This window comes from Streptosporangium sp. G11, assembly GCF_051192615.1.
GTDB lineage: Bacteria > Actinomycetota > Actinomycetes > Streptosporangiales > Streptosporangiaceae > Streptosporangium.
In genome coordinates this window covers 1-50,812 of sequence record NZ_JBPJUQ010000065.1, presented here as the reverse complement: position 1 = coordinate 50,812, position 50,812 = coordinate 1, and the positions used below count along the sequence as shown (strand labels likewise).

The following is a 50,812-nucleotide window of genomic DNA, read 5'->3' as shown; positions in this document are numbered from 1 at the left end:
ATCGGGAGCCTCGTCTCATCCGCCACCGCTTTGCGCGTACCCATCGTGACCAGCGTCGTCACGATGGAAAGGGCTCAGAGTTCGAGGTCCAATCGGTTTCATGTCGTCGGGACCGTCGGTATGACATACGTCCTGCTCCACCTCAACTGCATCAAGGGCTGACCTAGTGCAGCGGTGAGTGGATGCCAGCGGTGACGGCCTGGCCTTGCGGCGGAGGAGTCGGACTGCTGGGCTTGTCTGAGTCGTATGTATCGCACCCGTAGTCGTCTTTCGGCGTTTTACGGAACATTGACGGTGCAAGCTTGCTATGCGCCCCTGTCATATTTTGCCGTCTCCTCCACAAGTTGGTGCTGATACAGGCAGACTGGTGCCGTGGGAAACTTCTGGTCAGGTTTGATCGCTGGACTCCTCGGTGCAGTCGTGGGCGGGTTCTTCACCGCTTGGGGCGCTCTGATGCAGACGCGAGGCATGTTGAAGGCTACGCATATGGAGATCGAGGCGAGCCTTCAACGGGAATCACAGATGCGAAGGGATGATTACAGGGATCGCGCCATTTCGGAAACGCTTTATGCTGTCACCCTATGCGATACGCTAATTAACGAAATCATCGAGAATCATCGTCACCCCGACTCGGAATCATCGGGATGTTCATCTGAAGCCATCGCCGAATTGCTATTAGAGCCAGCAAGAAAAGTAAAACATTTGTACTGGATGCATGAGTCAATAATCAATCCAAGCCAATTTCGTACACCATTAGACGATCTCAATTCGGTGCTTGATGCGGTTTGCTTTGACCGCAGTGCAAAGGATTTAAATAAGTACCTACAAAAGATTTCTCCCGAGTTTAGGGTAAGGCAATGCGCATATGGGGCCGTTCTCGACTGGTTCGGCACGCGCTACTCGTCGGAAGCCAGTGAATTCTTGGAGAAGCAACTCCATAAGAGGCCGGAGCCCCCTTCCTGATCTTCCCGTCTGCCGTTGACCCACCCCGGAGGGGCAGCGGGCCGACGACGGAGGGGCAAGCCCGGTTTCGCGTATACCTGCTCCCGGTGACCTTCCTCGCGAGCTGGTTGTCCTACGGTCACAGCTGGGCTTGACCTGGAGGAGTCGGGCTGCTGGGCCCCTGTCCCGATTTGCCTCACCTGGGACGCTCCGTCTGTCACAGGAAGCGTGGCGCGGAGGGGCTTGGTGCGAGAAACTGGTCTACATGGCTCAGCTAGCAATGACATCAGCACGATGGAATGAAATCACTGCGCTGCTGAACGATGAGCGGCGGCTTCAGGTCGAGTATCCCAAGGTGGCCGAGTACCTAGATATAGCAACAGGGCTGTCAGGGACCGGTGACGCTGAAGTGGACGGAGCGTTCGACTTGCGGTTCGTGCACTACATGACCGGCGGAAGCGCCGTGAGTCCGAACCCCTATTGGGACATCGTTGAGCCACTCGTGTTCGAGCACGAGGGCCGCCGTCTAGTGAACGGTGGTCGAGCGGAAGGAAGCGCGCGACTAGCCTTTGCACAGATGATCCTGCAGGCGACCTACGCCTACGCAGTGCCATCCCCGCAAACCATCGAATGGATTTCCAGTTTCTGCGCTGGCCTCCCAATCGTGGAGCTGGGGGCAGGCCGGGGATATTGGGCAGCGCAGCTAGCTCGCTCAGGGCTGACCGTTGAGGCGTACGACTTGGAGCCACCCAACAGCACAGAGAACGCCTCATTCCTTGGAGTTGCCGGCCAGGCGGACGTGTGGCACCCCGTCGGCAATCTGGACGAGTTCGCGGCACGTACCCGAACAGCAGACCATGTGCTGTTCCTTTGCTGGCCGCCCGGGTGGGGGAACACGATGTCGTCTGAGGCGCTGACCTCGTTCGAGAAAGCAGGGGGCGAACGACTCATCTACATCGGAGAACCGAGGGGCGGCAAGACCGGTAACGATGCCTTCTTTGATGCCCTCTCAGCCCGCTGGAGGCTGGACTCTGTAGATCCACACTTCGTTTCGTGGTGGACGGAGACGGACGCTGCACAGGGCTGGGTTCGAAGCTAAGAGTGCAGCAAAAAGGGGGCCGAGCTGCTCGGCCCCCTTTTTGCTGCGCTCTTGCTACTTGAGAGCCATACGGAATACGAACGCGTCGTAGCGGTCCCGTGGGTACGAAACATCGGAAATCATGATGACCCGGCCATCGGCAGACTGGAATTTCTGGTGGACGGTCTTGACGAGATCGCCGGGGGTTGTGCGCAGCCACTCGGCGTGAGGCGCTGTCGGTAGCTGGTCAGAGATGGTCTCTTCCAGGAAGGCCGCCCCTGACACATCGGCAACATCCACCGGGTGGTAGGTGTCCGAGATTGAGATCGGTCGTCCATCTTCGGTGGCCCGGGTGATGACGTGGATGATCAGTTCGTCCACGGAGAGACCAAGAGCCTCCGCGAGTTCGTTGGTGGCGGGGATTTGCTCAGCCTCCCGTTCTACCTGAATGTCTCGATCGGATTCGTTTTGGAACGTGCGCTCAGCACTTTCCAACTGGCGCTCGGGAGAAACGCGAACGAGGTTGAGGCGATCGGCGACGAAGATGCCTCGCCGTTGTACGGACCGAACGAGCCCCTGGCTCAGGAGCAGTTCGAGGGCCTTCCGAACCACGATGTTCGACACGCCGTTCTGCTGGGCGATCTCGGGATGGCTTGGTAGTTGCACGCCGGGAGGAAGCTCCCCTGCGCGAATACGTCGGGCGTACTCGCCTGCGATGCGGACGTAGGCCGGTTCTGGCACTTGATGATCATCCCTTCGACTGCTCTCCAGTGACGCTTCCAGCGTATACGCATCATCGTATACCCAAGGGTTGTGCGTATACGCAGTTGCGTATACGCTCCTGCTTGTGACTCCTCCGCAAGGACGAGTCACCGGAAGCACTCGGAAGGCGATCCGACGGGATCGCGCGCCACTGACGGAACCGCTCTGGCCGACGGGCCAGACGCGCTCGATGCTGCTCGTTCAACTCAACAGCGACGACGAAGGGCCACCGCCTCCCGCGAAAAGGCGGCCTGTACAGGGCGTTCGGCCTTGTACACCAATCCCTTACCTTGTTTCGCCCCGATGGTCGCAGGCAGGGTTCGACTCCCTGCCGGGGCGCTCCGACCGCACCCGGCGACCCCATCCACCAGTTCAGAGAGGTAATTCCATGACGCCCCGCCCCCCCGCCTCCTCCTGCGCATCGCTCGCGAAAACCGAGGCGGCATCCTCCCCGGACATCGACGTCCGGCCCCTGGCCTACGTGTTGACGCACATGCACCCCGACCTCAACAAATCGATCCTGCCCGGCGAAAGCTGGGACGACATGATGGCCCGCCGCGCCGCCGCTGCCGACATCCTTGACGACCTGCTCACCGAAGCCGCTGACGAGCTGGCCGACGCCGAGGCGGTGATCTGATGATGAGCACCGCGACCTACCTCACCGTCGTGGCCGACCTCGCCGCGGCGATGCAGGTGCTGACCGCCGCTGTCGAACTGACCACCGCAGTGCGGGATTTGACCAGCACGATCCACGACCAGCAGCCCCGCCGGCGGCGGTTCTCGTCCGCTGACCCACCCGACTGCACGTTCGAGGTGGCGGGCGCCCTTCCGAAAGGAGTTCTTTGATGAGCAGAACTTCGTCCGGGCCGGAGTGGTCCGGGGACATGTTGGACCGCCCGGAGATGATGGAGGCGTTCGCTTCTCAACTGCGTCGGGCCCTGTCGGATCAGGCGGAGTTCGTGGCTAAGATCCGGCGGGATGCCGAGGCCATGTGGAAGGCCAACCCGCCCGAGGGCTACAACACCTTCGAGACGTGGTGGCGGCACCGCTGGGTGACCGGCCCGTTCGGGGAGATCCAGGAACTCCTGGAGAAGGCGGCCACGCGGACGTTTCAACTGGAGGCCCGTTATCGGCGTGGCCGCCATGAGATCCCCGCCGCCCGCCAGGCCGCCGCGCAGGCCAAGCAGGCTCCCGAACTCGCGCCTGGCACCGGCTTCGCCGCTCACGCCGATCAGGCCAGGTCTGCCAGATCCCGGCCGGTGTCGTCTGACGGCAACTTCATGGACATGGTCCGCAGGGAGCGCTCAGCATGAGCGGCACGGCGACCGGGATGCCTCCCGAGGTGACGCGGCGCTTGGAGAACCTGGCGCGGTTCTGGAACGAGCGGGTCCAGTCCGTCTCGAACGACGCCGACCTTGCCAGGGTGTGCTTCGACCGGGCAAAGGCCGCTGCCCGCCGGGCGCAGCGCACCGGCAACAACCCGCGGGCGATGCACGATCTGGCCGAGTTGCTCGCGACCTGGGCGGCGAAGCAGGAACACGCTGAAGCGATGCGTCACCGAGCGTGATGTTCATCTTCATGTTCATGCGCCGAATCCGGGCTCTCCGGGGGCCCAAGGCGCGGCGCGCGTACGCGCGACGCGCGCGAGTCTACCCGGCCGTATCGAGATTCACACCTCCAGAAAGGAGGCAAATGTGAGCGACGACGACAGCCATGACGGCGGCGCGGTCCTCCCCTTCCCCCGCGTAGTCCTGCCGGACTCCTTCGACGCCCCCGCCAGGCCCGGCCCGAGGCCCGACTTCGAGGTTGACCCTGTCGGTGAGGAGCCTTCTCCAAGCGGAGCCTTGCCCCGTCTACCAGCGGTCTCACCGATGGGACCTCCCCTGCACCTGACCGTGCCGGGTACGCCCGAGCCCGAGCCCGAAACCGGCGACGAAGAGGGGGCATTCACCCTGCCGCTGCTACAAGACCCCGATAACCCCAGCGGTCGGGATACGGTCCAGCTCGCCATGGCGCTGATGACGGCCCTGGGCGTGGCCGCCGCACAGGGTATGTGGCACCGGGCTCGACACCGTCAGACGCTCGCGGACCAGGCTCGCGCGCACGCCGACCGGGCGCAGGCCAAAGCGGCGGGCACCGGTCACCGCAGCGGCGGCCACAACGGTGGTCACGGTGGTGGCCGGGGCGGGTCGAAGGGCGGCGGGCTCTTGACGGGCTCGCGCCACGAGGGCGGCGGCTCACGCCGACGCGCCGGCGGCTCAGGGCACTCGGGTGGTGGCGACCACCGCACGAAGGACCCCAAGAGGTCAAAGGGTTCCAAGAGTCCTTACGGTGACAACGCGCACAAGCGCCGCGGCAAGGACGGTTACAAGGCCCCCAAATCAACGCGCGGCGGCCGGCGGACCCCCGACCCAGCCGGGCATGGGCCCAAACGACGCAAGCGCGGCAAGCGCACGAGCGGCGGACTCGGGGACGGGCCGTGCGTCCAGACGCGCAAACGACGTCCGAGCAGCAAAGACAGCAAGGCTCGCACGGACGACCGTAAGCGCAAGACCGGTAAGCACGGCAAGAACACGGGCGGTGCGGGCAAGCAGACCAGGCAGCCGCGCCGCACGCTGCGGTGGAAAGCCTCGCGCGCGAGCAAGCCCGGCCCCGGTGGGGACAAGGCACTCGCGCCCGGCCGCAAGCGCTGGGCCCGCACCCCGCCCGACGCAGGCAAGCCGAGCGCACGCAAGGCGGGCGCGGGTAAGCGGGGCTCCACGGGCGGGAAGGGTAAGCAGAGCGCCAAGCGCTCACGCACGTCCCGGTTCGGCACGTGGTCCTGGAGAAGCACCTCGGGGTGGGTGAAGCGCTGGCGGACCCGCCGCAAGGCGACGGCGTCCAGCTCGACCGGCTCGCCGGGTGCGGCGGACGCACGCGGTGCGCGTGGCCGGGAGTCCTGGACCCGTGCGGAGCCGCCGCCGTGGTCGCAATGGATGCGGCCACCGCCGTGGGCTGACCGGACGGTTCGGGTGACCGTCCAGCGGGTCGATGAACGGCCCTGGCCCCGCCCCGAGCCTTCGGCGATCACCGTGGGACAGGCGGCGCTGACCGCAGGCCCCGCTGTGCCGCCGGCCGCGCGTTCGGCCCCGTCATCGGCGTCAGCACCGGATCAGCAAGGAGCACCGATCGTGAGTATGCCTGTGAGGACGACCCAGTACGCGGATGCTGACCTGACCATCTACGACGTGATCGAGGCCGATGCCGATATGGCGGAGGAGATCACTGACGGGGTCGCCGAGGCCCGCGCCACGGCGGACGGCTGCGAGCGGTTGATGACCAGGTTGGAGGATCTGTATGCCGAGATCAGTGACCTGAAGGTGCCGGGTGTCCTGCTCGGCATGATGGCGCTGATCATGGACAAGACCCAGACGGTCAAGGCCCGCGCCGAGGCGATAGCCGCCAACCTGCCCGCTGCCGCTGAGGCCGTCTCCGTCGCCGGGGCCAACGCCGCCGCCCGACACAAGGGCTTGGCCGATGCCGTCCGCGACGCCGGCCACACGCGCCCCGCTGAGCGCCAGTACCACGACGAGTAGGAGGAACCCCATGCACGAGTTGAACAGCGCACCCGGCACCGGCGAGGTGGTCGCAAACAGCGGCAGCGTTATCACGCGAATCATCCGGTACGGCATTCTGCTCGTCCAGCTCACCGCGGCCGGTGTCCGGTTGCGTGGGCTGAGTGAGCAGGTCCGCGGGACGTATCGCTACATCGAGGGCTGCTCGGCCTCCGTCGATCGTCTGGCCGACCAGATGGGTCGCTTGACCGTCGATCCCGACACCGTAGGCGAGCACCACGGCGCGGCGACCATCATGCGGGCGGTCCTGGCCGACGCTGAAGCGATGGCCGAGGCCACCGAAGACCTGGCGACGTCGTTCGAGCAGACCGCCGCCGCCCACGAGGCCGACTACGGGTCGGTCGCCGCCGCCGCCAACGTGATGCCCGTCGCCATGGCTGACGCCGAGTTCTACTCCAACCGCTGACCACCTGGACCGAAGGAGGAACGATCGTGACCAGGCCCGTGATCCCGCCACCGCTGACGCCGGTGGACGTGGAGCTTCCGCAGTGGCCAGCGCTGGTCAAGGCGCGTCGCCGCCTGGCCGTCGTCCGCAGCGCGACAGGGCGCGTGGCGACCCTGGCCGGGGCCACCGCGGCGGCGGCGGGCCTGTTCACCGGCGAGCTGACCGGCGCGGCCCTGCTGGCGGACGCTGCCCTCGCCCTGGGGGGCCTGGTGACCCTGCGGTTGTGGAAGCCACAGGGTCACCAGCGGGCCACCGCGACCGCGCTCTACCTGATGCCCGGCACCAGCCTGGCCGCCCTCCTGGTCACCGAGCAGATCGTGCCGGGCATCCACTGGGGCGAGGCTCTGGCGCTGACCATCTGGACGGCGGGGACATGGGTGCTGCGCCCCGCTGGCGTCGCCCGCCGCATGGTCACCCCACCGGCCCCTGCGCCCGCGACCGACCTGGCCCCGGCGCAGGAGGCGGTCTACGACCACCCCGCCGCCCAATGGTGGGCCGAGCGCGTCGCCATCGACGGCGGCGCAGCCCCGGACACCGTGCTGGACGACGTCCAGCGAACCGGCGAGATGTCCATGCGGGCCGTGATCCGCTCCACCATTCCGGGCCACCCGGTCCCGGATGTGTCCATCCGGCAGCTGTCGGCCCTCATGGATATTCCCGAAGACGAGATCGCGATCACCTCGGTACCCGGCCGCGGCGCCGGCGTGCGACGCCTGACGATCGGCCAGCCTGACGACGACCTGGCCACCGTCTGGGCCAAGCGCATCGCCCCGGCGGCGATGTCCGGCACCGTGCTGACCGGCGTCCGGGTTGGCCGGCCGGGTGCCGACTACACGACCACCCCGACGACGACCCGCATTGAGGAGGACACGTGAGCGCGGTCATCGCCTCACCCGGCGACGTGGTCGAGCTGACCCTGGAGGTGCCGCCGGGCAAGGTGATCAGCTACGACCTGGCCGCGCTGTGCTCGGCGCTGAACATCAACGACTCGACCCGCGTGGCCGTCGAGACGGACGGCCTGCGCCGGGCGATGGTCACCATCTACCCGTCCAACCCGCTGGCGCAGGTGCGGGCCGTGACCCGCGAGGACCTGGTGATGGACCGGCACGGGCGCATCGTCACCGGCGTCTACCACAACGGGCGCCCCGCCAAAAAGCGTCTGTTCGACCCGAGCACCGGCAGCGCGCAACGCTTCCTGCTGTTTGGCACCACCGGCGCGGGCAAGTCCAAGTCCCTTCAGCTGGAGCTGATCGCCGAGAAGCTCAACGGCATCGTGAGCTGGGTCGCCGACCTGAAGTTCGGGCAGTCGGTGCCTGAGGCTGAGGGCAACGTGGACTGGTTCGTCCGCACGCCAGAGGGCGCGATTTTGATGCTGATGGCGGCGGTGGCCATCGCTCAGGAACGGATGCGCCGCTACAGCGCCGCGGGCCGGACGTCGTTCCTGCTCACCCCCGGCGGCGATCCCCTTTTCCACGTCCGCATCGAAGAGGCCAACCGCCTGCTGGAGCGCGGCGCACCCTACCGGGACCTAGCCACCTACCTGATCAGGGAGCTGGGACGTACCGGCCGCTCGGTGGGCGTGGGCATCGGCCTGTCCGCCCAAGCCTCACACCTGGAGGAGATGGGCGGCAGCGACACGCTGCGCGCGATGCTCAAAGAGGGCGAAGTGACCTTGCTCCGCTGGAGCAGCAAGATGATGCAGCAGTTGGTCGCGGACGGCCTGCTGCCTGCCGGTGAACAGCTCATGAACATCGGCAAGTCCCTCAAGCCGCGCGCTCTGCGCTCGCAGTTCGACCCCGACGACGACGATGAGGACGCGCCCGGCACCCAGGGCATGGCCTACCTGCTGTCCGGCCCGCGCCCCACTGCGCTGATGCGGCATCTGCGGGTCGGCTCCATCGCCCCGCTCCCCGGCCTGGACCCCGAAATCCTGGCCCTGTACGGGGATGACGAACCCCGCCGCCTGGAGGAGGTCTCCCACAAAGCCGCGGGCGATGCCTACGCCCTGCGTGATGACCCGGCCGCGTTCGAGAGGCTGTGTGAGGCGTTCCGCGACGAGCAAACCCAGCAGGTGCGCGTGACGGCCGGCGGCCACGCCTCAAGCCGCAGCCCGGCCGGTCCCGGCCCAGACGACGCACCCCGGCCGAAGAAGGTCCTCCTGGACGACCGCGTCCGGGCCGTCCTGGCTGACGCTGAGGTCCCGATGACCGCCGAAGACGTGTTGGCCGCCGTCAATGACGACGGTGGCAAGCCGGTCTCCCTCGGCTCAGTCCGCACCGCACTCGGCGGGCTTGTGAAGGGCGCCGCGGCTACCCGCGTGGAGCACGGCTTGTACGCCTCAGCCCGTTGAGCCTCCGGGGTTGATCCCCGCCTCACAAGGACTGAGCAACACCTTCAACGCCGACTATCACCTGCCTTGACCGCGCCAACCGGCGCGAGATGGAGCGTGCCCTGTGACCATCGCCGTTCCTGAACCCCACCCCGACGACATTGCCCGCTGTCACCTTCGACCTGGGATGGACCCTATGACCAGCACCAGCAGCCCCCTGGCGCCATGGCCCAAGGACGTCATCATCCGCTTCCTGAACCAGGGTGGCGCCACGGTGGATCTGTACCCCGTCCGCTTCACCACGAAGTGGAACTACCGCGGCGCCCCGTACGCGGCCACCCATGGCTACGAGGTCAACGGCTATAGCTGGAGCTGCCTCGGCTGCGGGGTGCACGCCCGCCAGGGCGACACCTACAACGACCCCGGCTACCGCGATCTGAGCGAGGCCCGGCAATCCGCCCAGGGGCACGCCGAGATATGCCGAGGCATCCCCCGACCGGCCGACCCGCAACCAGAGGCGGCCGGTAGCAGCCCCCGCCGCTGGTTCTCACGTAGGAAGGAGAGGTAAGTGAAGGTCGCAGCCCTGTCGCCACGACAGATCGCGGTGGCGGAGAAGACACTGAACATCGGGACCTGGGCCATCACCGCCGGCGCCGTCTTATTCTCCGTCCTGACCGTGACGCCGCTCGTGCAGCGGGTCACCCCGGATGCCTGGGATTGGACCGCGCCGATCCTGCCGGTCGTCGTTGATGCGGCGGTGGTCATCGTGATCCGCCTGGACTCCACGGTGTCGCGACTCGGCGGGCACGGCGGGCCGTGGCCGGTCGTGCTGCGCTGGCTCACGGGATTGTTCACGGTGGGGCTGAATATCGGCGACTCCGTGTATAAGAAGGATCTTGCCGGGATCGCCGTTCACGCGGTCGCCCCGCTCCTTCTGATCGTGACCGCTGAGGCCGGTCTGGCGTACCGCCGGGCCATCGCCAAAGCACTCGATCGGATCGAGCGTGAACAGGAGGCAGAGGCCGAGCGCAGGCGCGTTCACGAACGCCAGGAGCGGGCGGCCCGTGAACAGCAGCAGCGCGAGCGTGAGGAGCGTGAGCGGCAGGAGCGTGAACGCCTGCAGGACGCACAAGAGCGGCGCGAGCGTGAGGCCCGCGAGCACGCCGCCAAGCTGGAGCAGCAGCGACGCGAGCACGAGGCGCAGATGCTCCGGGAGCAGCGAGAGACCGAGCTTGCCCTGCGCCGGGAGGAGGCCGAGCGCCAGGAGCGCCAGCAGGAGCTGGAGCGGCGGGACCGCGCCGAAAGCGAGGCCCGCGCGCACCAGGAGCGCGAGCGCCAAGAGCGTGAACGGCGCGAACGCGAGGCGCACGAACGGGCCGAGCGCGAAGCCCGTGAACAGCAGGAGCACCAGGAGCGTGAACGGCTGGAGCGAGAGGCCCGTGAACGGGCGGAAGCGGCGGCTCGTGAACGCCGCGAACACCCGGCCTTGAACGCCGGTCGCGACGCCTTGGTGAACACCCGCCGGGCACCGACAGTGAAGGCGCTCGCAACTCCGCGGTTGACGGAGACCGACGCCCGCACCCTCATCGCGAACACCCCTGGCGCGAGCGTGCGTGATCTCGCTGACCGGACCGGCTGGTCGATCGGCTGGGTCTCCAAGGTCCGCAACGAACAGACCGAGAACCAGGGCCAGGAGGCCGACCAGGTTCCCGCCGCGTAACGCACGCCGGCACCACCGGGACGAACCACCGGCAACCGCTCCCGACCGCCTCGCCGCTCCGTCCGCCTCAGCGACTCAGCGGGCGCTCGGCTGTGCCGGCGAAACCGCCTCGCTGCTGCGAGATGCGCAGCAGCGAGGCAGGGCTTGAAGACACCACGGCCACGGCTCTGAGTTTTGCCTTCATGGTGGCCGGTCCGCCTTCGCATTCCGCTCTCCCGCCGCTTTCACTCCCGTGTCTGGAGATCAGCTATGTCCATTCTGACCGCGCTGGCCACCCTCGCGATCTGCTCGACCGCCGTAGTCGTGCTCGCGCTCACCGCCGTGATCGCCTACCGGCTCAACCTCAAGCGCCACCCTTTCACCGACTGCCGCCGCTGCAAGGGCACCGGCGAACGCCGTAGCTGGGTGTTCGCGCACTCCTTCGGCTACTGCCCCGACTGCCAAGGCAGCGGACACAAGATCCGCGCCGGCGCCCGCCTGCTCAACATCCGCTGAAACGAGGAAACCTGTCATGCCCCTGTGCCCCCTCGCCGGAGTAGTCCTGATCGCCATCCTGTGCGGCGGTCCGCCGCCCGCTTCCACCGCCGACCCTGCCGGGATCGTCATGGGTACCAAGCAGCCCGGCAACGTCCTGATGATCGGCATCCTCAACCGCGCCGCCGCCTACGAACGCACGGCCACCCCGGCGCAGATCCGAGCCTGCACCCGCCAGCCCTACATGCACTACCCTCGCTGCCTTCCGGCGCGGCACACCAGCTCGCCCATTGCCCCCAGGGCAGGTACGGCGACGGCGCTGGCCGGGGAGCGTGCGTCATGAGCGAATTCGCGATCGGCGATCCGGTGTATGTCATGTACGACCCGATCGCCTACGGCGTGATCGAGAAGGTCCGCGGTGACGAGTACTTCTGTCACCTGCGTGACGAGGTCGGCGACTGGTGTGACTGGTACCCGGCCTCCCAACTGAACAGACGCGCCCGGCGAGCAACGTGACCGCGGTCCAAGACGGCCTGTTCACCGAACAGGCCGTCACCCCCGCCAAGAGCGTCTCCGCCCCCTACCTGGGGGCGGACCCCGCGCGGGCATCGGATGCTTTGGTCGGTGACACCTACGGGTGGCTGGCCGCGTTCCTGCCCGCGCCGCGGGCGTTGATCTGCCCGCGCTGCGGCCGGCCGATGGCGCTGGCCGCGATCCCCCTGCTGTGGGAATGCCGCCCCTGCGACACCCCCGACACCACAGCCGCTGACAGAAGTGGGGTGCCATGACCGTCTACACCCGCACGCACGGCGGGCACACCATGACCATCCACGCACCGGCCGGTGAGAGCGACTTCGACCCGGTCGCTTTCGCAACCTTCGCCGCCTCTGACCCGGTGTTGGGACTGGACGTGGAAACCCGCGCGATCGTGCCCGGCGGACCCGGCCACTTCGGGCCCGACGCCGGGATGCGGCTGCTGCAGCTCGGCACACCGACCACCGCCTGGGTGCTCAACCCAACGATCCCCCGGCAACGGAGCGCGATCGAGCAGGTGTTGCGCGACCCGCAGCGGCGCTTCGTCACCCACACCACCTACGACGTCCTGGCGTCCTGGTCGGCCTTCGGCATCGCCCTGGGCCAGCGGGTCGCCGACACCCATCTGTTGAGCAAGCTCATCAACCCCGACGAGCGCGCCGGCCATGGCTTGAAGGAGCTGACCCGTCGCTACCTGGACGACGGCCTGATCCACGCTGAGCAGGCGCTGCATGAGCGGGCCCGGCAGTTGGCGCCGCGCGGCCACCGAGCCGGCGGCGCGGCCATGATCTGGGGCTGGAACACCATCCCCGCCACCGACGAGGCATACGTGGTCTACGCCGGGCTGGATGCCATCTACGCCCGACGGCTACTGCCGGTCCTGCTGGCCAAGTGCGGCGCCTTCTCGCATCTGGTGCGGATGGAGCACTGGCTGTCGGCCCAGTCCACCGGGATCACCATCCGCGGCCTGTTGCTGGATCGCCCCTACACCGCCGCCCTGCTGGCTGAGACCGAAGCCGAACACCGCGCCGCGGATGAGCTGATCCGGGCCCGGCTCGGGGTGCCGGGCGGCTCACCGAAGTTCGCCGCCTGGCTGGCCGAGCAGGTCACCGGCGTCGTGCTGCCCTGCACCCCGACCGGCCGGCCCCAGATCACCGCCGACACCCTCAACCAACTGGCCGGCGACGTCGAAGCCGGGCGGGCCCACCTCACACCAGGTGCGGCGGACCTGATCACCGCGCGCCGCGCGATGGCCGCCACCTCCAACACCATCGCCAACCTACGATCCTTCCTGGCCGCCGCAGACCCCGGCGGCCGGGTCCACCCCTCGATCAACACCCTGCGGGCCCGGACCGGGCGCATGTCCATCACCGCGCCCGCGCTGCAAACCCTGAAAAAGCACGACCCCAGGCTGCGGCACTGCTTCCGGGCCGATCCCGGCAACGTGCTGGTGTCGTGTGACTTCTCCCAGGTAGAGGTCAGGGTGGCGGCGGCGCTGTCGCGTGATCCGACGTTGATGCGCGTCATCGCCTCCGGAGTCGACATCCACGACGCCACCGCCGAGCTGATGTACGGGCCCGGCTACACCAAGCAACAGCGCACCGTCTCCAAACGGGCCACGTTCGGCACCATCTACGGCGGCGGCGCCCGCGCGCTGGCCGCCCAGACCGGCGTGCCGGTGGCCACCGCCCGCGGCGTCATCGACCGATGGCGCCGCGCCTACCCCCGCGTCATCAGCTTCGGCCAGGACATCGCCCAAGCACCCGTGGTGATCACCGGCTCTGGCCGGCGCATCCCCGCCGACCCCGACCGGCCGTATGCCAACAGCAACTACGCCATCCAGTCCACCTCTCGCGACCTGCTGGTAGCCGCGGTATACGAGCTGGTCACCGCCCACGGCCTGCATGACCGGCTGTGGCTGTTCGTCCACGACGAACTCATCGTGCAAGTCCCCGAACGCCACGCCGAGGCCACCCGGCAACTGCTGGCCCAGGCCATGACCACCACTTTTCGGGGTGTGCCGATCGAGGCCGACGCCGAGATCCTCGGTACCCACTGGGGTCACCTCACCAAGGAGGCATCTTCATCATGACGCCTATGCCCGCCCGCGTACTGCTCTGACCCTGGGCGACGCCAGGGCGACCGCCGCCCCCGTCATCCAGCCGTAGCCGCCTCCCAGGACAACACCGGCCCCGCCCTCAGCTCAGAGAGCAGGGCCCGCCCATATCGAAGTCAACGCACAAGAGCCTCGACGCTGACGGTGTCGAGGCTCTTGTGCATCCCCCGGCCTCTGGCCACCACCTGTGTAAGGAGTGCTTCGCCATGCCCGTCGGACAGACGACCTTGACCATCATCGGCAACCTCACCAACGACCCCGAGATCAGCCAGACGAAGGACGGGGTCGCGATGTGCCGGTTCACCATCGCCTCCAACCCCCGCTTCTATGAGCAGAGCAGCGGCACCTGGCGCGACGGCGACCCGCTGTTCCTGCGCTGCACCGCCTGGCGTCACCTGGCCGAGAACATCGAAGCGTCCCTCACCCGAGGTCAGCGCGTCATCGCCACCGGCGTGCTGCGCCAGTTCGAATGGACCGACGCCGACGGTATCCAGCGCACCGGCTACGGACTGGAGATCGACGACATCGGCCCGAGCCTGCGATGGGCGACCACCACCCCGACCCGCCGCACCAGCGCAAACCGCACCCCCGCCGCCGCGCCCTCCAACGACCCGTGGGTGCCGGCGAGAGCGACTTCCACGGTGAACGGCTCGAACGCCGCCGCGTTCTCTGACGAACCGCCGTTCTGATCATGTCGCGGGGCGACCGGTCACGCCACCGGCACGCCGGCCGCCCCGTCCATCACCTGATCGACCACGAGAGCAAAAGGACCCTCACCATGCCCGCACACACCATGTCGCGCCACCGGCCGCCGGCCCCGGCGTGGATGGCCGCCCGTGCTCGCGCGCTGACCGCCGCTACCTGGGGTATGGCGGTCTTCCCTCTCAGCCGCACCAAGCTTCCCGCCATCGCCGCTGCCCACCCCGGCGACACGGTCCGCTGCACCGGCGGCTGCGGCACCCTGGGGCACGGCGTACACGACGCCAGCACCGACCCCGCCCGCATCCGAGAGATGTTCGCCGCCGTACCGTGGGCGGCCGGCTACGGCATCGCCTGCGGCCGGGCCCCGCACCACCTGGTCGGCATCGACCTGGACCGTAAGAACGGCCTGGACGGACCCACCGCCCTCAACGCCCTTGCCGGTAAGCAGGGCCACACCGTGCCGGACACCGCGACCGTGCTCACCCCTTCCGGCGGGCTGCACCTGTGGATGACCGCTCCGCCCGGCCTGCGCATCGGCAACTCCGTCAGCAAACTCGCCCCCGGCATCGACATTCGCGACAGCGGCGGCTACCTGGTCGGCCCCGGCTCCACCACCCGCCGCGGACGCTACGTCTTCGCCCCCGGCAGCCACCCCGACCACATTGCCGCCGCCCCCGCCTGGCTGCTGACCCTGCTGACCACCCCGCACGGCCCGGCCCACACCAGCCCCGCCAACACCCATCCGGGAGGCGCGGGCCGGCTGGAAGGGATGGTGCGGGTCGTCTTGGACTGCGGCCACGACGACCTCAACAACCGCCTGTTCTGGGCTTCCTGCCGCGCCTTCGAAAGCGACCACATCGACCCTGAAACCGCCATGGCCGTGCTGCTTCAGGCCGCCATCAGCCGCGGGCACCCCGAGGTGCCCGCCCGCCGCACCATCGCTTCAGCCCATCGCACTGTGAAAGGGGTTCGACCATGAGCGACAAGGAAAAGGGCCCCTCCCAAGCCTCCCAGCTCGTCGCCCTGGCCCGCGCGGGCTACGACCTGGTCATGAGCGAGGACGGACGCCCCTATGGCGTACGCCGCCGCGGCCCCAACATCGCCTTGCCGCTCCGGGGAAAGGCCGGCTTGCGCGCTCAACTGGCCCGCCAGTTCACCGACGCAAGCGGCGGGCAGGTCCCCTCCAGTTCCGCGCTCACCGACGCCATGGCCGTGCTGGAAGGCATGGCCATGGCCACCGACCCTGTCCCGGTTCATCTTCGCGTGGCCGGGGGACCCGACCAGATCGTGCTCGACCTGGGCACCGCTGATGGCCGCTGCGTCATCGTCACCGCCGACGGCTGGAGCGTCCACAGCCGCTCCCCGGTGCTGTTTCGCCGCTCCGGGGCGATGTCCCCGATGCCCGAACCTGCACACAGTGACGGCGATGGTCTGGCCATGCTCCGCGGCCTGGTCAACATGGACGACCCCACCTTCCACCAGCTCGCCGCCTGGCTGGTCGCCGCCTGGGTGCCGCACATCCCCCACCCGGTACTGACCTTCAAAGGTGAGCAGGGCACCGGTAAGTCCAAGACGGCTCAGATGGTCATCAACCTGGTAGATCCCTCCGCCGCCACCAAGCGGTCTCAGCCGCGCGACGTCAAAACCTGGGCGACCCAGGCGTTCAACTCCTGGGCCCTGTGCCTGGACAACGTATCGACCATCGCGCCGTGGCTGTCGGACACCCTGTGCAAGGCCGTCACCGGCGACGGCATCATCGACCGCGCCCTCTACACCGACGACGACGTCGTCGTCCTGTCCTTCCGCCGCGTCCTGGCCATGACCACCATCGACGCCGGCGCCCTCGCCGGAGACCTCGCCGAGCGCATCTTCATGCTTGACCTGCAACTCATCAGCGAAGACCAGCGCCGCACCGAACAAGAACTCGACCGGCGCTTCGAGGCCGACCGGCCCGCCATCCTCGCCGCCCTACTCGACCTGCTCGCCAAAGTCCTGAACCGCTTGCCCAGCATCCACCTGGACCGGATGCCCCGCATGGCCGACTTCGCCTGCGTCCTGGCCGCCGTCGATGCCGTCCAGGGCTGGAGCACCCTGGAGACCTACATCGCCTCCGCCAACAACGTTGCCGCAGACGCCCTGGAAGGTGACCCCTTCGGTAGCGCCGTGGTGGCCTTCATCCAGCAGCACGGGCAGTGGAGCGGAACCGCGGGGCAGCTCTTGGAGCAGGTTCCGCCGCCGGACGGCTACCACCCCAAATGGCCCAAAGACGCTACCCGCGCCTCGGGGCAGCTCAAGCGCCTCGCACCCATCCTGCGGTCGGTCGGGGTCATGTTCGACGACACCGCTCGATCAGCGGATCACTACAGGCATCGGCTGATCTCCCTGAAGGCTCCTTCAGATATTGGCTGCAAAACAGCGTCCACAGCGTCCGTAGCGTCCACAACGCCGTCTGACCTGCGGAATCTTGTGGACGCTGAGGGCAACGCCAGCGTCCACACAGCGTCCACACAGCGTCCACAAGGCCGCCTTGTGGACGCTGTGGACGCTGATGTGGACACTACGGGTCCGCCAGTGTCCACAAGATCAAACGCCTCTGAGCTGCCCAAACACCCGGTTGTGGACGCTGTGGACGCTGTGGACGCTGGATTGCAGCCAATATCTGGCGACCACCTCCTGTGCCCCCACTGCGACCGCCCCATGGACCCCGCGCTCACCGCCGCCGGAGCCCTCGCCCACCCCGAATGCCATCCGAGTAAGTGATCGCGCCCGGTACCCGGAAGGACACGCGCGCCGTGACAAAAGCCGACGTCAAAACAATCACCGTTGACCAAATCTGCAAAGATCTCAAGATCGCACGCAGCACCTTCTACGACTGGCGAAGCAAAGGTCGTGCCCCTCAGTGCCTGAAGTTGCTTAACGGCAGCCTGCGTGTCCGGCGAAGCGCTTACCACAAATGGCTTTCTGCCTTGGAAGAGATTCCCACCGCCAGAGTTAATTGGGCCGAAGAAAAGCTCACCATCGACTACATCTGCGACGACCTCTGCATCAACCGCTCAACCTTCTACGACTGGCGGCAAAAGGGGCGCGCCCCCCAATGCTCCAAGCTGCCCAACAGCGATCTGCGTGTTTACCTCTCCGATTACGAACGCTGGCTGTCCCGCATGGAGGACGCATCCTGATGAAGGACATCACCTACGACGTCCGCATCCACAAGACCGAGAAACGAAGGAATGCCGAAGGCGCGGTCACCTCCTATCGAGTCCTGTGGAAGGTTGCGGGAAAGTCCTGGAAAGAGCCCTACGCCAACGCCGCACAGGCGGATGCCTTCCGGTCAGAACTGATGACCGCCGCCCGCCGCGGTGAGGCATTCAGCACGATCACAGGGCGCCCGATCTCGTGGAAACGGGAGGAGGCCATATTGAGCTGGTACAGCTTCACGCTAGCCTTCGTGGACGCGAAATGGCCGTATGCCTCGCCGAACCATCGACGCGGCATCGCCGAAGCGCTGGTTGACGCGACCGAGGTAGCACTAAGCACCGAGATCGGGGTTCCTTCTCGCGACATACGACGCGACGCGCTCCGCTGGGCCTACAGCACCCGCATTCGCGAGGGCGGAGAACCGCCGCCGGAATTGGAAAAAGTCGTTCGCTGGCTCGACGAGAACACCCTGCCCATGTCCACCTTCAGCGAGCAGGGCGCAGGAACTGCACTGGCCCGAGGAATTCTCGACAGGATCAGCAAGACACTGAGCGGCAAGCCCGCTGCCGCGAACACCGCCAACCGTAAGCGCATGACGCTCAACAGTGCGATGGAGTTCGGTCAGGAAATCGGTGTACTCACGGCCAACCCGCTTAAAGCCGTGAAATGGACCAAGCCCCGGACACTGACCACGGTAGACCCGCGCACCGTCGTCAATATCAGCCAAGCGAGGGGATTTCTCGCCGAGGTTGAAGCCAACAGCCAGCGAGGAAAACGCATGAAAGCGTTCTTCGGCTGCATGTATTACGCAGCTCTGCGTCCCGAAGAGGTAGTAGATCTGCGCCGGGAGCACCTTCACAGCCTTCCCGAAGAAGGGTGGGGGGAAATGCGGCTCACCAACGCTGAACCACGGGCCGGAAGTCGGTGGACCAACAGCGGCCGGCCGCGAGAGCGCCGCGGGCTCAAGCACCGCGCCGAAGGAGACACCCGGCGAGTGCCGATCCATCCTGAGCTAGTGGCGCTGCTTCGAGCGCACCTCAACGAGTTCGGCACCGGCCCGGACCGGCGGGTCTTTATCGGCCCACGCGGTGGATTAATGACCGATCGCGCTTACCTGAAGGTTTTCCATGAGGCGAGAGCAAAGGCGTTCACCGCCGAAGAAGCCTTGTCGCCGCTGATGGACGTCCCGTATGCGCTACGTCACGCCGCCGTGTCCACGTGGCTCAACGCCGGGGTGCCGGCACCCCAGGTCGCCGAGTGGGCGGGACACAGCGTGGACGTCCTGCTGCGGGTCTACGCCAAGTGCATCCACGGCCAGGACGGTGAGGCCATGCGCCGGATTTCGGAGGCCACCAAGGGCTGATCCCGTGGGAACGCATTGGGAACAGCCAGCCGTAGAGCGCCGTTGACAGCCGTAGACAGCCGGACATACGAGAACAGCCCCCGCACCGCGTTTTCGCTGGTGAGAGGGCTGTTTCTGCTGGTGTGGCAGGTGCAGGACTTGAACCTGCGTAGGCTGAGCCGACGGTTTTACAGACCGCTCCCTTTGACCACTCGGGCAACCTGCCATGTCCTCCGCTTGCGGCGGCGACAGGAAGAAGAATAGCGGACTTCCGGGGGTGACGTGACATCGACGGAGGGCGCCTCCCGACACCCGTCTCCATCAGGACTTTTGGTGCGTATGTCACCGCCCGCCCCGGTGTTGTGTGGGGAGGGAGTGGCGTCAGAGGTATCGCGACGTCGAGGCGGGACAGGGCTGACGGTGTGCCGGATGAGAGGGGACACAGCGAGGTGGGCAGGAACCCGGGAGGGGAATGAGACACGCTGGGGCGACACAGGACTCGCCGAGGGCGGGATGAGGACACGCTGCCACCTCGGCATCGGCGGGAGATGCTGGCTAGGCTGATCCGTTACGTACGCGTCTACCGCACCGGCTCGCGGACGCCGTCGCGGTCCGAGGTCCGCGGCACCCAGGAGCCGGGTGGCGATTAATGGTTCTAGCAGGTCAGAGGGGATCGTGTTTTGGCGGATTCATCGTTCGACATCGTTAGCAAGATCGACCACCAGGAGGCCGACAACGCGCTGAACCAGACGGTCAAGGAGGTCGGGCATCGATTCGACTTCAAGGGCACCGGCGCGACCATCGCCTGGTCGGGCGGTCAGAAGGCCGTTGAGATCAAGGCCAACAGCGAGGAGCGCGCCAACGCGGTCCTCGACGTCTTCAAGGACAAGTTGATCAAGCGAGGGCTCTCCCTCAAGATTCTGGACGCGGATGAGCCCAGGCTGTCCGGTAAGGAGTACCGGCTTCTGGTGAACCTCAAGGAGGGCATCGACCAGGAGCACGCCAAGAAGATCTCGAAGATCATTCGCGATGAGGGGCCCAAGGGCGTCAAGGCTCAGATCCAGGGCGAGGAACTGCGGGTGAGCTCGAAGAAGAGGGACGAACTGCAGGAGGTCATCGCCCTTCTCAAGGGCAAGGATCTGGAGATCGCCCTTCAGTTCTCGAACTACCGCTAGTAGAAGTGAAACCGAGGCTCTGACCTGTGGTTTCAGGACCTTACTGCTCCGGGAGGGCGCATCCAGGGCACACGGCCGGGGCAAGAGGCTCTCTTGCGCCCCGGCCGCTCACCCGTTTCAAGCAGATCACTGAAGGTGAGCGACGCGGTCTCTCTTCCCCGGCAAGGGACGCGTCCGTTCGCGGCCGTGCGCTCCGGTGAACGACCTCATCGGCGCCATGCCTCTTCCGGCCCGCCGCCGCAGAATTCGAATTGCTCCGGCGCATGGCCGGCGTGACACCGGCTGCCGTCATCCGTTCCTAGCCCAGCGCCCCGGCGCGCACCGCGCGCACGTGGGCCTCATATCGCCGGGCGCCCATCACGCGCCACAGAAACCGGGCCGGAGCGGGCATCTCGCTGAGGAACCAGGCCCGCTCGCGCGGTGTCGCGTCCTCCAGGACCATGCCGGCCAGGGTCAACTTGCCGGTGAGGGGCTTCGGGCCGTGCTTCATCGCGTGTTCCTGCGGCGCCAGCCACTCCGGCACGGTGAGGTGCTCGTGGATGAGCGGGAGCACTGCGCCCTCCTCCAGCCCGAGGTGCTCGATGAGAGCCGATCCGAGGTCGCGTAGGGCGCCGGCGAGGCGGTCGCGGGCCGTGAGGCTCGCATCCGCGGTCCAGCTCGGCAGTCCGGCCTCGACGACGCCGACGGCTCGGGCGATCGCGTCATGCTGCCGCTGCATGACTTCGATCAGGTCTTTCTCAAGCGGGACGCGTTCGATGAGGATCGGCCAGAGCAGCTCGTCCTCGGCCTCGTGGTGTTCGTGCAGCATGCCGAGCACCAGAGCGAGATGGGCGCCGAGCAGGCGCGCGCGGGCGATGTCGCCGGCGGGCACGGCGGCGATCAGCTCGGGAAGCCGCGCGAACTCGCGGCGCATCGCGCGGTGGATGACCTTCATCTGCTGGATCTCGGGCTTGTCAGCGGGAGAGTTCGGATCGATCAACACCATTTCATGTTAACAGGTGTACTTTGAATGTATAAAAATTACTATCAATGTCCTGCTGTAATAGTGATTTCATGACGAAGCGTGCGTACACCTCGACGGTCCGGGCCGTCGCGGCGCGAGAGACCCGCGCCGCGATCTTGCGAGCTGCGGAGCAGCTCTTCGCGGAGCAGGGGTACGCGCGAGCCACGGTGGCCGGGATCGCCGAACGAGCGAGCGTCGCCCTGAACACCGTGTACACGAGTGTGGGCGGCAAGGCCGCGCTGATGGAGGCATTGATCGCGGAGAGCTCCGGCGACGAGCAGATCCAGGTCACCTTGAACGCCGTACTCGGCTCGGCCGACGGCCACGACATCCTGCGCCGGACGGCCGAGGGCACGGGCGACATGACGCGGCGCCACGAGAGCGTCCTGAACCTGCTGTTCGACAATGCCGCCGCCGATCCCGCGGTGGCGGCCGTGGCCGAGCACGCCGTCCGGCGCTACCGGAGCCGGCTGGCCCGCATCGCCGAGCACCTGGTGACGCTTGGTGCCGTTCGCACCGACCAGGTCAGGACCGAGCAGATTCTCTGGTTCTACTTCGGCCGGGGCGGGTGGAGGACGGTCCGCGAGCTCGGCTGGGACTGGGCCGACGGCGCCGCCTGGCTGGCAGAGCAGGCCGCTGCCGCTCTGCTGGCCCCGGCGGCCGACAGGAGGGCGACATGACCCCCAGCGGCCGATGGGAGGGGACATGACAGAGTCTCCGGCCCGCGAGCCTCGGCACCGCTCTGAGCGACGGTACGGCGACCTGGTCGCACGGCCCGCTTCAGGCCGGCTGCCTCATCTCATACGGTCCTTCGCGCGGGTTCCGGGTTCGCCTCGGCGGTCCAGCTGGCCAGGAGCCGGAGTTTCTCCTCGGACGGTGATCCCGTGTCGGCGGTGTAGATGACGATGCTCTGTCCGTGGCTGTCCGGTAGGTGCAGCGTCTGATAGTTGAGCCGCATGTCGCCGACGGCCTCGTGGAAGAACCGTTTGACGCCGTGCTGGTGTTCGGAGAGCCGATAGTCGGCCCACATGCTCGCGAACTCCTCGGATCGGGTGCTGAGCTCACCGACGATTCTCGACAGGTCCTCGCTGTCGGTATCGGGCGCCGCGCCGGCCCGCAGGACGGCGACGACGTCGGCGGCGATCTCTGCCCAGTCGCGGTAGACGACGCGGGCGCGCGGGTTCAGGAACATCCATCGGGCGGTGTTGCGCTCCGCGATCGGCATCGCGTTGAAATCGTCCAGCAATGCCTTACCGGCGTGGTTGATGCCGAGCACCTCGAGGTGCGGGCCGTGGATGACGGCCGGCACGTCGATGGCGTGGATCATGGACAGCAGGGCGGGCCGCGCCTTGGCCACGGCAGGCCCGCGGCGAGCGGCGTGCTCGATGCCCGGGTGCAGCAGTGATCGAAGATATCTGCCCTCGACCTCGTCGAGCCGCAGCGCCCGCACGACCGCGTCGATCACCTGCTCGGAGACGTTGCCGGCGCGGCCCTGTTCGAGTTTGACGTAGTAGTCGACGCTGACCCCGGCGAGGATCGCGACCTCTTCGCGGCGCAGCCCTTTGACCCGGCGGGCCGTGGTGGGGCTGGGCAGTCCCACGCCCTCGGGGGAGAGCGCCGCGCGTCGCGAGGTGAGGAAGTCACGCAGTTCGTTACCGGTCGCCATGCGGACCAGTATGGCTGGCCAGGCCGTCGGCGGGCAGGCTCTGGGTGGTACTGCCGGAGCCAGGCGGCCCGGCCTCCGTGCGCAGGCGCCGGGAGAGGCCGGGTCGTCAGTCATTCGACCGGCATTCGACCGGCTTCGTGGCTCTGTCAGAGCCAGGACAACGGGTACCAGTCATCCTCTTCGTTTCGCCTCCCGGCGGGGCCCTAATGGGATGCGTCAGCAACGTTCGGCAAGGGAGAACATCGTGTCCGTTTGGTTTGTCACCGGGGCGTCGCGTGGGCTGGGCCTGGAGATCGTGAAGGCCGCACTGGAGCGCGGCGACTCGGTCGTGGCGACCGCGCGGGATCCTCGGATGGTCGAGAAAGCACTGCCCGGCCGTCCGGACAACCTGCTGGTGGTACCGCTGGACGTCACCGATCAGGGGCAGGCGGACGCGGCCGTCGAAGCGGCGGTGTCCCGGTTCGGTGGCATCGACATCCTGGTGAACAACGCCGGGCGCGGGCTGGTCGGCGCGGTCGAGGAGACCAGTGACGCCGAGGCGCGCGGTGTCTTCGACATCAACGTCTTCGGCCTGTTGACGGTCATCCGGGCGGTCGTGCCGGTGATGCGCGCGGCCGGTCGCGGCAGGATTCTCAACGTGAGCTCGACCGGCGGCGTGGTCGCGTGGGCCGGCTGGGGTGTCTACAGCGCGACGAAGTTCGCGGTCGAGGGCCTCACGGAGGCGCTGAGCCTGGAGCTCGCCCCGCTCGGCATCCAGGTGACCTCGGTGCAGCCCGGCCCGTTGCGCACCGATTTCCTCGGCTCGTCGTCGTTGCGGCACGTGGAGGGGGCCATCGATGACTATGCCGCCACCGGCGGGGCGTCACGCGCCTGGGCGAAAGAGAACCACGGGGTGCAGGAGGGCGACCCGGCGAAAGCCGCGGCCGCGATCCTGTCCGTTGCGGATCTCGGCGAGATGCCGGCCCGGATTCCGCTGGGCACCTCGACACTGACCGACATCCGCGCCAAGCTCACGGCCGTCGGCGCGGAGCTCGAGACCTGGCAGGAACTGACCCGCTCGACCGATCACGTCGCCGGCTGAGCCGCACGGAAGGGGCCTCCCACCAGCCCGGCGGGAGGGCCCTTATGGGGGAGCTGCCCCGGGGCGCCTCGGATGCTCAGGAACCGGAGGACAGCCGGTCCCCTGCCGCCGATTCGGTCGGTGCCGCAGGGCGTCGCGAAGGCCGGCGCGGCCGCGCGGACCCGGTTCCGGGAACAGTCGAAGGGGAAGGTGAGAGCGAGGAAAGCCGTCCGCGAGCAGGGCCGTCCTCGCGGCCGGAAGCAACTACCGGACGCGGTGCCGGCCGGAAAACGGCAAAGAACTATTGTCCTGTTCATGGGGAAAATTCACGACAAGATCGACGATCGGCTGCGTGAGTTCATCGGAGCGCAGCCGGTCTATTTCGTGGCCACGGCCCCCGAGCAGGGCGGCCACGTCAACATGTCCCCCAAGGGATACGCCGACACCTTCGCCGTTCTCGATGACACCACCGTCGCCTACCTGGACCTGGACGGCAGCGGGGTGGAGACGATCGCCCACCTCCGCCAGAACGGCCGCATCACGGTCATGTTCTGCGCCTTCTCCGGCCCTCCCAACATCCTCCGCCTGTACGGCACCGGCCGGGTCGTCGTACCGGAGAACCCCGACTTCGCGACACTGATCAAGAGTTTCGGCCCGCATCCGGGCGTGCGGTCGATCATCGTCGTCGACTGTGACCGGATCTCCGACTCCTGCGGCTTCTCGGTACCGTTCATGTCCTTCGACAAGGACCGGACGCTGCTGGACGAGTGGGCGGGACGCAAGGACGTCCAGCAGCGGCGCGACTACCGGGCGCAGAAGAACCGCGAGAGCATCGACGGCATCCCCGGCCTCTCCGCCGCGGAGACCGACCCGGTCACGCAGCACTCCTGAGACGGCCGACCACCCCCGCCGGGCCCGGTCCCCCGCGAAGGCCCGGGCCGTTCGCCCTGCTCCGGAGGGGTTTCCGCTTCCCGCCCCGGTCGGATGACACTCACGGCGACATCACCGGCCGATCTTCCCCGAGGCGTACAGTAAACCCGTACGTGACGGACGCCCCCCGTATGTCCGAAAGACTCAGGGGGGCCTCAGTGGGGTTGTTCTGCCGCTTGAGCGTTTGCGTCGGCGCGATCGCCATGGTCATGGGGGCGGGCGTCCCCGCGAAGGCCGGGGGCGCGAGACCTCCGGTCCGGTACGCGGGACTCGACGGGTGCGTCTGCGCCCCGTGGAAACTCTGGGTACGCGGCGGCAGGGTGGTCGCCCTCCCCGACGCCCGGGTGTTCTCCGTGGGCAGGCAACGAGCACCGCTGGCCCTGTCGCCGAACGGCAGGCATGTCGCGTACTTCCAGCTGAGGAGCGGGGCTCTGGTGGTGCGGGAGATGGCCACCGGCGAGGTGCGCGCGGTGCCGGGTGTGACGTGGTCGAACGCCATGCGCGCGGCACGGGTCGACCTCTCTCCCGGTGGGCGGTACGCGGTGCTGGGCATCGGCTGGGAGCACCGGATCCTGGACACGTACAGCGGGGAGAGCATCCCGGTGCCACCCGGACTGCGGCCGTGGAGTTTCAGCCCTGACGCGAAGTTCGTACTCGTGGTGGATGACACGTTCCAGGCGGGGATCTACTCGATGTCGCCCTTCGTCGAGCGGGGACGCGTCCCGGTGGGAGGCGCGCTCGGCCCGGATGGTGAGACCGTCGCCCATTTCACGGCGCGCGACGCGGGAATCCGCCTGTGGAACGTGTCCACCGGCGGCATCCCCAGGCTCGATCCCGTCGCCGTGCCCGTCGGCAGAACCCCGACCCGGATGCGCTGGAACGGCGATGGCCACCTCGATCTGCAGACGGTCACACCGCGCAGGCTCAGGAAGGGGGGAGGCGCCCGCTACACCTGGTATCGGGTCGATCAGGAGGCGGGCGGGACGGAGCGGGTGGGCGGCTTCGTCGTGCCCGGATCCGTCTACAACCCGATCGTCACCGGACTGACCCCCTGACCCGCCGATGGGGCCGGGAACGGGGTCACAAGGGCACGGGAGCGCAAGGGACGGCAGGGTCAGCGGCGGTAGCCGGCCATGCGCTCCAGGCGGGCGACACGCTCGGCGGTGGGCGGGTGGGTGGAGAACATCCGGCCGATCCCGGCCCCGCGGAAGGGATTGGCGATCATCAGGTGGGAGGCGGAGGCGATCCGGCCGTTCTCCGGGAGGGGCAGCTGACGGGCGCCCATCTCGATCTTCCTCAGCGCCGAGGCGAGGGCCAGCGGGTCACCCGTCAGCCGGGCACCGGACTCGTCCGCCTGGTATTCGCGGGAGCGGGAGATGGCCATCTGGATCATTCCGGCCGCGACCGGGCCAAGCACGATCATGAGGAGTGCACCGATGAACCCGGGGCCCTCGTCGTCGTCCCCGCCGCCGAAGAACAGGCCGACGTAGCCGAGGTAGGTGATCATGGTGGCGAGCGCGCCGGCCACCGAGGAGATCAGGATGTCGCGGTTGTAGACGTGGGAGAGCTCGTGCCCGATGACTCCGCGCAGCTCGCGCTCGTCGAGGATCTGGGTGATCCCGTAGGTCACGCAGACCGCGGCGTTGCGGGGGTTGCGCCCCGTCGCGAAGGCGTTGGGCTGCATGGTCGGCGAGACGTAGAGCCGGGGCATGGGCTGGCGGGCCTCGGTGGAGAGCTCGCGCACGATCCGGTAGAGGAGCGGCTGCTCGACCTCACCCACCGGCCGGGCGCGCATGGCGGACAACGCGATGCGGTCGGAGAAGAAGTAGGCGACGCCGCTGGTGGCCAGCGCGACCAGAACGGCGATCTGCACGCCGACGCCGCCTCCGAACCACGCCCCCACCGCGATGATCACCGCGGACAGTGCGCCGAGGAGGACCGCGGTACGCAGACCGTTGTGATGCACTACTACACCCCCCTCTCGGTTGATGCCGATTCACCTGTAACAACGTCTCCGGCCAGGTCGAACGTTCCCGGGCGGTTCAGCCCGCGGCGATGAGTGCCGCGGGGACGAGGTCGAGGACCAGCTGGGGGGCGGCCGAGAACGCGATCGCGATGATCACTGCCACCGCGACCGCCACACTCGCGGGTATCCATCCGGCACCGCGACCGCCCGTTCCCGCGCTTCCCGTCACGGCACTCCCCGTCACGGCACTCCCAGTCGCGACGCCCCCGGTCACCGGAGCCAGGGCCGGAGCCGGAGCCGGAGTGAAGATCCGGACGACCCAGGCGACGTAGTAGTAGAGGCCCATGACCGTGTTGACCGCCATCACGGCGGCCAGCCAGCCACCGCCGCCACCGAGGAGCTCCCGGAACACCACGATCTTGGCGAAGAGGCCGGCCAGCCCCGGGGGCAGGCCCGCCAGGCAGATCAGGAAGAAGGCCAGTGCCAGCCCGGCCGCCGGACTCCGGAACGCCAGGCCCCGGTAGTCGTCCAGCTCTCCCCTGCCCGACCGCCTCGACACCAGCGTGACCACGGCGAACGCCCCGAGGTTCATCGCCGCGTAGAAGACCAGGTAGGCGATCGAGGCGTTCATCGCCTCGTCGTCCCTGATGCCGAGGGGGGCGAGGATGTAGCCCGACTGGGCGACGGACGACCAGGCGAGCAGCCGCACGGCATGGCGCTGGCGCATGGCCAGGAGGTTGCCCACGGTCATGGTCAGCGCGGCGAGAATCGCGATCAGGGGGACCCAGGTGGCTCCCTGGCCCCCTAGGGCGACGACCAGGATGAGGATCAGCCCGGCGAACCCCGCCGCCTTGGAGATGACGGACAGGAGGGCCGCGATGGGGAGGGGGGCGCCCTGGTAGACGTCACCCGCCCACGCGTGGAACGGCACCGCTGCGATCTTGAAGGCGAATCCGGCGAGGACCAGGACCACGGCCACGGTGACCACGGCGGGCAGGTCATAACCGATCTGCAGCGAGGAGCTGTAGGCGCTGCCGTCGCCGACGCCTCCCTGGCCGGGCCCGAGGCCGGCGGCGGGGACGCCCTGTCGCAGGGCGTGGGCGATCCGGTCGAGATAGACGGTGCCGGTCGTCCCGTACAGCAGGGAGACCCCGAAGAGCATCACCGCCGTGGAGACCACGGAGACCAGGAAGAGCTTGACCGCCGCCTCGGAACTCCGGCCGTCGTAGCGCTTGAGCGCGGTGAGCGCGAACACCGGCAGCGAGACGAGCTCCAGCGCGACCACCAGCATGATCAGGTCACGGGAGGCGGGCAGGGCGACGGCACCCGCCAGCGTGCAGAGCAGCAGGAAGTACCACTCCCCGACGGGGATGTCCCCGGAGGAGAGTTCGGCCGCCGACAGCAGCACCACGACGATCCCGGCGGCCAGCGCTAGCCCCGCGAAGACCAGCGTGAAGTCGTCGACCACGAACGAGCACGGCGCCGTGGCGGCCGTGGGCACCGTCGGCCCGGTGACCGGAGGGACGATGGCGCCGATCGCCGCGCGGGAGGAGCCGAGCAGCCCCTCGGGCACGCAGAAGGTCCTCAGCGGGTCTCCGGCACGTACGGCCTGAGAGATCACCACCGCCAGGGCGCCGATCACCCCGGCCAGCGTGACCGCGCCGAGTGCCGTCCGGACGTACGGCCTGTGGGGCAGGAAGGCGTCCAGGAGCAGCACGAGCCCGGCGGTGAGGGCGAGGATCAGGGGCGGCGCGACCGCGTAGTAGTCGATCGACTGGATCACGGCGCGCCCACCAGGGTCCGGACCACCGGATCAGTGAGGAGGAGCAACGCCTTGGGCCAGAGCCCGAACAGCAGGATCAACGCGATCAGCGGCACCCACGCGGCCAGCTCGTAGCCCGTCACGTCGGGCATGCGCGACCTGCCCGCCCTCGCCGCTCCCGAGATCACTCGCGAAGTCGTCCCCGAAGCCACCGCCGGCGTCGTTCGCGAAGTCGTTTCCGGAGTCGTCGCCGGAAGGGAAACGTCTCCCCCGCCGACGGTCGCCGCGGAGAGGCCCTCCTTCTCGCCCGCCCCGGAGATGGGGGCACCCTCGTGGTCGCCCTCTTCCCCGGTCGGGCCCGTGGAGGGGAGACCGCCCGCGGCGGTCGCGGCGAGGACCGGGACGTGGACGGTCTCGGTGCTCCTGCCGTGGGTGACGCGGGAGAGCATGAGCAGGAAGTAGGCGGCGGTCAGCACGGTACCGAGACCTCCGAGGGCCATGAAGACCAGGTAGAGGGGGCGGGACAGGCCCGCGGCCGACTCGAAGGCACCGAGGAGGGCCAGCATCTCGCCCCAGAAGCCCGCCAGTCCCGGCAGCCCGAGTGAGGCGACGCAGGCGAAGGTGAGCAGGGAGGCGAGGTGGGGGAGGCGTGTCAGCATGCCACCGCCGAGGGCCGGCATGTCGGAGGTGCCGTAGCGCTCCTTGATCGCTCCGGCGATGAAGAACAACAGGGCGGTGATCAGGCCGTGGGCGATGTTGCCGAACAGGGCGCCGTTGACTCCGGCCGGGGAGAGCGTGGCGAAGCCCAGGAGCACGAAACCCATGTGGCCGACCGAGGAGTAGGCGATCATCCTTTTGAGATCACGCTGGGCGAGACAGGCCAGCGAGCCGTAGACGATGCCGATCACCGCGAAGGCCCCGAGCCAGGGGGCCATCACGGCGGCGCCATCGGGCAGGATCGGGATCGCGACGCGGACGAAGCCGTACGTGCCCATCTTGAGCAGCACGCCCGCCAGGAGCACCGAGCCGACGGTCGGCGCCTCGGTGTGGGCGTCGGGCAGCCAGGTGTGCAGCGGCCACATCGGGGTCTTGACCGCGAAACCGATGCCGACGGCCAGGAAGGCGAGGGTCTGCGCCGAGGGGGACATGCCGGTCCCCCGTGCCTGCGCGAGGGCGGTCATGTCCAGGGTGCCGGTCTGCGACCAGATGAGCAGCAGGCCGAGCAGCAGGACCACCGAGCCGAGCAGGGTGTAGAGGATGAACTTGATCGCCGCCGCCCGGCGGGCACGCCCGCCCCAGATGGCGATCACGAAGTACATCGGGATGAGGACGACCTCGAAGAACACGAAGAACAGCAGCAGGTCGAGCGCGAGGAACGTGCCGATCATGCCCACTTCGAGGACGAGCAGCGTGAACACCAGCGCCCGTGGCCGGTTGCCGCCGGGGCGGGGACCCAGCAACTGTCCGGGGCCGTCGGCGCGCCCCCGGCACAGGTAGACGAAGCAGAGGAAGGTCAGCAGCGTGGTCAGCACGACCAGCGGCAGCGAGATCCCGTCCACGCCGAGGTGGAACCTGAGGTCGAGGCCGGGGATCCACGCCAGGTCGGTCACGAACTGCACCCGGGCGGCGTCGCCGTAGTCGAACGCGGCGACCAGCACCACCGACAACGCGAACGTGAGCCCGGAGACGACCAGGCCGTGCATCCTGAGCAGCCGCTTCCTGGCCTCGGCGTCCGCCCCGGACGGTGCGAGCAGCGCGGCGGCTCCGGCGAGCGGCACGCCGAGGAGCGCGATCAGCACCCAGCTCATGGCGTGGCCACCTCACAGGAGTCGGGCTCGGAGTTCGGCGCCGAGCCGGCCCTTGTGCCCGGCCTCGGATCCGGGTTCGTATTCGGTGTTGGGTTCGCCCTTGTGTCCGGTGTCGGGTCCGGCCCTGTGTTCGGTCGCGGAGAGGAGGTCAACGGCGCGTCACCGCCAGACGGATGAGGAGCAGCACAACGAGGGCCACGATGCCCCAGAACAGCAGAGAGATCATCTCAAGATCACCGCCCCGGCCGCGATCATGAGGACTCCGGCCAGGAGGCCGGTGATGTAGAGCTGGGCGTTGCCGTTCTGCACCAGGCGGACCAGCCCCGCCAGGCCAAGGGTCGCCTGACCCGAGCCGCGCACGGCACCGTCCACCACTCGGTTGTCGGTACGGACGACGAGACTCGCGAGGAGCAGCACGGGCCGGACGAAAAGCCCGGTGTAGAGGGCGTCGGCGTAGAAGGCGCGCTCGCAGGGGGCTCTGAGCGGGCCGAGCAGGCGGGCCGGATCGGCCAGGGGGGCGGAGCGCCACACGGCGTAGACCGCCCCCGCGCCCAGCAGTGCCACCGCGAGGCTGAGGGCGGCGGTGCCCCAGTGGACGTCGCCGACACGGGCGAGGCCGAGGAGCAGGGCGGGAACGGCCAGGACGAGAATGGGCCAGCGCATGGTGGCCGGAGCCTCGTGAACGGCAGTGTGGACGGCGTGAGAAGCGCCGGACGCGGGCTGAGGATGGGGCAGGGGGGCACCACGCTGCCCGAAGAAGGTGCGCAGCCATGCGCGGGTGGCGTAGGCGCCGGTCACCGCGACCGTGACGAGGGCGCAGCCGTAGAGCAGGAAGGCTGCGGCGCCGGTCAGCGGCCCCGACGACAGGGAACGCTCGATGGCCACCAGCACCTCGTCCTTGCTGAAGAAGCCGCTGGCCGGGGGCAGGCCCATCAGCGCGGCGAAACCGATCGTCATCGCGGCGAAGGTGACGGGAAGCTCCTTTCTGAGGCCTCCCATCCCGCTCATCAGGTTGGAGCCGACCGCGTGGATCACCGCTCCGGCGCAGAGGAAGAGAAGCGCCTTGAAAGCGCCGTGGGTGATCAGGTGGAAGACCGCGGCGCTCCGGGACCCGGCGGCCAGGGCGCCGGCCATATAGGCGAGCTGGCTGATCGTGGAGTAGGCGAGGACGCGCTTGAGGTCGTCCTGGGCCAGGGCGGCGAGAGCCGCGCCGAGCATGCCGAGGGCTGCCAGGACCGCGAGGACGTCCAGGGTGGGGCGGGCGCCGAGGAAGGCCGGGTAGAGGCGGGCGACGACGAAGATGCCCGCGGCGACCATGGTGGCCGCGTGGATGAGGGCGCTGATCGGTGTCGGTCCGGCCATCGCGTCGGGGAGCCAGACGTGCAGCGGCACCTGGGCGCTCTTCCCCGCGACCCCGGCCAGCAGCAGCATGGTGGCGGCGATGAGGGTGCCGGACGACATCTCGGGGACCGCGGCGATGACGTCGGCGATCCTGAAGCTGTCCGCCGCCGCCCCGAGGACGAAGATGCCGAACAGGAATCCGACGTCGCCGATCCGGGTGACGAGGAACGCCTTGATCGCCGCTCGCGAGTTGGCTCTGTCTTCCCACCAGTGCCCCACCAGGAGGTAGGAGCACAGGCCCATGATCTCCCAGCCCACGTAGAGGACCATGAGGTCGGCCGCGTAGACGACCAGCAGCATGGCGCTGGTGAACAGGCTGATGAAGGAGCTGTAGGACGGGTAGCGCCGGTCGTCGCGCATGTAGCCGACGGAGTAGACCTGCACGGCCAGCGCGACCACGCCGACCAGCACGGCGATCGACGCGGCGAGGCCGTCGACCAGCAGCCCGACCGTGATCGGCACCGAGCCCGTCTCGATGACGGTGAACGTCGCGGTGACACCGTCGATCGCCCCCTGAGCCCTCAGCTCGGCCGGCGCGGACAGCTCGATTCCGCTCCCGCCGGTGGCCGCCCAGGTGGCGTAGGCCAGCCAGATCGCCAGGGCCGCGGAGATCGCGGTCGGCACCACGGCGATCCAGGCGGCCCGGCGGTTGGCGTCGGTGTCGCTGCCGGTGCCGGTGCCGGTGCCGGTGCCGGTGGTGACCTTGGAGGTGTCGTCCGTGGGGACGCCGGCCTCCGGGGGCGTCACGCCGCGGAGACCCCGGGGGAAGCGGGAACCGAGCAGCCCGGCGGCCGCCGAGAGGAAGGGCAGCAGGATCACGAGGGAGGCGATAGTGATCATGGCGCGTCACCCGGCCTGGAGTCCGCCCCGGATCCGGCCTCGGACCGGGGCCGCCGCGAACCGGTGCTGGAACCGGCGTTGATGGGGTCGGGGTCGGCGGAGTCGGGGCCGGCGGGGTCGACGTCGGCGGGGTCGACGGAGTCGGAGTCGGTGTCGGTGTCGGTGTCGGTGTCGGTGTCGGTGGGATCGGACAGGGAGCGGAGGCGGTCGAGGTCGACGGTCTGGCGGTTGCGGTAGAGCGCGAGGATGATCGCGAGACCGAGGCCGACCTCGGCGGCGGCGATCACGATGACGAACAGCGTGAGAACCTGCCCGCTGTGCAGCCTGTCGCGCAACCACACGTCGAAGGCGACCAGATTGAGGTTGACGGCGTTGAGCATGAGCTCGACGGACATCAGCACGAGGATCGTGTTGCGGCGGGCGAGCACCCCGTACACGCCGATGGAGAACAGCAGCGCCGAGACGACCGCGGGATAGACGACGTGCACGTCAGTCCCTCCCGCGGATGTCCGTGCGGGACAGGACGATGGCGCCGATCAGAGCCGCCAGCAGCAGGACGGAGAGCGCCTCGAACGGGAGCACCCAGTTACGGAAGATGCTGGAACCGAGCTCGCCGGCCGAGCCGCCGCCGGGCTCAAGCGGGACGTAGGCCATGCGGAAGCCGTCGACGACAACGGTGACCAGCACGGCCGCGGTGGCGATCGCCACGATCGCCGCGGCCGGCCGGTTCGGGCTGTCGAGGTCGGCGCTCCTGCCGATCGGGGCGCGGGTGAGCATGATGCCGAACAGGAGCAGGACCACGATCGCCCCGACGTAGATCAGCACCTGGACCCAGGCCACGAACTCGGCGGTGAGGACCAGATAGCACCCGGCCAGCGCGCCGAAGCAGACGACCAGCCAGAGGGCGGCGTGGACGAGCTGCCTGGTGGTCACGACGAGGAGCGCCGACCCGACGGCCACCGCGCCCAGCAGAAGGAAGACGATCTCCTGCCCGGTCGGCGACAGATAGGACGGCACCTCGGTCACGTCTCCTCCTCGGGCTCTCCACTCGGATCCGTGGGAGGAGTCTGCTCCGGTGCGGCCGCCGCCGGAGACGTGTCGCCCCCACCTGTGGATAACTTTTCAACGGACGACCCACCTGTGGACGGATCGTTCTTCTTCGGAAGGGCGCCCGGTGGCCGGATGGCCCGGACACTCGCGTGCCCCGCCGAGGTGCCCGGCCTGGACGGTCTCCCCGGGGACGGGCCGCGCCGCGCGGGTGGCGCCTCAGGGGCGCCGGGGGGCGGAGAAGGCGACGCGCCGGGCGCGGAGACTCCGGGACCCGGACCCGCGACAGGGCCGGACGGGAGACCCGGCCCGGAGGGGGACTCGGCTGCGGAGGGGGATTCGGCTGTGGAGGCCGGGGCGCCGGGCGAAGGAGGCGACGCGCCGGGCGCGGAGGTTCCCGGGCCGGGACCGGCGACGGGGCCCGGGGCGGGAGTGGCCTCGGAAGCGGGAGCGGGCCCGGAGGGGGCGGGGCGGGGCCGGACCGGGCGGGAGGTGGCCGCCAGCTCCTTCGGCGGATCGGCGTTGGGCTCGTGGGCCGGAGGCGGCGGAACGGTCTGCGCCCAGGCGGCCAGCTTGTCCTTCTCATGGAGAAGGTTGCGGATGTCGCCTTCGGCGTACTCGAACTCGGGGGACCAGAACAGGGCGTCGAAGGGGCAGACCTCGATGCAGATCCCGCAGTACATGCACAGGGAGAAGTCGATCGCGAAGCGGTCGAGCATGTTGCGGGCCCGGGGACGGCCGCCTTCCGGGGCGGGGAGGGTCTCCTTGTGGGAGTCGATGTAGATGCACCAGTCGGGGCACTCGCGGGCACAGAGCATGCACACCGTGCAGTTCTCCTCGACCAGCGCGATCACCCCCCTGCTCCTCGGGGGCAACTCCGGCCGGACTTCGGGGTACTGCTGAGTCACCGACCTGCTCAGCATGTGGCGAAGGGTGACGGAAAGCCCCTTCGCCAGACCCACTCCTGGTATCCGTGCCACAACTCAACATCATGGCGCACAGCGGGGCGCTCGGGAATGCGTGGGCCCCGGTGACCGTAACGGCAGGGGAATCAACCTGGGAAACAAGTTATCCACAGAAGTTATCCACAGACTGTGTGTTCGAGAACAACCCCCCAACACCGCCTCACCGCCGAAGCGACTGCGGACATCCTGAAAAAATCGTATTGTTCGCCACATGTCCCACCAGCACGGGCCGGCCTGGCAGTCGCAACCACCGGCGCGATCCAACACGGCATGGAGCGTCGTGTGGGCGCTGGTACCCCTGCTGACCTGCGGCATCGGGACACCGTTCGTCATCGGCCACGCCGCGCGCCGGCTGCGGAGCCCGTTGCTGGTCATCGCCGCCGTCTTCTACGGCCTCGGCATCGGCATCTTCATGACCGCCGCGGCCATCTACGGGAGTTCCGACAGCATCCCGGTCGTGCTGGACACCATCGGGACGATCGGCCTGTTCGGCAGCTGGATCGGCGGGCTGGGCCACGCGCTGATCCTCAGGGGATCGGTTTTCCGGCAGTGGCCGTCCCAGGAATTCCGCCCGGGGCCGCCTCCGGGGTACGGCCATGTCCAGGGCCCGCCCCAGGTGCCGTCGTACCAGACGGGTCCCACCGCGGCCTCGGTCATGTACCCGCCCGCGCAGGGACCGCAGCCGCGCCACCTGGAGCCTCCGCACCACGGCGGATACCAGCGGCCGCCACAGCCCCGCCATGACGGCCGGCCGCCGCAGTACGCGCCCGAGTACACCCAGGGTCGTTTCGCGCAGGGCCAGCCCACCCATGCCTCACACGCCCCTCACGTCCCCTACGCGCAGGGCCAGCCCACCCACGCCTCGCACGGCTCCCAGGCCCCCTACGCGCAGGGCCGGCCCGCCTACACCTCGCAGGGCCAGAACGCCCCGGCCCCACAGGGCTGGCTGGGGCCGTACCGGCTGATCGGCAGCCTGGGGAAGGGCGGCCAGGGAACGGTTCACCTCGCACTGACCCCGCAGGGGCAGAAGGTCGCGATCAAGGTGCTGCACGAGCACTTCAACGGCAACCAGGTGGTCAGGGAGCGGTTCCTGCGGGAGGTGGAGGCGACGCGCAGGGTGGCGACGTTCTCCACGGCACGGGTGCTGGACGTGAACATCAACGAGGACCAGGCGTACGTCGTCAGCGAGTACGTGGAGGGCGACTCCCTGGAGCAGCTGGTCCGCGACAAGGGCCCGCGCGACGAGGACGGCCTGACCCGGCTGGCCCTGGCCACGGCGGGCGCGCTGGCCGCGATCCACCGGGCCGGCGTGGTGCACCGCGATTTCAAACCGGCCAACGTGCTGATCGGCGCCGACGGCCCCCGCGTGATCGACTTCGGCATCGCCCGAGCTCTCGACCAGGTCACCGCGACGTCGGGCAACATCATGGGAACCCCCGCCTACATGTCGCCCGAGCAGCTCGCGGGTAAGGCGATCGGCCCGGAGACCGACGTGTTCAGCTGGGCCGCGACCATGATCTTCGCCGCCTCGGGGAAGGTGGCCTTCGGGGAGGACACCATCCCCGCGATCCTGAACCGGGTGATCAACCACCATCCGGACCTGGCGGCCCTGCCCCGGTCGCTGCGCCCGCTGGCCGCCGCCTGCCTGGACAAGCAGCCGGGCAACCGGCCCACGGCCGCCGACATCATGCTGCGGATCGTGCAGTAGGGACCCGCGATCATCGGCGCCCGTGACCGGGTCCGGGGTCCGGGGCCCGTGAGCCGGGGTCCTGGATTCGTGAGCCGGGCCCGTAAGCCGTAAGCCGGGGCCCTGGGTCCGGGATCCCGGATCCGGCTTTAGGGGACCGCGTCCTTCGCCCGTGCCGTCAGGTCCAGATACTCGTCGCGGGTCAGCGTGCGCACCGTGAGCTCCAGGTCGTTCGCGGTGGCGAAGCGCTCGACCTCCGCGGCGTCCCAGCGTCCCGGCAGGTGGAACAGCTCCCCGCCCACCAGCAGGCCGGTCACCCCGGACTCCGCCGAGTACAGCAGCAGCTCGGAGGCGTCCAGCTCGCGGGTCCTGCGCGCGGTCTCCAGCAGGAGGCGGTCGTGGACGACCACCAGGCGGCAGTGCGGCTGTCCCTCGCGCCTGAGCACGCGCCCCTGGACGGTCTGGTTGCGGGACCTGCGGCGGCCGACCCCGACCACGACGACGGCACCGGCGACCGTCAGCGCGGCCAGCACCAGGGCGGCGATCCCGAGCGGACCCATCCCCCGGGTGACGTCGGCGCGGGCCTCGGTCAGGTTGAGGAGCACGAGCGCCACGAAGACCGCCCCGTAGGCGAGCACCGCCCACATCAGCACGTACAGCAGCTGCTCGCGCCACCACACCTTCGGCGAGCTCAGGGGCGGTCTGAGGGTTCTCGCGCCGGGCATGCGCAGGCGCGGCAGGGGGGCGGGCGCCCTGCGCCAGGTCACCGCGCGCCATCTCGGCGACCTGCGGGCGAGGGCGACCCTGGCCCGCTGCGGCGTCTCGAACGCCCGGAACTCGAACTCCAGCCCGTTGTCCTCGGCGAACGCCTTCACCGCCCTCTTCGAGCGGGATCCCGGGGCCTCCAGCATCACCAGGCCGGACTCGTCGAGCACCGCCAGGCCGTATCTCGTCCTTCCCCTGCCGGGATAGCCGAAGATCAGCAAAGTGCTCGCCCGGCCCTCCCCGGCGAGCGGTAGCCGCATCGGCGGATGTTCCGGCACGTCGACGACCAGTTCATCCTTTTCCACGGCAAGCGCGAGGGTCATGCGTTCCGTCCTTGGCAGCTGGTGTCACAGAGTGTATTTACTCCCTGCCCTGCGTGGGCACTTCGAACGTCAGATCCTCCGGTACGACGGCTTGAACGACGCCGGAACGGCCGGCGGAGAAGGGACAACGGGGTCACCCCACGGCGATCCTGACGATTCCCGTCAACGCGAGCTGGACCAGTGCCAGCGGCACCAGAACGACCCAGGCGAGCCTCTGCAGCTGGTCCTCGCGGAAGCGGGGATAGCTCACCCGGAGCCAGATGATCACGAAGACCAGCAGGAAGACCTTGAGGAGCATCCACACGGGCCCCGGCAGGAAGGGGCCCTGCCAGCCGCCGAGGAACAGCACGCTGGTGAGCGCGGACACCACGATGATCCCGGCGTACTCGGCCAGCATGAACAGGGCGAACCTCATGCCGGTGTACTCGGTCATCGGGCCCATGATGATCTCGGAGTCGGCGATCGGCATGTCGAACGGGGGCCGGCGGAGTTCGGCCAGCCCGGCGACGAAGAAGACCACGCCGCCGATCGCCTGCCAGGGCAGCCACCACCACTGCCAGGCCTCCACGATGCCCGGCAGGGAGAGCGTGCCCGCCGCCATCGCGACGCTGGAGGCCGCGAGGACCAGCGGCAGCTCGTACGACATGAGCTGGGCCGCCGAGCGCATCCCGCCCAGGACGGAGTACTTGTTGCCCGAGGACCACCCGGCCATGATCGAGCCGAGCACGCCGACCCCCATCACGGCGAGGACGAAGAACAGTCCCGCGTCCAGGTCGACCCCGACCAGCCCCGGTCCGACCGGGATGACGACCATCACCAGGAGATAGGGGATCAGCGCCACGCCGGGGGCCAGGGCGAAGACCCGGCGGTCGGCGGCGGTCGGGATCACCTCCTCCTTCTGCATGAACTTGACCCCGTCGGCGATCAGCTGGGCCCAGCCGTGGAAGCCTCCGGCGTACATGGGGCCGAGGCGCGCCTGCATGTGCGCCATGACCTTGTGCTCCATCTGCCCCGCGACCAGCGGCAGCACCAGGAAGACCCCGACGATCACGACAAGTCGTACCGCGACGTCGAGCACCTCGGCGATCACGGCCACCTCCGGTCCCTCGGGAGAACTCTCCGGCCACCACCGGCATCACGAACATCTAAGGCGTCGCGGGCATCATCGGAACGAGACGGCCTTCGGGGGGTCTCAGGTGCCACGCTCGTGCCCCCAGTCGACGGGCACCCCGGGGGGAAGCGTCTTGCGGCGGCTCGGCGAGCCGTGACCGGACTCCCCGGGCTCCTTGGCCCCCGGCCAGGCTTTGGCGACCCGGGCGGCCAGCACGAAGTCCTTGCGCAGCGGGAAGCCCTCGAAGCCCTCGGGGAGCAGCAGCGGCACCAGGTTCGGGTGGCCCTCGAAGACGACGCCGAACATCTCGAAGGTCTCGCGCTCGTGCCAGTCGGCTCCGCGGAAGACGCCGACCGCGCTGGGCAGCCGGGGGTCGGCGCGCGAGACCCGGGTACGCAGCAACAGATGGGCGTGCGAGACGGGGGCGAAGAGGTGGACGACGACCGCGAACGCCTCCGGCGGCTCGTCCACCGCGGTCAGCCAGTCGAAGAACTCGTAGCCTCCGGCCCTGGCGGACTCCAGCAGGCCGATCCAGCCGTCGGGGTCCACCTCGACCGTGGTCTGGCCGAAGGACTCCGACACCCGGGCGCCCTCGCCGTACGCGAAAGCGGGCGCGGAGCCGGGCTTGGCCTCGGGTGCGGGTTCGGGCAGGTCAGGCATAGCGGTCACCCAGGTTCTCCGCGGCGATCTTCTCCTGGAGCATCATGATCCCGTGGAGCAGCGCCTCCGGCCGGGGAGGGCAGCCGGGGACGTAGACGTCGACCGGGATGATCTGGTCGACGCCCTTGGTCACGCAGTAGGAGTCCCAGTACGGGCCGCCGGAGTTGGAACAGGCGCCGAAGGAGATCACGTACTTCGGGTCGGGCATCTGCTCGTAGAGCCGCTTGACCGCGGGCGCCATCTTGTCGGTCACCGTGCCCGAGACGATCATCAGATCCGCCTGCCGGGGACCGTTGGCGAACGGGATGACTCCGAACCTGATGAAGTCGTGCCTGCTCATCGAGGTCGCGATGAACTCGATGGCGCAGCAGGCCAGGCCGAAGTTGAACACCCACAGCGAGTAACGGCGCCCCCAGTTGAGGATGAGGCGCATGGGTTTCGGGGCCAGACGCGAGACTGGCCCCACGGTGGGCATCGGGAGATCCGCCATGGCACGCATTCTCCTTCAGAGTCGGTGCTCGCGCTCGCCGGGCCTTCCAGACGCTCAGGTCCAGGTGAGCACGCGCTTGCGCCAGGCGTAAAGGATGCCGAGCGCGATGAAGCCGAGGAAGACGAACATCTCGGCCAGGGTGGTCATCCCGAAGCCGGGCGCGGCGAAGATCGTCGCCCAGGGAAACAGGAAGACCGCGTCCACCGCGAAGACCACGTACAGGTAGGTGAACACGTAGTAGCGGATCTGGGACTGCGCCCAGCCGTCGCCGACCGGGTCGACGCCGCACTCGTAGGTGAGCAGTTTCTCCGGGGTGGGGCGGTTGGGCCGGAGCCCCCGGTTGACGAGCAGTGCCCCGGCGACGATCAGCAGGCCGATCGCGAACAGCGCGAGGACCACCACATAGGAGCCGAAATATCCGCTCATGGCCTCTCCTCCTCGGGGACCCCGCACGAACTCCTCAGGACCCGCCGCACGGACGGCTCCGAGACGCCACACAAAGGCCGCGAAAACCGACCGTATGGAGACCGCGAAGACCTGCCGTACGGACGTTCCGGGCCTGCGTGCACGAACGGTCCGGGACCGGCCGTACGGGACGCTCCGCCCTACCTATAGCAGTATCCGCTCTTCCCGTCACGCAGGGGAACCACCGGGCGGGAACCAGCTAAAGCCTCCGTCCACTTCACATAAAATCGGAGCAAAAACCCCTTTAGCGCATATAGCGTTATTTCTATGCCTAAAATGCGATTCGCCGGAGGAATCGCTTGGATGGCCGCAATGCTGACCGGTTGCGGCATAGCCACCGCCTCCCCCCACGTGAAGCCCCTCGTCCCCTCGGAGCCGACACTGATCAATTACGTGGACCCCGCCATGGTCCACGGTTTGAGCACGAGAAGCCTGAACACAGGAGAGACCGCGGGCCGGCATGTGCACGCCATCTACCCCGCCGTCGCCGAGGCCCCCCTCCTCACCGAGAAGCTCCGCGAGACCGTGACCGAGAGGCTCGACCGGTTCACCCGGCACGACGTCCCCGCGGGTGCCTTCCCCAATCCCGAGTTCAACGTGGAGTGGCAGCTCGCCGCCGCGTCCCCCGAGGTCCTGGGGGTGCGGCTGCGCATCGGCCAGTCCATGGGCTCCGGCTGGAGCGAGTCCCGGACGACCGTCTGGTACGACCGGGAGCACCGGCGCGCCCTGGACTCCCCCGACCTGCTCAGGGACGGCACGGCGCTGACCACGCTGACCTGGCTCGTCAGAAGGGAACTGGCGCTGCGGGGGCCGCTGGTGAACCCCAACGCGCTCAGGCCGACCCCGGCGATGTTCGACTCCATCGGTTTCAACCCGCGCGGCGACCTCGTCGTGGAGTTCGACGACGAGCAGGTGGGCCTGGGCGTCGCCGGCCGGGTGGCGGTCGCCGTACCGTCCTCGACCGCGGCGCCGCTGCTGTCGGCGACCGGGCTGCGGGCACGGCGGGCGGCCGTGGGGACCGCGACCCTCACCTCGCAGGAGGACATGCTCGCGGCGCGCAGGGACAGGCCGGCGGCGCGCAGTTACAAAGCGGGCGGCGTGGACTGCGCGAAGGCCAAATGCGTGGCGCTGACCTACGAGGACGGGCCGGGGCCCGAGACCGGGCGGCTGCTCAACATCCTCGGCGCGTACCGGGCGAGGGCGACCTTCTTCGTCCTCGGTTCCAACGCCTCCGCGCGTCCCGAGCTGCTCAGGCGGATGCGCGACGAGGGGCACCTGGTGGCCAACCACAGCTGGTCCCACCGCGACCTCACCGTGCTCCCCCCCGCCATGCTCACCGACCAGCTCACCCGCGCGCAGTACGCGATCACCCAGGCCATCGGCCAGGTCCCCACGCTGATGCGCCCGCCGTACGGCGTGACCGACGTGCAGGTGGCCTCCATCGCGCGCCGGCTGGGCATGTCCGTGGTGCGCTGGAACGTGGACGTCGAGGACCAGCGCGACTCCAACCCCCGGACGATCGCCAGGCGGGCCATCGCCCAGGTCAAGCCCGGATCGATCGTCCTCATGCACGCCTTCCGGGGCGCCACCGTCGACGCGGCCCCCGAGATCCTGCGCGGGCTCGCCGCCAAGGGCTATACCTTTGTCACCGTCCCGGAACTTTACGGCTCGCGTCCGATGGAGCCGGGCCGGACCTACGACTCCGGAGCCGTGTCGACCGTGCTGGAAAAGCAGTCCGTGTCATAACCTGGGGCTATGGGGCCATAGCCGGAGGCGATGAGAGCGTCTTCGCGACGGGACATATAGTTGGGCATCGTGATCCCAACTGTCCTCTTCGGCCGCCTGCACGTTGACCTGTGTCGGCTCGCGGCCGGGCTGTGTCGGGCCGACCGTCTGTGATCGTGACTTCTCCGTAGGCCGTACGACGGCGCAATGCGCGACGTCCGCCCCCAGGCTTCGACTCAGATTCGACTCAGCGGCTACCAAGGATATGGGACAAAGGTCACTTTCCTACGCCGAGTGGAACGCGAGAAGACTACGCGTGACCCCGAGGATCTAGCATGGAAAAAAGAATGTGCCACGAGCAACGGCGCCCTGTCGCGTCGAGGAGGACTGAGCTGTGACCAAGCAGGTTCAGCAACTCGACCGCGTGATCATCCGATTTGCCGGAGACTCCGGCGACGGCATGCAGCTGACCGGTGACCGCTTCACCGCCGGCACCGCGGAGTTCGGCAACGACCTGTCGACGCTTCCCAACTTCCCGGCGGAGATCCGCGCGCCCGCGGGCACCCTGCCGGGTGTGTCGAGCTTCCAGCTCCACTTCGCCGACCACGACATCCTCACGCCGGGCGACGCTCCCAACGTCCTGGTCGCGATGAACCCCGCCGCGCTGAAGGCCAACCTCTCCGACCTGCCGCGCGGTGCCGACATCATCGCCAACACCGACGAGTTCACCAAGCGCAACCTGCAGAAGGTCGGATACGACGGCAACCCCCTCGAGGACGACTCGCTCGCCGAGTGGCGCATCCACCCGGTGCCGCTGACCTCGCTGACGGTCAAGGCCCTCGAAGGCTTCGCGCTGTCCAAGAAGGACGCCGAGCGCTCGAAGAACATGTTCGCCCTCGGGCTCCTGAGCTGGCTCTACCACCGGCCCACCGAGGCGACGATCCAGTTCCTCGAGACCAAGTTCGCCAAGAAGCCCGACATCGCCAAGGCCAACATCGCCGCCTTCCAGGCGGGCTGGAACTACGGCGAGACCACCGAGTCCTTCTCGGTCTCGTACGAGATCAAGCCGGCCAAGCTGGCCCCCGGCGTGTACCGCAACATCTCCGGCAACCAGGCGCTCGCCTACGGCCTGATCGCCGCCTCGGTGCAGTCGAAGCTGCCGCTGTTCCTCGGCTCCTACCCGATCACCCCGGCCAGCGACATCCTGCACGAGCTGTCCAAGCACAAGCGGTTCGGCATCCGCACCTTCCAGGCCGAGGACGAGATCGCGGGCGTCGGAGCGGCGCTCGGCGCCGCCTTCGGCGGGGCGCTGGGCGTCACGACGACCTCCGGGCCCGGCGTGGCGCTGAAGGCCGAGACCGTGGGCCTCGCGGTGACCACCGAGCTGCCGCTCATCGTGGTCGACGTGCAGCGCGCGGGTCCCAGCACCGGCATGCCCACCAAGACCGAGCAGACCGACCTGCTGATGGCCATGTTCGGCCGCAACGGCGAGTCGCCGCTGCCGATCGTGGCGCCCTCGACCCCCTCCGACTGCTTCGACGCGGCGGTGGAGGCGGTCAGGATCGCGGTGAAGTACCGCACCCCGGTCATGCTGCTCTCCGACGGCTACCTCGCCAACGGCTCCGAGCCCTGGAAGCTGCCCGACGCCGCCGACCTTCCCGACATCTCCACCGAGTTCGCCTCGGGGCCGAACGACGAGGACGGCGTCACCTTCCTGCCGTTCAAGCGCGACGCCGAGACCCTCGCCCGCCCCTGGGCCATCCCCGGCACCGCGGGCCTGGAGCACCGGATCGGCGGCATCGAGAAGGCCGAGAACACCGGCAACATCTCCTACGACCCCAACAACCACGACCGGATGGTCCGGGTCCGCCAGGCCAAGATCGACGGGATCGCGAACGACATCCCGCCGCTGACCGTGGACGACGCCGACGGCGACGCCCGCGTGCTGGTCCTCGGCTGGGGGTCCACGTACGGGCCGATCGCGGCGGCCGTGCGGCGCATCAGGAGGGCCGGGGGCAAGGTCGCCCAAGCCCACCTGCGGCACCTCAACCCGCTGCCCGCCAACACCGGCGAGGTCCTGCGCGCGTACGACAAGGTGCTCCTGCCGGAGATCAACCTTGGCCAGCTCGCGCTGCTGCTCCGCGCCCGTTTCCTCATCGACATCATCAGTTACAACCGAGTGCGCGGGCTTCCGTTCAAGGCCGAGGAACTCGCCGGCGTGATCCAGGACGTGATCGACAGTGAGTAGTGCTGAGTTGCCCGCGGTGTCCACCCCCGGAAGGGGCGGGGCCCTTTCGCTGGTCCCGAAGTCCGAGGTAAAACTCGGCATGAAGGACTTCAAGACCGACCAGGAGGTCCGCTGGTGCCCCGGGTGCGGTGACTACGCCATCCTGGCCGCGGTCCAGTCGTTCGTGCCGGAGCTCGGGCTCAAGCGCGAGAACATGGTGTTCGTCTCGGGCATCGGCTGCTCCTCCCGGTTCCCGTACTACATGGACACCTACGGGTTCCACTCGATCCACGGCCGCGCCCCGGCGATCGCGACCGGCCTGGCCGCCTCGCGTCCCGACCTGTCGGTGTGGGTGATCACCGGTGACGGCGACGCGCTGTCCATCGGCGGCAACCACCTCATCCACGCGCTGCGCCGCAACGTCAACCTGAACATCCTGCTGTTCAACAACAGGATCTACGGCCTGACCAAGGGCCAGTACTCCCCGACCTCCGAGATCGGCAAGATCACGAAGTCGACCCCGATGGGATCGCTGGACAAGCCGTTCAACCCGATCTCGCTGGCCATCGGGGCCGAGGCCTCCTTCGTGGCCAGAACCATCGACTCCGACCGCAAGCACCTCCAGTCGGTGCTGCGCGAGGCCGTCGAGCACCGGGGCACCTCCCTGGTCGAGATCTACCAGAACTGCAACATCTTCAACGACAACGCCTTCGAGCAGCTGAAGGACCCGGCGCAGCGCGACGACATCACGCTGCGCCTGGAGCACGGGCAGCCGATCGCCTCCGCGTCCAAGGCGGTGCGCAGGGCGGCCGACGGCAGCATCGAGGTCGTCCCGAGGTCGTCGGTGAGCGAGGACGAGATCCTCGTGCACGACGCCCACCGCGCCGACCCGTCGCTGGCCTTCGCGCTCTCCCGGCTGGACGAGCCCGCCTTCGAGCACGTCCCGATCGGCGTCTTCCGCAACGTCGACCGCCCCTCCTACGACGAGCTCATGGCCGAGCAGCTCCAGGAGGCCGTCGGCGACCGGGGGCCCGGCGACCTGAACGACCTGCTGCTCGGCGGAGACACCTGGCGCATCGGCTGAAGCGGCACCACACGGCACCGCACGGAAACAACGCCTGATCGCACAGAACTACACAGAACAGCGCTGAACGGCAGGGCTCGCTCCTTGGAGCGGGCCCTGTCGTTTTCCGGCCCCTTCCATTTTTCGGCGACCCCCTTTCCGGCGACAGCCGCTTTCCTCCGAATCACCTTTTCGAGGGATTATCTCCGTCGTCGCCACGGCATCCCGTGCGGCAAGGTATGAATTCCTTGGGCCGCACGGCTCCGCCCGGTCCGGGTGGCGCCGCGCGGTGCCGTTCCCGCCGGCGGGAGTTCCGGCCCTTCTGAGACAGTCCGGCCCTTCACGTGAAGGCGCCCGCGAAGCTCGCCACGTACGGGAAAGGAATGCGCCCATGCCGAGCCCGGCTCAGGAAGACCACTGGTGCACGAGGCCCGTGCTGGTGACGGGGGCCGGTGGCTTCATCGGGACCCACCTGGTGCGGCGTCTGGGCGCGCTCGGCGCGCGGGTGCACGCGGTCAGCCGCCGGTCCAGGGAGAGCTCGAACGGCGAGACGTGGCACGTCGCGGACGTCGCCGACGCGGGCGCGGTCGAGTGGCTCATCGACTCGACCCGCCCGGCCGTCGTGTTCCACCTGGCCAGCGAGGTCGCCGGGGCCAGGGATCCGCGACTCGTGCTGCCGATGCTGCACAGCAACCTCACCAGCGTGGTCAACCTGCTGACGGCGGTCGCCGCCGTCCCCGGGACCAGGGTGGTGCTGGCGGGTTCGCTGGAGGAGCTCCGGCCGGACGAGGGCGACAGGGCGCCGTCCTCGCCGTACGCGGTGTCCAAGTGGGCCGCCGACGGCTACGCGCGGATGTTCCACCACCTGTGGGACGTCCAGGTCAGCAACCTGCGGATCGGCATGGTCTACGGGCCCGGCCGCCAGGACACCCGGAAGCTGGTCCCCTACGTGGCGCTGTCGCTGCTGCGGGGGCGGACACCCGAGCTCGGCAGTGGAACGCGCCACCTCGACTGGGTGTACGTCGACGACGTGGTCGACGCCTTCCTCGCCGCGGGCGAGACCCCGGACGCGGCGGGCCGCGCCTTCGACATCGGTACGGGGACGGGCACCTCCATCCGCGACACCGCGGACCTGCTCTCCAAAATCGTCGGTGGCCGGGCCCGCCCCCGCTACGGCGTACTCGGCGACCGCCCGCTGGACAGCGCCAGGATCGCCGATCCAGCTCCCGCCGCGGAGATCCTCGGCTGGCAGCCGGCCGTGGGGCTTGAGGAGGGTCTGCGGCGTACCGTCGACTGGTTCGCCCGCGAGAACGGCTGACGGGCGGCCGGGCCGGGTCGCACCCCCGAAGACGGCCCGCACGCGCAGGTGCTCCTGACAAAACCGGGACCGTCGGCGTTGATCGCCACAACGCACTACCGCCCCGGCCGAGACCACGACTTCGGCAGGTCAAAACACAAACATTCGGCAGAAATAAAGGACCCTGTACGGCAAATCGAAAGGATCATCTTCGGCAGATATAAAGTAGCCGCTAGGATCGACGAGTGCGAAACGCCATGGACCACGTTCCCAGGCGGGCGGCTGACCTGGTCACAGAGGCCCTCGCCGACACGCGGATCGTTGTGATCAACGGGGCTCGCCAGGTGGGCAAGAGCACTCTGGCCGAGCTTGTCCTACGCCAAGGGCCGAACGGAGTGGCACGCTTCCTCGATGATCCGGTCACCCGGGCGGCCGCCATCGAGGATCCAGTCCGGTTCGTCCGCCATGACGGCTTGATGCTCATCGACGAAGTTCAGCGGGTGCCCGACCTCTGGCTGGCGATCAAGCACCTGGTTGACCGTGATCCACGCCCCGGTCGATTCCTGCTGACCGGCTCAGCACGACTGCTCTCGCTGCGCAGTTTGCCGGACGCGTTGCCAGGTCGCTCGGAGACCGTCGAACTCTGGCCGCTGTCCCAAGGCGAGATGGACGGCACTCTCGACTGTTTCGTCGACGCCGCCTTCGCCCTCGGCTCCGATGTCCGCAGCGGATCATCGACACTGCGGCGCAAGGATTATCTCGCCAGGATGGCCCGGGGAGGCTATCCGGAAGCGGTACGCCGCGAGTCTCCCCGCCGGCGGCAACGGTTCTACGAGAGTTACGTCGCGGATCTACTCAGCCGTGACGTCAAGCAGGTGGCGGACATCGAGAAGGCCGGTGACATGCGCAGACTCATCGCGCTGCTGGCCGCTCAGACAGGCGGACTGCTCAACGTGAACCGTCTCGCCTCCGAACTGAGCGTTACGGCGCCAACGGTTCGTAGCTACATCGACATCCTGGAAACCATCTATCTGGTGAGGCTGATACCGGCCTGGTCATCGAACTTGACGACTCGGGCGGTCGCGACCCCGAAAGTCGTCTTCGTCGACTCCGGCCTTGCCAACTATCTGGCCCTGGGAACCGCGATCGACGCGCCGCTTGGCGGTTTGATGGAGAACTTCGTGCTCGGTGAGCTGGCTCGTCAGCTCACCTGGTCCGATACCACCGCCCGGCTCCATCACTACCGTGACCGCGACCAGTACGAGGTAGACGGGGTACTCGAAGACAACTCCGGCCAGATCATCGGCATCGAGGTCAAGGCCGCGGAGACGGTACGGACAGATGATTTCCGCGGCCTGAGACTCATGCAACGACGGCTCGGCTCGCGGTTTCACGCAGGATTCGTCCTCTACTGCGGCACGGAGTCCCTGAGCTTCGGTGACGGCCTGGCATGTCTGCCCATCTCCGCGCTGTGGACCACGGACGCTCCTGGTACATGAGCACCAGACGACGCCGTTTCCGGGGTCCGGGTACGACGGTAGAAGCCCTCGGCCAGGTTGCCGAGGGCTTCTCTCTTTTCCAGGAGCGAGGTCAGAAGTCGAACTCGCCCTTCTTGGCACCGTCGACGAAGGCGTCCCAGACGCTCGCACTCACCACGAAGGGCGCCCGCTCGGGAGCCTCGGTGTCACGCAGACCCACCCGGCCGCCGGACAGCGGGGCGACCTCCAGGCAGTTTCCCTGATCAGACCCGCTCTTGGTGGCCTTGCGCCAGGTCGCGGTCTTCAGCTCGTCGCTCAGATCCACAGTTTCTCTGCCTTTCTGATCAACTCGATGGACGCGCGCTGGGGCTGCGCCTCCGCGCGCAGGGCGTCGTATCTGGCGTGGATGGCTTCCACATCTTCCGGACGACTCGACACACTTCCCTGAATCGCGGATTGGATATACACCATATCCGGGTTCCCCGGAAGCTGGGCGATCACGAAACCGCCGAGGATTCCGGTCGTCACTCCCAGCTCGATGGGAACGATCTGGATGCCGATTCGCGGGGACTCTATCGCCTGTACGAGACGTTCGAGTTGTCGGCGCATGACTTCCCTGCCGCCGATCGGACGGTACAGAACGCCTTCGTCAATCACCGCGCGGAACAGAGGCGGGTCTGCGCGACCGAAGATCGCCTGACGCTCCATCCGAGCAACGACGGCCTTTTCTGTCTGCTCGTCGGTTATGCCGGGCTCTCCACGGATAACCGCCCGCGCGTATTCCTCGATCTGGAGAAGGCCGGGCATGACGAGCGGCTCCCAGGTGTGCAGCGTGTGCGCCGCCGGCTCGATGTCGAGCCAGCTCCGGAACCACCGAGGGCTCGTGGCATGGGTGATGTGCGCCCAGAACTGGACGAGCTCCCCGTCCGCTCCCAGGGCGTCGTCGCAGCGTTGTGCCAGGTTGCGGCTGGGTGTGCGCTCACCCCTCTCGATGAAGCTCAGCAGACTCCTGCTGAACTGAGTTACCTCGGCCAGCTCATCTTGAGTCATTTTTGCCCTTTTTCGGTATTTACGGAGTTCCGCGCCGAAGAGAGCCAGGTTGCTCATTGTCGGGTCGAGCTCGGAGTTCGTGAACATTTCAACTCCATCCAGCGAGGAATTCCACACCGCGACACAAATGACACAGCTTTTCCACAAACTGTCGCACCGATGTGTCGCAAGTTTCGATACCCAAAGCAGCCATCCGGGGGCACTCTGTGAAGTGGTCCGGGACAGCGGAAACGCTACCGGAGCGGCCCTTTCGCGTACACGGAGAGCCATCCTCCAAGGCCATCGAAAAATACCGTTTATATCCGGACAAGAGGGTGGAAGGTGTCTGTCGATTCATTGGTGAAGGAAAGAACGGTCGCGGTTCACAGCTCTTCTGGACACATACCTGTCACCGCTGAGTAAGTCCTGCGGAGTCGCCTCCTCGTAAGGCGAACCCACACCGGTACATCGCCCCAACCCACAACTAAAGCGGGGCCTGCCACGGCACTGCACGCCACGGCAAGCCCCTCGACCGGACACAGGAGGTCCGACCTGATGCGCAACCTTAGAGGAAACCCCAGGCCGATCAGGGTGCGTTGGCACGCGAACCGGCCGCCGATGCCGCTCGGCTGCCGTTGGTGCGGTCATCCCCCGTACGCCCACGAGGCCGCCAGCCTTCCGCACCGCGCGCACCATCACTGGGAGCAGCCCACCTCCGCCCAGGTCCACGCCCGAATGGCCGTTCGCCGCCGTCTCAACCTCTCCGGCCGCCCGATCCCCGGCCCCACGGCCCCCGTCGCCTTCCCTACGCGGCCTCCGGAGGTTTTCCCAGGTCGGCACCGGCGGCCGGAGCAGGCCGTGACCACGGCCGCCGTGCCGTACCGGCGTGGACGGCCGCCGACCCCTCGTCCCCCCTCCGGCAAGCACACTCCGTACCGGCAGGGAGCGACGGCATGAACGAACGCGCGCCCCAGCCCCGGCAGGGCGACACCGGCGCGGAGCGACCACCGCGCGGGTCGGCTCCCGGCCCTGGGACCCGGCCGAACGAGCAGCCGCCGAGCGGCTCGACCAGGCCGAACACGACACACCGCCACCCCGAGGAGAGACCATGCCCGAGACCCCGGACACGCCGCAGAGGTCCGGTGAGCACCCCCTGGACGTTCCCCGCACCGTCTGCTGGGACCTGCCGCATGATCTGCCGATCGTCGGCAAGGCTCGTGCCATGGTGCGCGAGACCCTCGTCGCCTGGGCGCTGCGGCACCTCGTCGACGACGCCGTCCTGGTGGTCGGCGAGCTGCTCGCCAACGCGATCATCCACGGTGAGCCCGTGGTCAGGCTTTCCCTGTGGGCGAACACGGACGAGCTCCGGATCCAGGTCACCGACCGGGGAACCGGGCAGCCCCGCTTCCTCGTTCTCGATGCCGAGGCCGTCCACGGCCGTGGTCTGGCCATCGTGAGGGCCCTTGCCCACGACCACGGCGTCATCCCCCTTCCTGACCGCCCAGGCAAGACCGTCTGGGTCCTCTGGCGTCTTCCTTTTCAGTCTTTGATGTGGCTGCGCGCACGCCCTGCGGGCGTGAAAATCGGGGGTGGTTGCCCGCCGACGTCGAGTC

At 68.4% G+C, this 50,812-nt stretch carries 51 protein-coding genes, 1 tRNA gene and 1 pseudogene; 35 read left to right on the top strand and 18 right to left on the bottom strand.

The window, feature by feature from the left end; translation table 11 throughout:
• Window positions 1–372: 372 nt before the first annotated feature.
• Both ACSDR0_RS38900 and ACSDR0_RS38895 read left to right on the top strand, forming a co-directional pair.
• On the top strand, window positions 373–963 hold the full coding sequence (locus tag ACSDR0_RS38900) for a hypothetical protein (protein ID WP_435293959.1): 591 nt from the start codon (window positions 373–375) through the stop codon (window positions 961–963).
• Between the two features lie 244 nt (window positions 964–1,207).
• Entirely contained in the window at window positions 1,208–2,041 is an 834-nt protein-coding gene (locus tag ACSDR0_RS38895) for a hypothetical protein (RefSeq protein WP_435293958.1), read from the top strand.
• Between the two features lie 54 nt (window positions 2,042–2,095).
• Here the strand turns inward: ACSDR0_RS38895 and ACSDR0_RS38890 are convergent, their stop codons facing one another.
• Window positions 2,096–2,761: a GntR family transcriptional regulator gene (locus ACSDR0_RS38890; protein WP_435293957.1), complete on the bottom strand. Its 666-nt coding sequence runs from the start codon at window positions 2,759–2,761 to the stop codon at window positions 2,096–2,098.
• A gap of 409 nt (window positions 2,762–3,170) precedes the next feature.
• On the opposite strand from ACSDR0_RS38890, the gene ACSDR0_RS38885 reads away from it, so the two are divergent.
• The 20 genes from ACSDR0_RS38885 (at window position 3,171) to ACSDR0_RS38790 (ending at window position 19,277) form a co-directional block, all read left to right on the top strand.
• Complete coding sequence (locus ACSDR0_RS38885; protein WP_435293956.1) at window positions 3,171–3,419, top strand: hypothetical protein; 249 nt, start codon at window positions 3,171–3,173, stop codon at window positions 3,417–3,419.
• On the top strand, window positions 3,419–3,628 hold the full coding sequence (locus tag ACSDR0_RS38880) for a hypothetical protein (RefSeq protein WP_435293955.1): 210 nt from the start codon (window positions 3,419–3,421) through the stop codon (window positions 3,626–3,628). Before ACSDR0_RS38885 ends, ACSDR0_RS38880 begins: the two co-directional genes overlap by 1 nt.
• Complete coding sequence (locus tag ACSDR0_RS38875; RefSeq protein WP_435293954.1) at window positions 3,628–4,095, top strand: hypothetical protein; 468 nt, start codon at window positions 3,628–3,630, stop codon at window positions 4,093–4,095. The genes ACSDR0_RS38880 and ACSDR0_RS38875 overlap by 1 nt, the downstream gene beginning before the upstream one ends.
• Window positions 4,092–4,349 (top strand): hypothetical protein, encoded by a 258-nt coding sequence (locus ACSDR0_RS38870; RefSeq protein ID WP_435293953.1) that lies wholly within the window; start codon window positions 4,092–4,094, stop codon window positions 4,347–4,349. The genes ACSDR0_RS38875 and ACSDR0_RS38870 overlap by 4 nt, the downstream gene beginning before the upstream one ends.
• Window positions 4,350–4,476: 127 nt before the next feature.
• A complete protein-coding gene (locus tag ACSDR0_RS38865) occupies window positions 4,477–6,357 on the top strand; it encodes a hypothetical protein (protein WP_435293952.1) in 1,881 nt (626 codons plus the stop codon).
• Between the two features lie 10 nt (window positions 6,358–6,367).
• Complete coding sequence (locus ACSDR0_RS38860) at window positions 6,368–6,802, top strand: hypothetical protein (RefSeq protein ID WP_435293951.1); 435 nt, start codon at window positions 6,368–6,370, stop codon at window positions 6,800–6,802.
• A gap of 26 nt (window positions 6,803–6,828) precedes the next feature.
• On the top strand, window positions 6,829–7,716 hold the full coding sequence (locus tag ACSDR0_RS38855) for a hypothetical protein (protein WP_435293950.1): 888 nt from the start codon (window positions 6,829–6,831) through the stop codon (window positions 7,714–7,716).
• Window positions 7,713–9,191, top strand: coding sequence for a hypothetical protein (locus ACSDR0_RS38850; protein WP_435293949.1), 1,479 nt, complete (start codon window positions 7,713–7,715; stop codon window positions 9,189–9,191). The genes ACSDR0_RS38855 and ACSDR0_RS38850 overlap by 4 nt, the downstream gene beginning before the upstream one ends.
• A gap of 175 nt (window positions 9,192–9,366) precedes the next feature.
• On the top strand, window positions 9,367–9,738 hold the full coding sequence (locus tag ACSDR0_RS38845) for a hypothetical protein (protein ID WP_435293948.1): 372 nt from the start codon (window positions 9,367–9,369) through the stop codon (window positions 9,736–9,738).
• Complete coding sequence (locus ACSDR0_RS38840; RefSeq protein WP_435293947.1) at window positions 9,739–10,890, top strand: hypothetical protein; 1,152 nt, start codon at window positions 9,739–9,741, stop codon at window positions 10,888–10,890.
• 249 nt (window positions 10,891–11,139) lie between these two features.
• Complete coding sequence (locus ACSDR0_RS38835; protein WP_435293946.1) at window positions 11,140–11,385, top strand: hypothetical protein; 246 nt, start codon at window positions 11,140–11,142, stop codon at window positions 11,383–11,385.
• A gap of 16 nt (window positions 11,386–11,401) precedes the next feature.
• Window positions 11,402–11,707 carry a hypothetical protein gene (locus ACSDR0_RS38830; protein ID WP_435293945.1) on the top strand — a complete coding sequence of 102 codons (306 nt, stop codon included), beginning with the start codon at window positions 11,402–11,404 and terminating at the stop codon, window positions 11,705–11,707.
• On the top strand, window positions 11,704–11,880 hold the full coding sequence (locus ACSDR0_RS38825) for a hypothetical protein (protein ID WP_435293944.1): 177 nt from the start codon (window positions 11,704–11,706) through the stop codon (window positions 11,878–11,880). The genes ACSDR0_RS38830 and ACSDR0_RS38825 overlap by 4 nt, the downstream gene beginning before the upstream one ends.
• The gene (locus tag ACSDR0_RS38820) at window positions 11,877–12,152 is read left to right on the top strand and encodes a hypothetical protein (protein WP_435293943.1); all 276 of its coding nucleotides are present in this window, start codon (window positions 11,877–11,879) and stop codon (window positions 12,150–12,152) included. The genes ACSDR0_RS38825 and ACSDR0_RS38820 overlap by 4 nt, the downstream gene beginning before the upstream one ends.
• Window positions 12,149–13,990, top strand: coding sequence for a DNA polymerase (locus ACSDR0_RS38815; RefSeq protein WP_435293942.1), 1,842 nt, complete (start codon window positions 12,149–12,151; stop codon window positions 13,988–13,990). The genes ACSDR0_RS38820 and ACSDR0_RS38815 overlap by 4 nt, the downstream gene beginning before the upstream one ends.
• Before the next feature lie 230 nt (window positions 13,991–14,220).
• Complete coding sequence (gene ssb, locus ACSDR0_RS38810) at window positions 14,221–14,703, top strand: single-stranded DNA-binding protein (RefSeq protein WP_435293941.1); 483 nt, start codon at window positions 14,221–14,223, stop codon at window positions 14,701–14,703.
• An 89-nt stretch (window positions 14,704–14,792) separates the two neighbouring features.
• Window positions 14,793–15,695, top strand: coding sequence for a bifunctional DNA primase/polymerase (locus tag ACSDR0_RS38805; protein WP_435293940.1), 903 nt, complete (start codon window positions 14,793–14,795; stop codon window positions 15,693–15,695).
• On the top strand, window positions 15,692–17,476 hold the full coding sequence (locus tag ACSDR0_RS38800) for an ATP-binding protein (RefSeq protein WP_435293939.1): 1,785 nt from the start codon (window positions 15,692–15,694) through the stop codon (window positions 17,474–17,476). Before ACSDR0_RS38805 ends, ACSDR0_RS38800 begins: the two co-directional genes overlap by 4 nt.
• Window positions 17,477–17,508: 32 nt before the next feature.
• Window positions 17,509–17,895 (top strand): helix-turn-helix transcriptional regulator, encoded by a 387-nt coding sequence (locus ACSDR0_RS38795; RefSeq protein ID WP_435293938.1) that lies wholly within the window; start codon window positions 17,509–17,511, stop codon window positions 17,893–17,895.
• Entirely contained in the window at window positions 17,895–19,277 is a 1,383-nt protein-coding gene (locus ACSDR0_RS38790; RefSeq protein ID WP_435293937.1) for a tyrosine-type recombinase/integrase, read from the top strand. The genes ACSDR0_RS38795 and ACSDR0_RS38790 overlap by 1 nt, the downstream gene beginning before the upstream one ends.
• 123 nt (window positions 19,278–19,400) lie before the next feature.
• On the opposite strand, the gene ACSDR0_RS38785 is transcribed toward ACSDR0_RS38790, so the two are convergent.
• Window positions 19,401–19,482: transfer RNA gene (locus ACSDR0_RS38785), tRNA-Tyr, on the bottom strand.
• 454 nt (window positions 19,483–19,936) lie between these two features.
• On the opposite strand from ACSDR0_RS38785, the gene ACSDR0_RS38780 reads away from it, so the two are divergent.
• Complete coding sequence (locus ACSDR0_RS38780) at window positions 19,937–20,431, top strand: YajQ family cyclic di-GMP-binding protein (protein ID WP_435293936.1); 495 nt, start codon at window positions 19,937–19,939, stop codon at window positions 20,429–20,431.
• Between the two features lie 298 nt (window positions 20,432–20,729).
• On the opposite strand, the gene ACSDR0_RS38775 is transcribed toward ACSDR0_RS38780, so the two are convergent.
• Window positions 20,730–21,413, bottom strand: coding sequence for a hemerythrin domain-containing protein (locus ACSDR0_RS38775; protein WP_435293935.1), 684 nt, complete (start codon window positions 21,411–21,413; stop codon window positions 20,730–20,732).
• Between the two features lie 71 nt (window positions 21,414–21,484).
• On the opposite strand from ACSDR0_RS38775, the gene ACSDR0_RS38770 reads away from it, so the two are divergent.
• On the top strand, window positions 21,485–22,114 hold the full coding sequence (locus tag ACSDR0_RS38770) for a TetR/AcrR family transcriptional regulator (protein ID WP_435293934.1): 630 nt from the start codon (window positions 21,485–21,487) through the stop codon (window positions 22,112–22,114).
• A 119-nt stretch (window positions 22,115–22,233) separates the two neighbouring features.
• On the opposite strand, the gene ACSDR0_RS38765 is transcribed toward ACSDR0_RS38770, so the two are convergent.
• Window positions 22,234–23,100, bottom strand: coding sequence for a helix-turn-helix transcriptional regulator (locus ACSDR0_RS38765; protein WP_435293933.1), 867 nt, complete (start codon window positions 23,098–23,100; stop codon window positions 22,234–22,236).
• Between the two features lie 211 nt (window positions 23,101–23,311).
• Between ACSDR0_RS38765 and ACSDR0_RS38760 the strand changes: the two genes are divergently transcribed.
• The 3 genes from ACSDR0_RS38760 (at window position 23,312) to ACSDR0_RS38750 (ending at window position 26,145) form a co-directional block, all read left to right on the top strand.
• Window positions 23,312–24,181 (top strand): oxidoreductase, encoded by an 870-nt coding sequence (locus tag ACSDR0_RS38760; RefSeq protein ID WP_435293932.1) that lies wholly within the window; start codon window positions 23,312–23,314, stop codon window positions 24,179–24,181.
• Window positions 24,182–24,475: 294 nt separating this feature from the next.
• Complete coding sequence (locus ACSDR0_RS38755; RefSeq protein WP_435293931.1) at window positions 24,476–25,051, top strand: pyridoxamine 5'-phosphate oxidase family protein; 576 nt, start codon at window positions 24,476–24,478, stop codon at window positions 25,049–25,051.
• 215 nt (window positions 25,052–25,266) lie between these two features.
• Window positions 25,267–26,145, top strand: coding sequence for a hypothetical protein (locus ACSDR0_RS38750; protein ID WP_435293930.1), 879 nt, complete (start codon window positions 25,267–25,269; stop codon window positions 26,143–26,145).
• Window positions 26,146–26,204: 59 nt separating this feature from the next.
• Here ACSDR0_RS38750 and htpX read toward each other — a convergent pair whose 3' ends face one another.
• The 7 genes and pseudogenes from htpX to ACSDR0_RS38715 form a co-directional block, all read right to left on the bottom strand.
• Entirely contained in the window at window positions 26,205–27,056 is an 852-nt protein-coding gene (gene htpX / locus ACSDR0_RS38745; RefSeq protein ID WP_435293929.1) for a zinc metalloprotease HtpX, read from the bottom strand.
• A 76-nt stretch (window positions 27,057–27,132) separates the two neighbouring features.
• Window positions 27,133–28,839 (bottom strand): NADH-quinone oxidoreductase subunit N, encoded by a 1,707-nt coding sequence (locus ACSDR0_RS38740; protein ID WP_435293928.1) that lies wholly within the window; start codon window positions 28,837–28,839, stop codon window positions 27,133–27,135.
• Entirely contained in the window at window positions 28,836–30,626 is a 1,791-nt protein-coding gene (locus tag ACSDR0_RS38735; RefSeq protein WP_435293927.1) for a complex I subunit 4 family protein, read from the bottom strand. Before ACSDR0_RS38735 ends, ACSDR0_RS38740 begins: the two co-directional genes overlap by 4 nt.
• A 222-nt stretch (window positions 30,627–30,848) precedes the next feature.
• On the bottom strand, window positions 30,849–32,867 hold the full coding sequence (locus ACSDR0_RS38730; protein ID WP_435293926.1) for an NADH-quinone oxidoreductase subunit 5 family protein: 2,019 nt from the start codon (window positions 32,865–32,867) through the stop codon (window positions 30,849–30,851).
• Window positions 32,868–33,052: 185 nt separating this feature from the next.
• Window positions 33,053–33,355, bottom strand: a pseudogene (gene nuoK / locus ACSDR0_RS38725) (NADH-quinone oxidoreductase subunit NuoK); the annotation flags it as partial.
• 1 nt (window position 33,356) lies between these two features.
• The gene (locus ACSDR0_RS38720) at window positions 33,357–33,893 is read right to left on the bottom strand and encodes an NADH-quinone oxidoreductase subunit J family protein (RefSeq protein ID WP_435293925.1); all 537 of its coding nucleotides are present in this window, start codon (window positions 33,891–33,893) and stop codon (window positions 33,357–33,359) included.
• Window positions 33,890–34,837: a 4Fe-4S binding protein gene (locus ACSDR0_RS38715; protein WP_435293924.1), complete on the bottom strand. Its 948-nt coding sequence runs from the start codon at window positions 34,835–34,837 to the stop codon at window positions 33,890–33,892. The genes ACSDR0_RS38720 and ACSDR0_RS38715 overlap by 4 nt, the downstream gene beginning before the upstream one ends.
• Window positions 34,838–35,090: 253 nt before the next feature.
• Between ACSDR0_RS38715 and ACSDR0_RS38710 the strand changes: the two genes are divergently transcribed.
• The gene (locus ACSDR0_RS38710) at window positions 35,091–36,587 is read left to right on the top strand and encodes a protein kinase domain-containing protein (RefSeq protein WP_435293923.1); all 1,497 of its coding nucleotides are present in this window, start codon (window positions 35,091–35,093) and stop codon (window positions 36,585–36,587) included.
• Between the two features lie 128 nt (window positions 36,588–36,715).
• Here the strand turns inward: ACSDR0_RS38710 and ACSDR0_RS38705 are convergent, their stop codons facing one another.
• From ACSDR0_RS38705 to ACSDR0_RS38685, 5 genes are all read right to left on the bottom strand, one after another.
• Window positions 36,716–37,654 (bottom strand): hypothetical protein, encoded by a 939-nt coding sequence (locus tag ACSDR0_RS38705; protein ID WP_435293922.1) that lies wholly within the window; start codon window positions 37,652–37,654, stop codon window positions 36,716–36,718.
• A gap of 133 nt (window positions 37,655–37,787) precedes the next feature.
• Window positions 37,788–38,741: an NADH-quinone oxidoreductase subunit NuoH gene (nuoH, locus tag ACSDR0_RS38700; RefSeq protein WP_435293962.1), complete on the bottom strand. Its 954-nt coding sequence runs from the start codon at window positions 38,739–38,741 to the stop codon at window positions 37,788–37,790.
• 105 nt (window positions 38,742–38,846) lie between these two features.
• On the bottom strand, window positions 38,847–39,425 hold the full coding sequence (locus ACSDR0_RS38695; RefSeq protein WP_435293961.1) for an NADH-quinone oxidoreductase subunit C: 579 nt from the start codon (window positions 39,423–39,425) through the stop codon (window positions 38,847–38,849).
• Window positions 39,418–39,915, bottom strand: a complete 498-nt coding sequence (locus tag ACSDR0_RS38690; RefSeq protein WP_329089290.1) for an NADH-quinone oxidoreductase subunit B — start codon at window positions 39,913–39,915, stop codon at window positions 39,418–39,420. Before ACSDR0_RS38690 ends, ACSDR0_RS38695 begins: the two co-directional genes overlap by 8 nt.
• Before the next feature lie 54 nt (window positions 39,916–39,969).
• A complete protein-coding gene (locus ACSDR0_RS38685) occupies window positions 39,970–40,341 on the bottom strand; it encodes an NADH-quinone oxidoreductase subunit A (RefSeq protein ID WP_435293921.1) in 372 nt (123 codons plus the stop codon).
• A gap of 342 nt (window positions 40,342–40,683) precedes the next feature.
• On the opposite strand from ACSDR0_RS38685, the gene ACSDR0_RS38680 reads away from it, so the two are divergent.
• From ACSDR0_RS38680 to ACSDR0_RS38655, 6 genes are all read left to right on the top strand, one after another.
• A complete protein-coding gene (locus tag ACSDR0_RS38680; RefSeq protein WP_435293920.1) occupies window positions 40,684–42,126 on the top strand; it encodes a polysaccharide deacetylase family protein in 1,443 nt (480 codons plus the stop codon).
• Between the two features lie 69 nt (window positions 42,127–42,195).
• Complete coding sequence (locus tag ACSDR0_RS38675) at window positions 42,196–42,279, top strand: putative leader peptide (protein WP_435293960.1); 84 nt, start codon at window positions 42,196–42,198, stop codon at window positions 42,277–42,279.
• A 220-nt stretch (window positions 42,280–42,499) separates the two neighbouring features.
• Window positions 42,500–44,353: a 2-oxoacid:acceptor oxidoreductase subunit alpha gene (locus ACSDR0_RS38670; protein WP_435293919.1), complete on the top strand. Its 1,854-nt coding sequence runs from the start codon at window positions 42,500–42,502 to the stop codon at window positions 44,351–44,353.
• A 16-nt stretch (window positions 44,354–44,369) separates the two neighbouring features.
• Window positions 44,370–45,416: a 2-oxoacid:ferredoxin oxidoreductase subunit beta gene (locus ACSDR0_RS38665; RefSeq protein ID WP_435293918.1), complete on the top strand. Its 1,047-nt coding sequence runs from the start codon at window positions 44,370–44,372 to the stop codon at window positions 45,414–45,416.
• A 370-nt stretch (window positions 45,417–45,786) separates the two neighbouring features.
• Window positions 45,787–46,713 carry an NAD-dependent epimerase/dehydratase family protein gene (locus tag ACSDR0_RS38660; protein ID WP_435293917.1) on the top strand — a complete coding sequence of 309 codons (927 nt, stop codon included), beginning with the start codon at window positions 45,787–45,789 and terminating at the stop codon, window positions 46,711–46,713.
• A 224-nt stretch (window positions 46,714–46,937) separates the two neighbouring features.
• A complete protein-coding gene (locus ACSDR0_RS38655; RefSeq protein WP_435293916.1) occupies window positions 46,938–48,191 on the top strand; it encodes an ATP-binding protein in 1,254 nt (417 codons plus the stop codon).
• A gap of 91 nt (window positions 48,192–48,282) precedes the next feature.
• Here the strand turns inward: ACSDR0_RS38655 and ACSDR0_RS38650 are convergent, their stop codons facing one another.
• On the bottom strand, window positions 48,283–48,495 hold the full coding sequence (locus tag ACSDR0_RS38650; RefSeq protein ID WP_435293915.1) for a DUF397 domain-containing protein: 213 nt from the start codon (window positions 48,493–48,495) through the stop codon (window positions 48,283–48,285).
• Window positions 48,486–49,307 (bottom strand): helix-turn-helix domain-containing protein, encoded by an 822-nt coding sequence (locus tag ACSDR0_RS38645; RefSeq protein ID WP_435293914.1) that lies wholly within the window; start codon window positions 49,305–49,307, stop codon window positions 48,486–48,488. Before ACSDR0_RS38645 ends, ACSDR0_RS38650 begins: the two co-directional genes overlap by 10 nt.
• Window positions 49,308–50,307: 1,000 nt before the next feature.
• On the opposite strand from ACSDR0_RS38645, the gene ACSDR0_RS38640 reads away from it, so the two are divergent.
• On the top strand, window positions 50,308–50,812 hold a 505-nt coding region (locus tag ACSDR0_RS38640), incomplete at its 3' end, for an ATP-binding protein (protein ID WP_435293913.1).

Excerpts from the sequence above, each read along its gene's own strand:
- ACSDR0_RS38695 (WP_435293961.1), bottom strand. The coding sequence starts at position 39,425 with ATGCCTGACCTGCCCGAACCCGCACCCGAGGCCAAGCCCGGCTCCGCG.
- ACSDR0_RS38645 (WP_435293914.1), bottom strand. The coding sequence starts at position 49,307 with ATGTTCACGAACTCCGAGCTCGACCCGACAATGAGCAACCTGGCTCTC.
- ACSDR0_RS38760 (WP_435293932.1), top strand. The coding sequence starts at position 23,312 with ATGCGTCAGCAACGTTCGGCAAGGGAGAACATCGTGTCCGTTTGGTTT.
- ACSDR0_RS38660 (WP_435293917.1), top strand. The coding sequence starts at position 45,787 with ATGCCGAGCCCGGCTCAGGAAGACCACTGGTGCACGAGGCCCGTGCTG.
- ACSDR0_RS38755 (WP_435293931.1), top strand. The coding sequence starts at position 24,476 with ATGGGGAAAATTCACGACAAGATCGACGATCGGCTGCGTGAGTTCATC.
- ACSDR0_RS38705 (WP_435293922.1), bottom strand. The coding sequence starts at position 37,654 with ATGACCCTCGCGCTTGCCGTGGAAAAGGATGAACTGGTCGTCGACGTG.
- ssb (WP_435293941.1), top strand. The coding sequence starts at position 14,221 with ATGCCCGTCGGACAGACGACCTTGACCATCATCGGCAACCTCACCAAC.
- ACSDR0_RS38870 (WP_435293953.1), top strand. The coding sequence starts at position 4,092 with ATGAGCGGCACGGCGACCGGGATGCCTCCCGAGGTGACGCGGCGCTTG.
- ACSDR0_RS38690 (WP_329089290.1), bottom strand. The coding sequence starts at position 39,915 with ATGGCGGATCTCCCGATGCCCACCGTGGGGCCAGTCTCGCGTCTGGCC.
- ACSDR0_RS38860 (WP_435293951.1), top strand. The coding sequence starts at position 6,368 with ATGCACGAGTTGAACAGCGCACCCGGCACCGGCGAGGTGGTCGCAAAC.
- ACSDR0_RS38815 (WP_435293942.1), top strand. The coding sequence starts at position 12,149 with ATGACCGTCTACACCCGCACGCACGGCGGGCACACCATGACCATCCAC.
- ACSDR0_RS38765 (WP_435293933.1), bottom strand. The coding sequence starts at position 23,100 with ATGGCGACCGGTAACGAACTGCGTGACTTCCTCACCTCGCGACGCGCG.
- ACSDR0_RS38715 (WP_435293924.1), bottom strand. The coding sequence starts at position 34,837 with ATGCTGAGCAGGTCGGTGACTCAGCAGTACCCCGAAGTCCGGCCGGAG.
- ACSDR0_RS38880 (WP_435293955.1), top strand. The coding sequence starts at position 3,419 with ATGATGAGCACCGCGACCTACCTCACCGTCGTGGCCGACCTCGCCGCG.
- ACSDR0_RS38735 (WP_435293927.1), bottom strand. The coding sequence starts at position 30,626 with ATGAGCTGGGTGCTGATCGCGCTCCTCGGCGTGCCGCTCGCCGGAGCC.
- ACSDR0_RS38800 (WP_435293939.1), top strand. The coding sequence starts at position 15,692 with ATGAGCGACAAGGAAAAGGGCCCCTCCCAAGCCTCCCAGCTCGTCGCC.
- ACSDR0_RS38790 (WP_435293937.1), top strand. The coding sequence starts at position 17,895 with ATGAAGGACATCACCTACGACGTCCGCATCCACAAGACCGAGAAACGA.
- ACSDR0_RS38845 (WP_435293948.1), top strand. The coding sequence starts at position 9,367 with ATGACCAGCACCAGCAGCCCCCTGGCGCCATGGCCCAAGGACGTCATC.
- ACSDR0_RS38730 (WP_435293926.1), bottom strand. The coding sequence starts at position 32,867 with ATGATCACTATCGCCTCCCTCGTGATCCTGCTGCCCTTCCTCTCGGCG.
- ACSDR0_RS38680 (WP_435293920.1), top strand. The coding sequence starts at position 40,684 with ATGGCCGCAATGCTGACCGGTTGCGGCATAGCCACCGCCTCCCCCCAC.
- ACSDR0_RS38875 (WP_435293954.1), top strand. The coding sequence starts at position 3,628 with ATGAGCAGAACTTCGTCCGGGCCGGAGTGGTCCGGGGACATGTTGGAC.
- ACSDR0_RS38825 (WP_435293944.1), top strand. The coding sequence starts at position 11,704 with ATGAGCGAATTCGCGATCGGCGATCCGGTGTATGTCATGTACGACCCG.
- ACSDR0_RS38710 (WP_435293923.1), top strand. The coding sequence starts at position 35,091 with ATGTCCCACCAGCACGGGCCGGCCTGGCAGTCGCAACCACCGGCGCGA.
- ACSDR0_RS38770 (WP_435293934.1), top strand. The coding sequence starts at position 21,485 with ATGACGAAGCGTGCGTACACCTCGACGGTCCGGGCCGTCGCGGCGCGA.
- ACSDR0_RS38685 (WP_435293921.1), bottom strand. The coding sequence starts at position 40,341 with ATGAGCGGATATTTCGGCTCCTATGTGGTGGTCCTCGCGCTGTTCGCG.
- ACSDR0_RS38805 (WP_435293940.1), top strand. The coding sequence starts at position 14,793 with ATGCCCGCACACACCATGTCGCGCCACCGGCCGCCGGCCCCGGCGTGG.
- ACSDR0_RS38895 (WP_435293958.1), top strand. The coding sequence starts at position 1,208 with ATGGCTCAGCTAGCAATGACATCAGCACGATGGAATGAAATCACTGCG.
- ACSDR0_RS38885 (WP_435293956.1), top strand. The coding sequence starts at position 3,171 with ATGACGCCCCGCCCCCCCGCCTCCTCCTGCGCATCGCTCGCGAAAACC.
- ACSDR0_RS38830 (WP_435293945.1), top strand. The coding sequence starts at position 11,402 with ATGCCCCTGTGCCCCCTCGCCGGAGTAGTCCTGATCGCCATCCTGTGC.
- ACSDR0_RS38835 (WP_435293946.1), top strand. The coding sequence starts at position 11,140 with ATGTCCATTCTGACCGCGCTGGCCACCCTCGCGATCTGCTCGACCGCC.